General features: G+C 72.5%; 48 protein-coding genes and 1 pseudogene (1 of these 49 only partly in view). 19 read left to right on the forward strand and 30 right to left on the reverse strand.

The features are described 5' to 3' along the window. From ACZ5Y0_RS24030 to ACZ5Y0_RS24080, 11 genes and pseudogenes are all read right to left on the reverse strand, one after another. Positions 1-135, reverse strand: a pseudogene (locus ACZ5Y0_RS24030) (RNA polymerase sigma factor SigF); the annotation flags it as partial. Positions 136-213: 78 nt separating this feature from the next. Further along, entirely contained in the window at positions 214-1,977 is a 1,764-nt protein-coding gene (locus ACZ5Y0_RS24035; RefSeq protein WP_469130736.1) for a thiamine pyrophosphate-dependent enzyme, read from the reverse strand. A 13-nt stretch (positions 1,978-1,990) separates the two neighbouring features. Continuing rightward, positions 1,991-3,574 (reverse strand): FMN-binding glutamate synthase family protein, encoded by a 1,584-nt coding sequence (locus ACZ5Y0_RS24040; RefSeq protein WP_469130737.1) that lies wholly within the window; start codon positions 3,572-3,574, stop codon positions 1,991-1,993. 202 nt (positions 3,575-3,776) lie between these two features. Then, entirely contained in the window at positions 3,777-5,810 is a 2,034-nt protein-coding gene (locus tag ACZ5Y0_RS24045) for an SWIM zinc finger family protein (protein ID WP_469130738.1), read from the reverse strand. Then, positions 5,810-8,641 carry a DEAD/DEAH box helicase gene (locus ACZ5Y0_RS24050; RefSeq protein WP_469130739.1) on the reverse strand — a complete coding sequence of 944 codons (2,832 nt, stop codon included), beginning with the start codon at positions 8,639-8,641 and terminating at the stop codon, positions 5,810-5,812. Before ACZ5Y0_RS24050 ends, ACZ5Y0_RS24045 begins: the two co-directional genes overlap by 1 nt. 132 nt (positions 8,642-8,773) lie before the next feature. Next, positions 8,774-9,367: a sugar kinase gene (locus ACZ5Y0_RS24055; RefSeq protein ID WP_469130740.1), complete on the reverse strand. Its 594-nt coding sequence runs from the start codon at positions 9,365-9,367 to the stop codon at positions 8,774-8,776. After that, positions 9,364-10,515 (reverse strand): ROK family glucokinase, encoded by a 1,152-nt coding sequence (locus ACZ5Y0_RS24060; RefSeq protein WP_469130741.1) that lies wholly within the window; start codon positions 10,513-10,515, stop codon positions 9,364-9,366. The genes ACZ5Y0_RS24055 and ACZ5Y0_RS24060 overlap by 4 nt, the downstream gene beginning before the upstream one ends. A gap of 133 nt (positions 10,516-10,648) precedes the next feature. Continuing rightward, the gene (locus ACZ5Y0_RS24065; protein WP_469130862.1) at positions 10,649-11,479 is read right to left on the reverse strand and encodes an ATP-binding cassette domain-containing protein; all 831 of its coding nucleotides are present in this window, start codon (positions 11,477-11,479) and stop codon (positions 10,649-10,651) included. Beyond that, positions 11,446-12,477, reverse strand: coding sequence for an ABC transporter permease (locus ACZ5Y0_RS24070; RefSeq protein WP_469130742.1), 1,032 nt, complete (start codon positions 12,475-12,477; stop codon positions 11,446-11,448). Before ACZ5Y0_RS24070 ends, ACZ5Y0_RS24065 begins: the two co-directional genes overlap by 34 nt. Continuing rightward, on the reverse strand, positions 12,474-13,478 hold the full coding sequence (locus ACZ5Y0_RS24075) for a sugar ABC transporter substrate-binding protein (protein WP_469130743.1): 1,005 nt from the start codon (positions 13,476-13,478) through the stop codon (positions 12,474-12,476). The genes ACZ5Y0_RS24070 and ACZ5Y0_RS24075 overlap by 4 nt, the downstream gene beginning before the upstream one ends. 174 nt (positions 13,479-13,652) lie before the next feature. Beyond that, on the reverse strand, positions 13,653-14,390 hold the full coding sequence (locus ACZ5Y0_RS24080) for a GntR family transcriptional regulator (protein WP_469130863.1): 738 nt from the start codon (positions 14,388-14,390) through the stop codon (positions 13,653-13,655). Between the two features lie 130 nt (positions 14,391-14,520). On the opposite strand from ACZ5Y0_RS24080, the gene ACZ5Y0_RS24085 reads away from it, so the two are divergent. Beyond that, positions 14,521-15,570: a Gfo/Idh/MocA family protein gene (locus ACZ5Y0_RS24085; RefSeq protein WP_469130744.1), complete on the forward strand. Its 1,050-nt coding sequence runs from the start codon at positions 14,521-14,523 to the stop codon at positions 15,568-15,570. A gap of 130 nt (positions 15,571-15,700) precedes the next feature. Here the strand turns inward: ACZ5Y0_RS24085 and ACZ5Y0_RS24090 are convergent, their stop codons facing one another. Further along, complete coding sequence (locus ACZ5Y0_RS24090; protein ID WP_469130745.1) at positions 15,701-16,330, reverse strand: dihydrofolate reductase family protein; 630 nt, start codon at positions 16,328-16,330, stop codon at positions 15,701-15,703. 166 nt (positions 16,331-16,496) lie between these two features. Here ACZ5Y0_RS24090 and ACZ5Y0_RS24095 point away from each other — a divergent pair, with 166 nt between their 5' ends. Continuing rightward, entirely contained in the window at positions 16,497-17,243 is a 747-nt protein-coding gene (locus ACZ5Y0_RS24095) for an SDR family oxidoreductase (RefSeq protein ID WP_469130746.1), read from the forward strand. Positions 17,244-17,580: 337 nt separating this feature from the next. Here the strand turns inward: ACZ5Y0_RS24095 and alc are convergent, their stop codons facing one another. Both alc and allB read right to left on the reverse strand, forming a co-directional pair. Then, positions 17,581-18,696, reverse strand: a complete 1,116-nt coding sequence (gene alc / locus ACZ5Y0_RS24100) for an allantoicase (RefSeq protein ID WP_469130747.1) — start codon at positions 18,694-18,696, stop codon at positions 17,581-17,583. A 55-nt stretch (positions 18,697-18,751) separates the two neighbouring features. Continuing rightward, positions 18,752-20,089, reverse strand: coding sequence for an allantoinase AllB (gene allB / locus ACZ5Y0_RS24105; RefSeq protein ID WP_469130748.1), 1,338 nt, complete (start codon positions 20,087-20,089; stop codon positions 18,752-18,754). Positions 20,090-20,388: 299 nt separating this feature from the next. On the opposite strand from allB, the gene ACZ5Y0_RS24110 reads away from it, so the two are divergent. From ACZ5Y0_RS24110 to aceB, 3 genes are all read left to right on the forward strand, one after another. Then, entirely contained in the window at positions 20,389-21,189 is an 801-nt protein-coding gene (locus ACZ5Y0_RS24110) for an IclR family transcriptional regulator (RefSeq protein ID WP_469130749.1), read from the forward strand. A 217-nt stretch (positions 21,190-21,406) separates the two neighbouring features. Further along, positions 21,407-22,021 carry a nucleotidyltransferase family protein gene (locus tag ACZ5Y0_RS24115; RefSeq protein ID WP_469130750.1) on the forward strand — a complete coding sequence of 205 codons (615 nt, stop codon included), beginning with the start codon at positions 21,407-21,409 and terminating at the stop codon, positions 22,019-22,021. Positions 22,022-22,208: 187 nt separating this feature from the next. Continuing rightward, positions 22,209-23,840: a malate synthase A gene (aceB, locus tag ACZ5Y0_RS24120; protein WP_469130751.1), complete on the forward strand. Its 1,632-nt coding sequence runs from the start codon at positions 22,209-22,211 to the stop codon at positions 23,838-23,840. Between the two features lie 28 nt (positions 23,841-23,868). On the opposite strand, the gene ACZ5Y0_RS24125 is transcribed toward aceB, so the two are convergent. From ACZ5Y0_RS24125 to ACZ5Y0_RS24135, 3 genes are read right to left on the reverse strand one after another with little or no spacing between them, the layout of a single operon-like run. Beyond that, entirely contained in the window at positions 23,869-24,174 is a 306-nt protein-coding gene (locus tag ACZ5Y0_RS24125; protein ID WP_469130752.1) for an Rdx family protein, read from the reverse strand. Next, complete coding sequence (locus ACZ5Y0_RS24130; protein WP_469130753.1) at positions 24,171-25,085, reverse strand: HipA family kinase; 915 nt, start codon at positions 25,083-25,085, stop codon at positions 24,171-24,173. The genes ACZ5Y0_RS24125 and ACZ5Y0_RS24130 overlap by 4 nt, the downstream gene beginning before the upstream one ends. A 20-nt stretch (positions 25,086-25,105) precedes the next feature. Next, on the reverse strand, positions 25,106-26,722 hold the full coding sequence (locus ACZ5Y0_RS24135; RefSeq protein ID WP_469130864.1) for an IucA/IucC family protein: 1,617 nt from the start codon (positions 26,720-26,722) through the stop codon (positions 25,106-25,108). 126 nt (positions 26,723-26,848) lie between these two features. On the opposite strand from ACZ5Y0_RS24135, the gene ACZ5Y0_RS24140 reads away from it, so the two are divergent. The 3 genes from ACZ5Y0_RS24140 to ACZ5Y0_RS24150 are packed head-to-tail and all read left to right on the forward strand — an operon-like array spanning position 26,849 to position 30,487. Beyond that, a complete protein-coding gene (locus ACZ5Y0_RS24140) occupies positions 26,849-28,375 on the forward strand; it encodes an IucA/IucC family protein (RefSeq protein WP_469130754.1) in 1,527 nt (508 codons plus the stop codon). Positions 28,376-28,418: 43 nt separating this feature from the next. After that, positions 28,419-29,681, forward strand: a complete 1,263-nt coding sequence (locus ACZ5Y0_RS24145; RefSeq protein ID WP_469130755.1) for a VWA domain-containing protein — start codon at positions 28,419-28,421, stop codon at positions 29,679-29,681. Then, the gene (locus ACZ5Y0_RS24150) at positions 29,681-30,487 is read left to right on the forward strand and encodes a hypothetical protein (RefSeq protein ID WP_469130756.1); all 807 of its coding nucleotides are present in this window, start codon (positions 29,681-29,683) and stop codon (positions 30,485-30,487) included. Before ACZ5Y0_RS24145 ends, ACZ5Y0_RS24150 begins: the two co-directional genes overlap by 1 nt. A gap of 43 nt (positions 30,488-30,530) precedes the next feature. On the opposite strand, the gene ACZ5Y0_RS24155 is transcribed toward ACZ5Y0_RS24150, so the two are convergent. Continuing rightward, entirely contained in the window at positions 30,531-31,157 is a 627-nt protein-coding gene (locus ACZ5Y0_RS24155; protein WP_469130757.1) for a winged helix-turn-helix transcriptional regulator, read from the reverse strand. An 81-nt stretch (positions 31,158-31,238) separates the two neighbouring features. Here ACZ5Y0_RS24155 and ACZ5Y0_RS24160 point away from each other — a divergent pair, with 81 nt between their 5' ends. The 4 genes from ACZ5Y0_RS24160 (at position 31,239) to ACZ5Y0_RS24175 (ending at position 34,455) form a co-directional block, all read left to right on the forward strand. Then, positions 31,239-32,447 (forward strand): pyridoxal phosphate-dependent aminotransferase, encoded by a 1,209-nt coding sequence (locus tag ACZ5Y0_RS24160; RefSeq protein ID WP_469130758.1) that lies wholly within the window; start codon positions 31,239-31,241, stop codon positions 32,445-32,447. 178 nt (positions 32,448-32,625) lie between these two features. Then, positions 32,626-33,225, forward strand: coding sequence for a histidine phosphatase family protein (locus tag ACZ5Y0_RS24165; protein WP_469130759.1), 600 nt, complete (start codon positions 32,626-32,628; stop codon positions 33,223-33,225). A gap of 99 nt (positions 33,226-33,324) precedes the next feature. After that, the gene (locus tag ACZ5Y0_RS24170; RefSeq protein ID WP_469130760.1) at positions 33,325-33,972 is read left to right on the forward strand and encodes a hypothetical protein; all 648 of its coding nucleotides are present in this window, start codon (positions 33,325-33,327) and stop codon (positions 33,970-33,972) included. Positions 33,973-34,032: 60 nt separating this feature from the next. Next, positions 34,033-34,455: an acyl-CoA thioesterase gene (locus tag ACZ5Y0_RS24175; RefSeq protein WP_469130761.1), complete on the forward strand. Its 423-nt coding sequence runs from the start codon at positions 34,033-34,035 to the stop codon at positions 34,453-34,455. A 285-nt stretch (positions 34,456-34,740) separates the two neighbouring features. On the opposite strand, the gene ACZ5Y0_RS24180 is transcribed toward ACZ5Y0_RS24175, so the two are convergent. The 6 genes from ACZ5Y0_RS24180 to ACZ5Y0_RS24205 all read right to left on the reverse strand — a co-directional run bounded on the left by ACZ5Y0_RS24180 (position 34,741) and on the right by ACZ5Y0_RS24205 (position 38,953). Beyond that, positions 34,741-36,120, reverse strand: a complete 1,380-nt coding sequence (locus ACZ5Y0_RS24180) for an 8-oxoguanine deaminase (RefSeq protein ID WP_469130762.1) — start codon at positions 36,118-36,120, stop codon at positions 34,741-34,743. A gap of 157 nt (positions 36,121-36,277) precedes the next feature. Then, positions 36,278-37,171 (reverse strand): factor-independent urate hydroxylase, encoded by an 894-nt coding sequence (gene pucL, locus ACZ5Y0_RS24185; protein ID WP_469130763.1) that lies wholly within the window; start codon positions 37,169-37,171, stop codon positions 36,278-36,280. A 4-nt stretch (positions 37,172-37,175) separates the two neighbouring features. Then, positions 37,176-37,598, reverse strand: coding sequence for a hydroxyisourate hydrolase (gene uraH / locus ACZ5Y0_RS24190; RefSeq protein ID WP_469130764.1), 423 nt, complete (start codon positions 37,596-37,598; stop codon positions 37,176-37,178). 26 nt (positions 37,599-37,624) lie between these two features. Then, positions 37,625-38,134 carry a 2-oxo-4-hydroxy-4-carboxy-5-ureidoimidazoline decarboxylase gene (gene uraD, locus ACZ5Y0_RS24195; RefSeq protein ID WP_469130765.1) on the reverse strand — a complete coding sequence of 170 codons (510 nt, stop codon included), beginning with the start codon at positions 38,132-38,134 and terminating at the stop codon, positions 37,625-37,627. A gap of 205 nt (positions 38,135-38,339) precedes the next feature. Beyond that, positions 38,340-38,708, reverse strand: a complete 369-nt coding sequence (locus tag ACZ5Y0_RS24200; RefSeq protein ID WP_469130766.1) for a helix-turn-helix domain-containing protein — start codon at positions 38,706-38,708, stop codon at positions 38,340-38,342. Next, positions 38,705-38,953: a YkoF family thiamine-binding protein gene (locus ACZ5Y0_RS24205; protein WP_469130767.1), complete on the reverse strand. Its 249-nt coding sequence runs from the start codon at positions 38,951-38,953 to the stop codon at positions 38,705-38,707. The genes ACZ5Y0_RS24200 and ACZ5Y0_RS24205 overlap by 4 nt, the downstream gene beginning before the upstream one ends. Positions 38,954-39,235: 282 nt before the next feature. On the opposite strand from ACZ5Y0_RS24205, the gene ACZ5Y0_RS24210 reads away from it, so the two are divergent. From ACZ5Y0_RS24210 to ACZ5Y0_RS24220, 3 genes are all read left to right on the forward strand, one after another. After that, positions 39,236-40,075 (forward strand): TIM barrel protein, encoded by an 840-nt coding sequence (locus ACZ5Y0_RS24210; protein WP_469130768.1) that lies wholly within the window; start codon positions 39,236-39,238, stop codon positions 40,073-40,075. A 30-nt stretch (positions 40,076-40,105) separates the two neighbouring features. Further along, entirely contained in the window at positions 40,106-40,996 is an 891-nt protein-coding gene (locus ACZ5Y0_RS24215) for a 2-hydroxy-3-oxopropionate reductase (RefSeq protein WP_469130769.1), read from the forward strand. A 529-nt stretch (positions 40,997-41,525) separates the two neighbouring features. Beyond that, positions 41,526-41,771, forward strand: coding sequence for a hypothetical protein (locus ACZ5Y0_RS24220; RefSeq protein WP_469130770.1), 246 nt, complete (start codon positions 41,526-41,528; stop codon positions 41,769-41,771). Positions 41,772-42,267: 496 nt separating this feature from the next. Here ACZ5Y0_RS24220 and gcl read toward each other — a convergent pair whose 3' ends face one another. Next, entirely contained in the window at positions 42,268-44,052 is a 1,785-nt protein-coding gene (gcl, locus tag ACZ5Y0_RS24225; protein WP_469130771.1) for a glyoxylate carboligase, read from the reverse strand. Between the two features lie 210 nt (positions 44,053-44,262). On the opposite strand from gcl, the gene ACZ5Y0_RS24230 reads away from it, so the two are divergent. Continuing rightward, positions 44,263-45,141, forward strand: a complete 879-nt coding sequence (locus ACZ5Y0_RS24230; RefSeq protein ID WP_469130772.1) for a hypothetical protein — start codon at positions 44,263-44,265, stop codon at positions 45,139-45,141. Between the two features lie 30 nt (positions 45,142-45,171). On the opposite strand, the gene ACZ5Y0_RS24235 is transcribed toward ACZ5Y0_RS24230, so the two are convergent. Beyond that, on the reverse strand, positions 45,172-46,809 hold the full coding sequence (locus tag ACZ5Y0_RS24235; protein WP_469130773.1) for an AMP-binding protein: 1,638 nt from the start codon (positions 46,807-46,809) through the stop codon (positions 45,172-45,174). Beyond that, positions 46,806-48,476 (reverse strand): AMP-binding protein, encoded by a 1,671-nt coding sequence (locus tag ACZ5Y0_RS24240; protein ID WP_469130774.1) that lies wholly within the window; start codon positions 48,474-48,476, stop codon positions 46,806-46,808. The genes ACZ5Y0_RS24235 and ACZ5Y0_RS24240 overlap by 4 nt, the downstream gene beginning before the upstream one ends. A 150-nt stretch (positions 48,477-48,626) precedes the next feature. Between ACZ5Y0_RS24240 and ACZ5Y0_RS24245 the strand changes: the two genes are divergently transcribed. From ACZ5Y0_RS24245 to ACZ5Y0_RS24255, 3 genes are all read left to right on the forward strand, one after another. Beyond that, positions 48,627-49,430, forward strand: coding sequence for a LuxR C-terminal-related transcriptional regulator (locus tag ACZ5Y0_RS24245; RefSeq protein WP_469130865.1), 804 nt, complete (start codon positions 48,627-48,629; stop codon positions 49,428-49,430). A gap of 566 nt (positions 49,431-49,996) precedes the next feature. Further along, a complete protein-coding gene (locus tag ACZ5Y0_RS24250; RefSeq protein WP_469130775.1) occupies positions 49,997-52,816 on the forward strand; it encodes a helix-turn-helix transcriptional regulator in 2,820 nt (939 codons plus the stop codon). Positions 52,817-53,160: 344 nt separating this feature from the next. Next, positions 53,161-53,952, forward strand: coding sequence for a S1 family peptidase (locus ACZ5Y0_RS24255; protein WP_469130776.1), 792 nt, complete (start codon positions 53,161-53,163; stop codon positions 53,950-53,952). A 139-nt stretch (positions 53,953-54,091) separates the two neighbouring features. Here the strand turns inward: ACZ5Y0_RS24255 and ACZ5Y0_RS24260 are convergent, their stop codons facing one another. From ACZ5Y0_RS24260 to dpgD, 3 genes are all read right to left on the reverse strand, one after another. Continuing rightward, positions 54,092-55,204, reverse strand: coding sequence for a winged helix DNA-binding domain-containing protein (locus tag ACZ5Y0_RS24260; protein WP_469130777.1), 1,113 nt, complete (start codon positions 55,202-55,204; stop codon positions 54,092-54,094). Positions 55,205-55,467: 263 nt separating this feature from the next. After that, positions 55,468-56,829, reverse strand: coding sequence for an MFS transporter (locus ACZ5Y0_RS24265; protein ID WP_469130778.1), 1,362 nt, complete (start codon positions 56,827-56,829; stop codon positions 55,468-55,470). Between the two features lie 65 nt (positions 56,830-56,894). Continuing rightward, on the reverse strand, positions 56,895-56,901 hold the 3' portion of the coding sequence (gene dpgD / locus ACZ5Y0_RS24270; protein WP_469130779.1) for an enoyl-CoA-hydratase DpgD. It continues 797 nt past the right edge of the window; 7 of the gene's 804 nt are visible here — the last part of the coding sequence; its start codon lies beyond the right edge, outside the window — the gene reads right to left on this strand; the stop codon is at positions 56,895-56,897.

The raw sequence follows: 56,901 nt of genomic DNA on the forward strand, positions 1-56,901 counted from the left end.
CTGGTCGAAGAACAGCTTCGACAACTCCCGCGCGTCCTTCGGCGCGACCTTGGAAGGGTCCTCGATCACCGGAACTTCCACCGTCCGCCCAGCGGTCTGCACGGTCGTCGTCATCATGCGCCCCTCCCCTTCGATCGGCCTCGTCCTCGCCGGTCCATCGTCCGGCAAGCACGCGCCTACCCCGGCCGGCGACCGGTATTCCAAAAACTTCTGTCAGTCTCCGTTCGGCTCTCCGTGGCTCCGTACGACTTCCTTCACCTTGGCCACCGCGAAACCCCAGCCCTGTTCGACGGTCGGCTTGGCCGGAACGGCGATCTCGTCGGGGTTGGTGAGGACGTCGAGCAGGACCGGGCCCGGGCTGCGGAAGGCGCGTCGCACAGCGCTCTCCACATCGGCCGGGTCGGTCACGCGGATGCCGGTGATGCCCATGGCTTCGGCTACGGCGGCGAAGTCGGGGTTGTCGAGCACGGTGCCGAACTCGGGCAGGCCGGCCTGCTCCTGTTCGAGTTTCACCATGCCCAGTCGGCGGTTGTCGAAGACGACGAGCTTGACGGGAAGGCGGTACGTCTTCAGGGTCATGAGGTCGCCCAGCAGCATGCTCAGTCCGCCGTCGCCGCAGAAGGCGACCACCTGACGCTCGCGGTCCAGGCACTGGGCTCCCAGAGCCTGGGGCATGGCGTTGGCCATCGAGCCGAGGTTGTAGGAGCCGATGAGGCGTCGCTCGCCCCGCATCTCGACGAAGCGCGACAGCCACACCGTGGCCATGCCCGTGTCGGAGGTGAAGACGGCGTCATCGGCCGCGATCCGGTCGACGGCCGCGGCCAGCGCTTCGGGGCGGATGTCGTGGGCACGATTGTCCAGCGCGGAGCGGATCCGGCCCACGACGCCCTCGTCGTGCGACGGGTCGGCGAGCCGGGCCTGACCCGTACGCCACTTGTCGAAGCGTTCACGCGCCTTCTCCAGGTGGGAGCGGTCACGTGCTCCCTCGGACCCGGCGGGCGCGGCGGCCAGGTTGTCCAGGAGGTCGCGCACGGTGGCGCCGGTGTCCCCCACGAGCCCGACGTCGACCGGTACCCGGCGTCCGATGTGGGTGGCCTCGGTGTCCACCTGGATCACGGTCCGGCCCTCGGGATACCAGTCCCGGTAGGGGAAGTCCGTGCCGAGCAGCAGGAGGGTGTCCGCGTCCTGGAGGGCCGACGCGGCGGCGGGGTTGCCGATCAGTCCCGTCTGGCCGACCTGGAAGGGGTTGTCGTCGCCTTCGAAGCCCGCCTTGGCCTTCAGTGTGAGCACCATCGGCGCGGCCAGGCGGCCGGCGAGGGTGAGGACGTCCTCGCGAGCGCCACGGGCGCCCTCGCCGACGAGGAGGGTGACCCGTTCGGCGCTGTCGAGGAGTTCCGCGGCACGGCGGACGGCCGGCCCGTCCGGGCGGCTCACCGGAGCGTTCAGGGAGAACCGGGCCGGCCGGTCGGCGGTCAGTTCCCGCTCGCCCACGTCCCCCGGCACGGTGAGGACGGCGACGCCCTTGCGGCCCCGTGCGTGGCGCACCGCCGTCTCGAGCATCTGCGGGAGCTGGTCGGGAGAGGTGATGGTCGCGCGGAACACGGCCACGTCGCTGAAGAGGGCGTCGTTGTCGACTTCCTGGAAGTAGTCGCTGCCGAGTTCGGCGAGCGGTACCTGACCAGCGATGGCCAGGACCGGGGTGTGGCTCTTGGCCGCGTCGTAGAGGCCGTTGAGGAGGTGGACGGAACCGGGCCCTACCGTGCCCATGCACACGCCCAGGGTTCCGGTGAGCTGCGACTGGGCGCTCGCGGCGAAGGCGGCCGCCTCCTCGTGCCGGCAGCCCACCCACTCGAGGCCGTCGGTGGTGCGGATGGCGTCCGTCACGGGATTGAGGGCGTCTCCCACGACGCCGAACACCTGGCGCACGCCGAGTTCGCTCAGCGCGTCCACGATGAAGCGGGCAACAGTACGGGTCACGTGGTCCTCCTGGTCACACGGTGAAACGGTCGGGGTCGGCGGCCTGCCAGTCGGCCGCCCAAGAGGCCGGCGGCTCGGCGAGCAACTGTCCCGGCGCAAGCCACTCGTACAGTTCCGCGTAGGAGCGCTCCGTGCAGGGGTCGACGCGCCGGCGGAGCATGTGCGGACGCAGCTGTGCGGGATCGGTCACGCCCATGGACGCCATGATCTGCAACGCGCTGGCCACCGTCGCTTCCTGGAAACGCCGGACGCGCGCCGTCTTGTCACGGACGTCGAGCGCACGTGCCCGTCGCGGGTCCTGGGTCGTGACACCCGTGGGACAGGTGTTCGTATGGCACCTCTGCGCCTGGATACAGCCGACGGCGAACATCATCGCCCGTGCGGCGTTGCCGTAGTCGGCGCCCTGCACCATGCGTTTGACCAGGTCGGTGCCGGTGGCGATCTTGCCGCTGGCACCGATCTTTATCCGGTCGCGCAGGCCCGCGCCCACGAGGGCGTTGTGCACCGTGTGCAGACCCTCGGTGAGCGGGGTGCCCACGTGATCCGCGAACTCCAGCGGTGCCGCACCGGTCCCGCCCTCGGCGCCGTCCACCACGATGAAATCCGGGGTCGTGCCCTCCTCCAGCATGGCCTTGCACACGGCCAGGAACTGTCGGCGCGAGCCCACACACAGCTTGAACCCGGCGGGCTTGCCACCGGACAGTTCCCGCATGCGGGCGACGAAGCGCACGAGTTCTCGCGGAGTGGAGAACACCCGGTGGTACGGCGGGGAGACCACCGTCCGCCCCTCGGGCACGTCCCGGACGCGGGCGATCTCGGCGTTCACCTTGGCTCCCGGCAGAACACCGCCGATGCCCGGCTTGGCGCCCTGCGACAGTTTCAGGGACACGCACTTGACGTGATCGTGCGCGGCCTTGTCGGCGAACTCGGCGGCGTCGAAATCGCCTGCCTCGGTGCGGCAGCCGAAGTACCCGGTGCCGATCTCCCACACGAGGTCGCCTCCCGGACGGAGGTGATAGCCGGACAGCCCGCCCTCACCGGTGTCCTGGGCGAAGCCGCCGGCCGCGGCACCCCCGTTGAGCGCGAGAACCGCGTTGGCCGACAGCGAGCCGAAGCTCATCGCCGAGACGTTCAGCAGTGCCATGTCGTACGGGCGCCTACAGTCCGGGCCGCCGATACGTACGCGCGGCGGCTCCTCCGGCACCGGGCACGGCGCCATCGACGGGACCAGGAACTCGTGACCGGGCTGGTAGACGTCCTGTTCGGTGCCGTACGGCTCCTCCGCGTCGGTGCCCTTGGCGCGCTCGTAGACGATGCTGCGCACGTCCCGGTCGAAGGGACGCCCGTCGTAGTTCCGCTCGATGAAGTACTGCTGAAGCTCCGGGCGTATGCGTTCCATGAGGAAGCGGGCATGGCCGAGGACGGGATAGTTGCGCAGCACCGAGTGCCGTCGCTGCACCAGGTCCCAGGCGCCCAGCACGCCCACGAAGGCGAGCGGAAGGGCCGCGAACCACCAGAAGGGCGAGATCCCGACCGCCGCGGCCGAAGCCCCGAGAGCGGCCGCCAGAGTCAGGAGGATTATTCCCACGCGTGTCACTCCCAGCGCATTGCCCGGTTTGCGATCTCCATGCGCCACAGGCGGCACCGGACCTGCACGGCCGCAGGGGCCGCGGGAGGGACCCGCCGGGCCCGCGCGTGAGGGTGTCCGTCCCCTTGCCTCCGTGGTGCCTTGCTCACACCTGCCGGGCCCGGTCGCCGGACCTGCGGCCGGCGCCCGGCTCACCGGACCGGGCGGTGGCTCACAGGTCGTCGGCTGAGCCGCCCAGGCCCGTCAGGGCCCCCACCGGGTCGATGTCGGGGGTGCCACGTGGCCACCAGTCGTCCTGGCCGGGCTCCGATTCGTACGGGTACCACAAGCCGTCGCGGCCGTAGCGGAGCTGGACATGGCCGCGGGGGTGGGTGAGGTGGTTGCGCCAGGGGCGGAAGGCCGGAAGGTCGGCGGCGCGCAGGAGGGGGCGGGCCCGGTCGAAGCGGCCGGCGGGCGGGTCCCAGAGGTCTTCCAGGACGGCGAGTCCGTCCGGGCCGCCCTGCCGCCAGGCAGCGACAGCGCGGGCCAGGTCGGCCGGGGTACGGCCGGCGGCGGTGGCGAGAGAGGCGTAGAGGGCGCGGCTCGTGGCGGTCAGCCCGGAGCCTGGGCGGGCCGCGGCGAGCCGTACGGCGTCCTGCCAGAGGGTCAGTTCACCGATCTCGTCGTGGCCGGTGGTGAGCAGCGCGTGGGCGCGGGCGGCCGCGTCGGTGGCGAGCTGGTCGAGGGCGAAGGAGTCCGGGCCGCTCGGCACGGCGGGGTAGGCGGGCGGCTGTCCGGGGTGCTGCGGCGGCGGAAGGGGCGCGGGCAGCGGGGGGAGCCGGCGGGTGGCGAGGGCGTCGGTGGCGCGGACGCCGGGCGCCGGTTCCGGCTCCTGCTCCTGGGCGGCGCGGGCCGCCCGTGCGGCATTGCGGCGGGAGAGTGCGTCGAGCAGCTCGCGTTCGCCCCGGCCGCGCAGCAGGAGCAGCACGAACGGGTCGGCGTCGAGGAGCCGCGCGGTCTGGTAGCAGAGGGCGGCGACGTGCTTGCAGGGGTGTCCGTGGTCGGGGCAGCTGCACTGGGGGGCGAGGTCGCCCGGGCCGGGCAGCAGCGGCACGCCGCAGTCGGCGAGGGACTCCGGCATCTCCTTGTCCAGCAGTGCGGCGATGTGCCCGGGCCGCTCGACCGCGGCGTCCAGGAACCGCTCCCAGTCCTCCTCACCGAGGGTGCGCAGACGCACCTGGACGCGGTACGGACGGGCGCGGCTGCCCTGGACGTACGCCAGGACCAGGCCGGGTGTGACGGTGATGGCGTCCACCTGCCCCCGCTCGGCGTAACCCCGGCCGCGCGCGAGGCGCTTGGCGTCCAGAGCGCCGTCCTCGAGCGCGGTGATCCAGGCGTTGCCCCACCAGGTCTGGGCGAAGCCCCCTGCCGGGCCGGCGGAATGGGGCGGGAAGGCCGCGAAGGTGCGGCGGTGATCGCCGTCACGGGTGGGAGCGGCCATGGAGCGGGGGGCGGGGGCCGGCTCGGGTTCAGGTGGGGGTTCGGGGGCGGGTGGGAGTTCGGGGGCGGGTGCGGGGGCGGGTGCGGGTTCGGGCGTCCAGGAGGACGAAGTCGCCTCCTGGACGGCCTGGCCGGCCGGCTCGGGGGCCTCGACGCTGCCCGCGGTGTCCCCGGTGTCGGTCTCCGGTGGCATCCGGAAGGCGTCCGCGAGGAAGGTGCGTACGTCACGCACGCGGGCGTCGGCGACACGGTCGGCCGGCCGGCCGGCGCTCCCGGTCGCGGCGGCGCGCGCTGTCCGACGCGCGCTCGCGCGGTCCCCCTGCTCCGCCGTTCCCGGCGAAGCCCGCCGCGCCTGTGCGCGGGCCGCGCGCAGGGCTTCACGGGCCACGTCCCCGGGCCGCGCGGCGGACGGGCCCCGGGGCTCGTCCCGTACCGGAGGCACGTCGCTCTCCGGAGATACGTCCGTCCGCGGGGCGTCCTCGCGGACGGCGCTCTCCGGAGATACGTCGGTCGGCGGGGCGTCCTCGCGCGCCCGCGGCGTGTCGGCCGCACGCCGCAGGGCCGCGCGGGCCGCGTCAGCCGGGCGGGACGGGGTGCCTTCGGGCCGGCGCGCGCCCGCCCGCGTGGGTTCCTCCCGAGGCTGCTCCGGGGGCGTCCTCGAAGGTTCCGCGGGTGCCGGGTCGGTGTCCTCCGACCGCCCCCGTGCCGCCCGCAGGGCCCGGCGGACCGCCTCGGCCGGGCTGGTCCCCTGCTCCTCCGCCTCCATCACGCCTCCCTCCGCAGCCTGACCAGGTCGGACAGCTCACGGTCCGTCAGCTCGGTGAGGGCGGACTCGCCGGAGCCGAGGATCGCGTCGGCGAGGGCGCGCTTGACCTGGAGCATCTCGGCGATGCGGTCCTCTATGGTGCCCTCGGTGATGAGGCGGTGGACCTGGACGGGCTGGGTCTGGCCGATGCGGTAGGCCCGGTCGGTGGCCTGTTCCTCCACGGCCGGGTTCCACCAGCGGTCGAAGTGGACGACGTGGCCCGCGCGGGTGAGGTTCAGGCCGGTGCCGGCCGCCTTCAGGGACAGGACCAGGACGGGGGTCGCGCCGTCCTGGAAGCGGTCCACCATGCGCTCGCGTTCGGGCACCGGCGTGCCGCCGTGGAGAAGGTCCACCGGTATCGCGCGGCCGGCCAGGTGGGCGGTGATCAACCGCGCCATGCCGACGTACTGGGTGAAGACGAGGGCCGAGCCGTCCTCGGCGAGCAGGGTGTCCAACAGCTCGTCCAGCAGGGCGAGTTTGCCGGAACGGGCGGCGAGGGTGTCGCCCGTGGCGGGAGTCTGCTCCTTGAGGTACAGCGCCGGGTGGTCGCAGATCTGCTTGAGCGCCCCGAGCAGCTTGAGGACCAGGCCTCGGCGCGCGATGCCGTTCGCCGTCTCGATGACGTGCAGCGACTCGCGCACCACCGCCTCGTACAGCGCGGCCTGTTCGCGGGTGAGCGGGACGGGGTGGTCGGTCTCGGTCTTGGGCGGCAGCTCGGGGACGATGCCGGGGTCCGACTTCCTGCGCCGCAGCAGGAACGGGCGCACCAGGCGGGCGAGGCGCCCGACGGCCTCCTCGTCCTCGCCGTTCTCCACCGCGCGCGCGTGGCGGGCCCGGAAGGCCTTCAGGGGACCGAGCAGGCCCGGTGTCGTCCAGTCCAAAAGGGCCCACAGCTCGGAGAGGTTGTTCTCGACGGGAGTGCCGGTGAGGGCCACGCGCGCGGGGGCGGGGATGGTGCGCAGGGCCTTCGCGGTGGCCGAGTAGGGGTTCTTGACGTGCTGGGCCTCGTCGGCGACGACCATGCCCCACGGCTGCCGGGCCAGGGTGGTGGCGGCCGAGCGCATGGTGCCGTAGGTGGTGAGGACGAAGCCGCCGGTGAGGTCGTCCAGGGTGCGGTCGGCGCCGTGGAAGCGGCGGACGTGCACGCCGGGGGCGAAGCGGGTGATCTCCCGCTGCCAGTTGCCGAGGAGGGAGGCGGGGCACACCACCAGGGTCGGCTCGGGACGGTCCCGGCGGAGGTGGAGGGCGATGAGGGTGACCGTCTTGCCCAGACCCATGTCGTCGGCGAGGCAGCCGCCGAGGCCGAGGGAGGTCATGAGGTCGAGCCAGGCCAGCCCGCGCAGTTGGTAGTCGCGGAGGGTGGCGTCGAGTCCGGCGGGCGGCTCGGCGGGGCGGATTCCGGCGGTGAGGCGGTCACGCAGCGTGGCGAGCGCGCCGACGGGGACCGCCTCGACGGTCTCGCCGTCGACCTCGGCGGTGCCGGTGAGGGCGGCGGACAGGGCGTCCACCGGGTCCAGCAGGCCCAGTTCGCGTTTGCGGGCCTTGCGGACGAGGGCGGGGTCGACGAGGACCCACTGGTCGCGGAGCCGGACGACGGGGCGGTGGGCCTCGGCGAGGGTGTCCATCTCGGCCTCGCTGAGGGGGTCGCCGCCCAGCGCCAGCTGCCAGCGGAACTGGAGGAGGTCCTCGCTCTCGAAGAAGCCCGTGCCGTCGGTCGCGGAGCCCGGCGCGGGCCGTACCACCGCGGCCGCGGTGAGGTCCTGGGCGAGGTCGCGGGGCCAGTGCACGGCGACCCCGGCCGCCGCGAGGCGGGTCGCGGCCACACCGAGGAGGTCGCTCAGCTCCTCCTCGGACAGGGCCAGTACGTCGGGCGTGTCCTGGTCGGCGAGGCGGGCGAGGGGCGCCCAGACGCGGGCGGCGCGCCTCACGGCGAGGGCGGCGTCCACGCGGGCGCGTGCCCCGAAGGCGGCGTCGGCCCGACCCGCCCACAGGGACGCCGCGTCGGTGACGAGGGTCGGGTCGGCGAGACTGTGCACCTGCACGACGGCGGCTCCGGCGCGGCGGGCTCCCTCGCCGTCGTCGAACAGGTCGTACGCCGACAGGTCGAGGCGCAGCGAGATCCGCACGCCCGCGTCCATGCCGGCGGCGACCTCGGCCGCCCAGTCCTGGGCGCCGGGCAGGCGCTGCGGCCGGCGGTCGGCGAAGGGCCTCCCCGACGCGTGGGGCGCGGCGGGGGTGCGGGGCAGGGTGTCGGCGACGGCGTCCAGGAAGGAGCGCATCAGCGCCTCCGGCTGCGGCAGCCGGAGCGGGCCGGGGCCGGGCAGGGGGACGGCGTGGCCCTCGTACGGCAGGGCGGCGGCGACGGCGCGCAGGTGTGCGATGTCCTGCGGTTCGAGCGGGCCGGCCCGCCAGGCGTCGTGACCGGTGGGCGTGAGGCCGGGCAGCAGCCGACCGCCGGCGGCGAGCCGCAGCGCGAGCAGGGCGGCTGCGCCCCAGCAGGCGGTCGCGGGGTGGGCGGCGGGATCGTGCCGGGCGCGGACCAGGAGCGGGAGGGCCGCCTCGACGGGCAGGGACAGTGCGGGGGCCTGTCGGCGGCGGACGGAGCTCCCGTGGCGGCGGACGACGGTCAGCTCGGTGCGGTCGCCGTGCGCCGGGGCGGGCAGCGGGCCGTCTTCCGGGTCCCAGAAGGCGATCCGGCCCTCGCGCGGCAGGGAGGCGGGCAGGAAGACGGCGGCGAGGCGCGCACCGATCGGTTCCGCCGGTTGCCCGGCGACCGCAGTCGTGTCGCTCATGCGCAGTGTCCACCTCCCGCCCGCGTGTCGGATCAGTCGTCTTCGACTCTACGGGCGGGGTCTGACAACCGGCCCCGGGGACCGGGCCGGGGCGGACGTGGTGGGCCGGCGGCCGGGGCCCAGGGGTCCTGTCTAGGGGACGGTGCGCGAGACGACGTACACCATGGGGAAGATCGCGTTCCCGGTGTTCACCACCACGTCCTGCGTGGGCTGGGGGTCCTTCTGCCTGCGGACGAAACCGTAGTAGTCGCCGGGCCGGGAGCCCGGTCCGGCGAACTTCCAGCCGGTGATGCCCCGGTCGCGCTCGCTGATCGTGATGTCGTCCTTCTTCAGGTCGGACCGGCTGTAACCGAGTTCGGCGAGGAACGCGTCCAGGCCCTCGTGGGTGGTCTGGAACTGGACGTAGAGGCGGCTGGTGCGCCAGTTGTTCGTCTCGTAGTAGGCGACCTTGTTGGACGGGTGCGGGACCGGCACCTGGTAGAGACGCTGCTGGACCTTGGACGGCCAGCCCTCGGTGAGGCCGGTCGCCGAGTACTTCGCCTCCTTGTCCTTGCCGCTGTCACGGCTCTGGTTGGCGGAGATCACCAGGTAGCCGGCCGGGACACCGATGAGCAGCCCGATGATCAGCAGGGTGATCGCCCGGCGGCGGATCACATGACCGCGGGTCTCGGGGGGGCGCGACGGCTCGTCCGCGTGCGCGGACTGGTGCGGCAGGGCGGCCGTCATGCGCTGTCTCCGGTGGCGCGGCGGGCGACCTCCGCGAACCGCTCGAAGCGTTCGTAGCGCTCGACGCGACGGCGCTTGGCGCGCCGGAAGCGGCGGGCGACCAGCCGGGCCAGGTCGGCGGCGCCGACCATGCCGGCCTCGGGGCCGAGCTGGGCGCGGACGATGCGGGCCTCGGGACGGTAGCCGCGCCCGGTGAGCTGCCGCTTGAAGGCGTCGCGGGCGGGACCGATGAGCAGGTCGTCGGCGGCGGAGACACCGCCGCCGATCACGAAACAGGACGGGTCGAGGGCGGCCGCCAGGTTCGCGATGCCGACGCCGAGCCACTGGCCGATGTCCTGGAGCAGTTCGATGCACATCGCGTCGCCCTCGCGGGCAAGCTCGGTGATCATCGGGCCGGTGATGTCGCCGATCTGCCCCTTGACGTGCTCGATGATGCCGTACGCCACCGGGGAGTCGGCGGCGGCCAGTTCCTTGGCCTCCCTGACCAGCGCGTTCCCCGAGCTGTACTGCTCCCAGCAGCCGCGGTTGCCGCACGGGCAGCGGTGGCCGCCGGGCACGACCTGCATATGACCGAACTCGCCCGCGACGCCGTACTTGCCGCGCTTGACCTGGCCGTCCTCCAGGATGGCGCCGCCGATACCGGTCCCCAGGGTGATCATCACGAGGTGGTCCTCCCCGCGGCCCGCGCCGAAGCGCCACTCCGCCCACGCGGCGGTGTTGGCGTCGTTGTCGACGAGGACGGGCACCGCGAGGCGGTCGGCGATGCGGTCGCGCAGCGGCTCGTTGCGCCAGGACAGGTGGGGGGCGAACAGCACCCGGTTGCGGTCGGCGTCGACCCAGCCCGCCGCGCCGATGCCCACCGCGTGCACGTCGTGCCGGTCGGACAGGTCCAGGACCAGTTCGACGATGGTGTCCTCGACGACCTTGGGACTCTTGGACTTGTCCGGGGTCTCCGTGCGGACCTTCTCCAGGATGTTGCCGTCCGCGTCGACGACGCCCGCCATCACCTTGGTGCCGCCGATGTCGATCCCGACCGTCGGCACCCGGGGCGCGGTCAGGTGGGAGCGGCGCTCGCGGGTGCCGGTCGTGCGCAGCACGGTGGCTCGGCGGGAGCCGATGGGGGCGGTGAGGTCGCGGTAGGTGCTCATCGTGGCCGATTCTGCCGCACGGGTACCCGCGCTGCCGAACGCGGGAGGCGGGGAGCGGGCGCGCTGTCGGCCGCGGGCTCGTCGTGGCTCGTCGCGCCCGGCGGCCGGGCGCGTGCGGACGCGGCCTTGCCCCCTACGGGGTGCGTTCCAGCTCGTGTCTCAGATCGTCCAGCTCGTTTCCGCCCGCCATCTGGCGTGTCAGCTCGTCCAGGGTGATCGAGTCCCGGGTATGGCTGCCGACCGTCGCGCCCCTCTTCAGGAGCACGAATCTGTCGCCCACCAGGTAGGCGTGGTGGGGGTTGTGGGTGATCAGTACGACACCCAGACCCTGGTCGCGGGCGGCGGCCACGTACTTGAGGACCACGCCGGACTGCTTGACGCCCAGCGCGGCCGTCGGCTCGTCCAGGACGAGGACCTTCGCGCCGAAGTACACCGCGCGGGCGATGGCCACGCACTGGCGTTCGCCACCCGAGAGGGTGCCGATGGGCTGGTCCACGTCGCGCAGGTCGATGCCCATCCGCAGGAGTTCGGCGTGGGTGGTGCGGCGCATGAGATCGACGTCCATGCGCTTGAAGGGGCCGACGCCCTTGCGGGGTTCCGAGCCGAGGAAGAAGTTGCGCCAGACCGGCATCAGCGGCACGACGGCCAGGTCCTGGTAGACGGTGGCGATGCCGCGGTCCAGGGCTTCGCGCGGGGAGGACAGCCGGGTCTCCTCGCCGTCGAGGCCCATGGTGCCGGCGTCGTGTCCGTGCAAGCCCGCGATGATCTTGATGAGGGTGGACTTGCCCGCGCCGTTGTCGCCCAGGACGCAGGTGATCTCGCCCGCGTGGACCTCCAGGGAGACCCCTTCGAGGGCACGGACGTTGCCGTAGTGCTTGCTGACGTCGGACAGCTCCACGAGGGGCGTACGGCTGCCGGTCACTGTCGGCGTCACTTGGTGGCCTCCGCGCGCTTGCGGACCCAGGCGTTGAGCAGGGTCGCGAGGAGCAGCATCGCTCCGAGGAAGAACTTGAACCAGTCGGGGTTCCACTCGGCGAAGACGATGCCCTTGCTCGTCATGCCGAAGATGAGAGCGCCGACCGCCGATCCGGCCGCGCTGCCGTAGCCGCCGGTGATCAGGCAGCCGCCGATGACGGCGGCGATGATGTAGATCAGCTCGTTGCCGACGCCCTCGCCGGACTGGACGACGTCGTACGAGAACAGCAGGTGCTGGCCCGAGATCCAGGCGCCGAACGCGACGCCCATGTAAAGGCCGATCTTGGTCTTCTCGACCGGGACGCCGACCGCGCGGGCCGCGTCCCGGTTGCCGCCGACGGCGAAGATCCAGTTGCCGGCGCGGGTGCGCAGCAGGATCCAGGAGGCCACCGCGACCAGGGCGAACCACCACAGGATCGTGATCTTGAAGTTGACCTCGCCGACGGTCAGCGTGGACGCGAAGACGTCCTGGGCGGTGGGGAAGCCCTCCATGTCGGCGATGGTCTTCGTCGAGACGGTGCCGTCGATCAGCTTGGTGAAGCCGAGGTTCATGCCGGTCAGCATCAGGAACGTGCCGAGCGTGATGATGAAGCTGGGCAGCTTGGTGCGGGTGAGCATGAAACCGTTGAAGGCGCCGATGGCGAGGGTGACCAGGAGCGAGACGCCGACGCCGACCCAGACGTTCGCCGTCATCTGGTAGCTGAACATCGACGACACCAGCGCCGAGGACGTGACCAGCACGCCGGCGGAGAGGTCGAACTCGCCGCCGATCATCAGCAGCGCGACCGGGACGGCCATGATGCCGATCGTCGAGGACGCGTACAGGACGGTGCTGAGGCTGCTCGCGCGCAGGAAGCTGTCGGCGGCGAAGGCGAAGAAGACGAACACCGCGAGGGCGCCGACGACGGAGCCCAGTTCGGGGCGGCCGAGGAGCTTGCGCAGCGGAGAGACCTGGAGAAGCCTCTCGTCCGACGGGAGCGCGCTCACCGGGTGCCCCGCCCGGTGTACCGGGCCAGTTCGTCCGCCTGGTCCTTGGTGATGATCTGCGGGCCGGTCAGGACCGGCTTGCCGCCGCCGAGCACGTCACCGTTGTACCTGTACAGCCACAGCAGGTCGACGGCCTGGTAGCCCTGGAGGTACGGCTGCTGGTCGACGGCGAAGCCGAGGGTGTCGTCCGCCAGGCCGGCGGCCACCTTGGCGTTGAGGTCGAAGGTGTCGATCTCGGCCTTGCTGCCGGCGCCCTGCCTGGCCTTGACGGCGGTGTCGGCGTACGGCGCGCCCAGGGTGACGACGGCGTCGACCGACGGGTCGGCCTGGAGCCTGGCCTCGATCGCGGACTGCACGTCGGGCATGTTGGTGCCGGTGACGTAGAGGTCGGTCACCGTGCCGGTGAAGGTCTTGGCGACGCCGTCGCAGCGCTGCTCGTGGCCGACGTTGCCCTGCTCGTGCAGGACGCAGATCGCCTTCTTCCTCCCGCGCCGGTTCAGCTCCTCGCCGACGGCCTCGCCGGCGATCGTCTCGTCCTGGCCGATGTGGGTGAGCGCCCCGAACGCCTTGGACTCGGCCGAGCCGGAGTTCACCGTGATCACGGGGATACCGGCCCTGCGGGCGCGGGCCAGGGCGGCCTTCATCGCGTCGGGCTTGGCGAGGGTGACGATGATGCCGTCGACCTTCTTGTCGATCGCCGCGTCGACGAGCTGTGCCTGCTGCTGGGCCTCGTCGTCGTGGGAGTACAGGAAATTGATGTTGTCCTTGACTGCGGCCTGCTTCGCCCCGCTCTGGACGATGTCCCAGAACGTGTCGCCGTCGCCCGAGTGGGTGATCATCGCGAAGGTCCAGCGGGGCGTGTTCACCGCCGCCCGGCCCTGCGCGGCCGCGGCCTCACGGGCGTCCTCGGCACGCTTTCCCCCGGTACTGCTGCACCCCGCTAGGGATACGCAGAGCACCCCCGCCAACGCGATCCCTGTCCAGGTCCCAAACCGTGCCACGAGGCCGTGCCCTTCTTGCCGTGCTCTGCCGTACGCGCGCGTCCGGCGTCGCTCCCACCGGACGCAAACGCCCCAGTATCGAACACAGGGATCATGCGTCCGGTGGCCGGGGACCGCGAGTCGGTCGCCTTGTCCGGACATTGCGACCAGGTCGGCTGCCGCGAGGTGCGCGCGCTACGGCCGCACGAGCAGCTGGAACTCGAAGGAGTAGCGGGCCGGGCGGTAGATGTGGTCGCCGAACTCGACCGCGCGGCCCGTGTCGTCGAAGGTGGTGCGCTGCATGGTGAGCAGCGGGGCGCCCTCCGGCTCGGCGAGACGCTCGGCCTCGGCCGCGGTGGCGGCACGGGCGCCGATGGACTGACGGGCGCTGTGCAGGGTGATCCCGGCCGTCCGCATCATCCGGTACAGGCCGGTGGCCTCCAGCTGGGCGGTGTCCAGGTCCAGCAGGCCGGACGGGATGTGGTTGGAGAGGTACGCCATCGGCTCCCCGTGCGCGAGCCGCAGCCGCTCCACTCGGTGCACCTCGCTGCCCTCGGTGACCGCGAGTGCGGCGGCGACCTCGGCGGACGCGGGAACGACGGTGTTGACCAGGACCGTCGTCGCGGGGCGCTGGCCCGCCGCCTCCAGGTCGTCGTAGAGGCTGCTCAGTTCCAGGGGGCGCTTGACCTGGCTGTGCACGACCTGGGTGCCGACGCCCCGGCGGCGGACCAGCAGGCCCTTGTCCACGAGGGACTGGATCGCCTGGCGGACGGTCGGGCGGGACAGGCCGAGCCGGGCGGCCAGCTCGATCTCGTTGCCGAGCAGGCTGCCGGGGGTGAGCGCTCCGTGCTCGATCGCCGCCTCCAGCTGCTGGGACAGCTGGAAGTACAAGGGCACCGGAGAGCTTCGGTCCACACGGAGTTCGAGCTGCACGGTCGGGTCCACCTCTGGTTTCGGCACGGGCCCGAGCGTAGCTCCGTGGCCGGTTGACGGGAAGTCGTGTAGTCCGATTGTCCGGACAAACGCATTGACAGGGCGCGGCATCCGACGTCACCTTGATTCCATGCGCATCGGGGTCATCGGGACGGGCCGCATCGGCACCATTCATGCGAACACACTCAGCCGTCACCGCGAGGTCGGATCCCTCATCCTGACGGACGCGGAACCCGCACGCGCCGCGGAGCTGGCGACGCGGCTGGGCGAGACGGCCGCGCCCGGCGTCGACGAGATCTTCCGGTGGGGAGTGGACGCGGTGGTGATCACCACGGCCACCTCGGCCCACGCCGAACTGATCGGCCGGGCCGCGCGCTCGGGGCTTCCGGTGTTCTGCGAGAAGCCCATAGCCCTGGACCTGGCGGGCACCTTGGCGGCGATCGCCGAGGTCGAGGCCGCCGGAACGATCCTTCAGATGGGGTTCCAGCGCCGCTTCGACGCCGGGTACACGAGCGCCCGCGAGGCGGTGCGCTCGGGGCGGCTCGGGCGGCTGCACACCGTGCGCGCGGTGACCTCCGACCAGTCGCCGCCGTCCGCCGCGTGGCTGCCGGTCTCCGGTGGCCTGTTCCGGGACGCGCTGATCCATGACTTCGACGTACTGCGCTGGGTGACGGGGCGCGAGGTGGCCGACGTGTACGCCGCCGGGTCGGACGCCGGACCCGCGATGTTCCGTGCCGCCGGGGACGTCGACACCGCGGCCGTGGTCCTCACCCTCGACGACGGCACCCTCGCCACGGCCACGGCGACGCGGCTGAACGGCGCCGGGTACGACGTCCGCATGGAGCTGGCCGGTGAACTCGACCAGGTCGTGGTGGGACTCGACGACCGCACGCCGATCGCCTCCACCGAGCCGACCGGGCCTCCGGCCGCCGACAAACCGTGGACCGGTTTCCTGGAACGCTTCGGACCCGCCTACGAGGCGGAGCTGATCGCCTTCGTCGATGTCGTACGGGGTGGAAGGCCCAACCCCTGCGACGGCCGTGAGGCCCTCAAGGCCTTGCGCATCGCCGAGGCCTGCGAGGTGTCGCGCCGGGAGCGGAGGGTGGTGTCGCCGGCGTCGATCCCGGGGGCCACGGGCACGGCGGGAGCGGCGAGGACGCCCGGAGCCACGGGGGCGTAGGGGCGCGCGGGGAACAACGGGGCGGCGGGGCGCCGGACCCACGGGCACGGCGGGGCGCCCGGAGGAGCCACGAGGCGTAGGGGCGGGGGAAAGCGGGGAGCGCCGACCCCACCTGCCGCCGGGGCGGGCGCTAGGCGCCGTCCGGGAGGTCGTACGACCCGTACGTCGGGCGACCTTGCAGGTCGTACGTCTGGATGGAGACCCCCGCCGCGGTGATCCGCCCGCCGGTGTGCCGGAACGCGGTCGGCCGGCTCCCCTCGGCGAAGAGGCGGCGGCCGGCGCCGAGCACCACCGGGAAGGTCAGCAGGTGCAGCGTGTCGACCAGGTCCAGTGCGAGGAGGCTGCCCGCCAGAGCGGCACTGCCGTGCACCTGGAGTTCCCCGCCGGTGCGCTCCTTGAGGGCGGTGATCTCCTTGACGAGGTCTCCGTGGACGGCGGTGGCGCCCGGCCAGACCGGCTCCGCGAGGGGCACGGAGGTGGCCACGTACTTCGGCAGCGCGTTCAGCCTGCCCGCCACCGGGTCGGCCGGGTCGGTCACCTTCGGCCAGTAGGAGGCGAAGATGTCGTAGGTGCGCCGGCCCAGGAGGAAGGCGCCGACACGGTCGAAGACCTCGGTGACGAACCGGCCGAAGTCCTCGTCGCCGTACGGCACGGTCCAGCCGCCCTGTTCGAAGCCGCCGCGAGTGTCCTCGCCGGGGCCGCCGGGGGCCTGGTGGACGCCGTCGAGAGAGACGAAAGCGGTGAGGACGAGCTTGCCCATGGCGGGTGCCCTCCTTTGCTGGTGCTCGGGGTGGGGTCCACTGTCATCAGGTCAGAACCCGTCCCGCCCCGCAACTCATCGCCGACGGCGGCAGTCCCCGGTCCGGGGCGAGGTCGGCGTCCGTTCGCCGCCAGCACGGCCGGTCGTCCGGCGCTGGGATGGACCCATGACGACTTCGGACAAGACCCTGAACGACAAGGTGGCCCTCGTGACCGGCGGCAGCCGCGGCATCGGTGCGGCGACGGCGGTACGGCTGGCGCGGGAGGGCGCGGACGTGGCCCTGACGTACGTCAACGGCAAGGAGGCGGCCGACGGCGTCGTACGGGCCGTCGAGGCCCTGGGACGCCGTGCGGTGGCCCTGCGGGCGGATTCCGCGGACGCCGCGGAGGCGGCCGGCGCGGTCGGGGCGGCGGTGGAGGCCCTGGGCGGGCTCGACGTGCTGGTGAACAACGCGGGGATCGGGGTGCTCGGTCCGCTGGAGGACCTGTCCCTCGCCGACGTGGACCGGGTGCTCGCGGTGAACGTGCGGGGTGTCTTCCTCGCCTCGCAGGCGGCCGCCGGGCGGATGGGCGCCGGGGGGCGGATCATCACGATCGGGAGCTGCATGGCGCAGCGGGTGCCGGGGCCCGGCGGCACGCTGTACGCGTTGAGCAAGTCGGCGTTGGTCGGGCTGACGAAGGGGCTCGCCAGGGACCTGGGGCCGCGGGGGATCACGGCGAACCTCGTCCATCCCGGCCCCATCGACACGGACATGAATCCGGCGGACGGGCCGTATGCGGGGGGCCAGGCCGCGATGACGGCGCTGGGGCGGTTCGGGACGGGGGCGGAGGTGGCGTCGACGGTGGCGTATCTGGCGGGCGCCGCGTATGTGACGGGGGCGGAGTTCGCGGTGGACGGCGGCCACGCGGTGTGAGCCACGGGGGAATCCCGCCCCGTCGCCCCGTCCCGAGACGAGGGCTGCCCCTCCCCGACCCGAGACGGGGGCTGCCCCTCCCCGTCCCGGCCCCCGTCGCCGGATGATCGTCCCGCCGGGGTCGACGACCGGGGCGTAGCCCCTTCCCCGGCCCCCGCCGCCCCCTCCCCGTCCCGGATCGGGTGGCTGCCGTCCAGACCCCCGCTGTCGGCCCTGAACGGGCCTCGTCCAGGAAGGCCGGGCGGGCGGAACACAGCCCGTCCGGGTCGGGTCACGGGGGCAAGGTCCCCAGGGGCGCGGCGAAGCCCCACGGGCGGCGGCGGGGGCGGGATCCGGGTCAGCCGCCCAGTTCCTGGTGCCTCGCCCGGAGGGCAGCCGCGCCGTCCTCCGTCAGGGAGCCGATGAGGCGCAGCCGCGAGATGCCCCCGTCCGGGTAGATGTCCACGCGCGCGTGGGTGCCCACCACCGGGGCGGGGAGGACGAAGCGATGGTTCGTGTCCGGCTGGAGACGCGTGGGAGGGAGGGCCTCCCGCCAGACGCCGTCCTCGCCGTCCCGGACGGACACCGCAGCCCACCCGGCGCTGTTGCCCTTCAGATACGCCGTGTCGACCTCCAGCGCCCGGATCTGCGCGCGTGCCACGAGCCGGTAACGGATCCAGTCGTTGCCCCGGTCCCGACGCCGACGGGTCTCCCAGCCCTCGTCCATCCTGCGGGAGCGTCCCGGCTGGATGGTGTTGGTGGCCGGTGAGTAGAACAGGTTGGAGGCGTCCTCGGCCTGCCCGCCGTTCTCGAGGGCGACCACGTCGAAGGTGCCGAGGACGGCCAGCCATTCGGGGTCCGGGACGACCTCGCCGTGGACGCGGAGCCGGGCGATGCCGCCGTCGGGGTGCTGGTTGACCCGCAGGTGCGTGAAGCGCTGTTCGACCGACACGGCGAAGCCGTTCGCCGCGTGCCCGCCGACCGGGGTGCGCGGGACGAGCGTCGTCCACTTCACGTCGTCGCCGAGAAGGGCCTCGGGCGACGGCGAGCCGGCCACCGAGGTGCCCTCGACCGACACCGCCTGCGGGTGGTTGCCGCGGAAGTGGGCGGTGTCGACGACGATCCCGCGGATCACGCCGGGCGCGCCGAGCCGGACCAGGGCCCAGTCGTGGTCGTCGGGCGCCGGCCACGGGTGCTCGGCGGAGACGCCCCGGCGCCGGCGGGTCTCCCAGCCGTCCATGACCTTGCCCTTGTGCCCGAAGTGCTCGGGGTCGAACTCGGCGGGTCCGGGCAGCAGCAGATTCTCCCGCTGGGCGAAGAACTCGTCGTTCGCGGCGATGACGGCGGCGCCGAGGTGCCGGTCGGCGAGATCGGCGTACCGGGTGAAGGGGAAGTCGGCGGTGCGGAAGTCCGCGTACGGGTCGCCGCCGCCGTAGGGGTTCGCGTCGCCGGTGAAGCCGGGAATCGCGGTCACGGTGATCAGGGGTTCCTTTCGGGGGTCGGCCGCGTGCGGGCGGGTGCGGGGTGGGTCAGCGGGCGCGGGTGAGGAGTCGGCCCCTGGGGGCGGTGAACTCGCCGTCCGCGACGATGCGTTCACCGCGCAGCCAGGTGGATCTCACCACGCCGTGCAGGGTCCTGCCGGCGTAGGCGGTGACCCGGTTGCGGTGCTGGAGTGCCGCCGGGTCGACGGTGAAGGTCTCGTCGGGCGCGAGGACGGCGAAGTCGGCGTCGCGGCCCGCCTCGATGGCGCCCTTGCGGTCGAGGCCGACGAGTGCCGCCGTGTGCGTCGACATCCAGCGGACGACGTCCTCCAGTCCGTGGCCGCGCCGGCGGGCCTGCGTCCAGACGGCGGCGAGGCTGACTTGCAGGCCGGAGATACCGCCCCAGGCGGTGGCGAAGTCACCGGTCTTGAGGTCGGCGGTGGACGGGGAGTGGTCGGTGACCACGCAGTCGATGGTGCCGTCGGCCAGCGCCTGCCACAGGAGGTCCTGGTTGGCGGCCTCCCGGATGGGCGGGCAGCACTTGAACTCGCTGGCGCCGTCGGGTACTTCCTCGGCGGTGAGAGTGAGGTAGTGCGGGCAGGTCTCGACCGTGACGCGCACGCCCTCGGCCTTCGCGGCGGCGATGAGGGGCAGCGCGTCGCTGGAGGACAGGTGCAGGACGTGCACGCGCGCGTGGAGGCGTTTCGCCTGGGCGACGAGTGCGGCGATGGCTGTGCTCTCGGCGTCGCGCGGACGGCTGGCGAGGAAGTCGGCGTACCTGGGTCCGCCCCGCCGGGGGGCCGCATCGAGGTGGTGCGGGTCCTCGGCGTGCACGATGAGCAGACCGTCGAACCCGGTGATCTCGGCCAGCGAGCGGGCCAGCCGGTCCTGGTCGAGGTGGGGGAACTCGTCCACGCCGGACGGGGAGAGGAAGGCCTTGAAGCCGAAGACCCCGGCTTCGTGCAGCGGGCGCAGGTCCTTGACGTTGTCGGGCAGGGCGCCGCCCCAGAAGCCGACGTCGACGTGCGCCTTGTCGGCGGCGACCCCCCGCTTGGCGCGGAGGTGGTCGACCGTCGTGGTCGGCGGGACGGAGTTGAGGGGCATGTCGACGAGGGTGGTGATGCCGCCGGCCGCCGCCGCGCGGGTGGCGGTCCAGAAGCCCTCCCATTCGGTGCGGCCGGGGTCGTTGACGTGCACGTGCGTGTCGACGAGGCCGGGCAGCAGGACGTCGTCGCCGAGATCCTCCAGGCGGGCGCCGGACGGTATGCCGACGTCGTACGGGAGTACGGCCGTGATCGTGCCGGCGGACACCGCGACCGAGGCGGCGCGTGTCCCTTCCGGAGTGATGACGCGCGTCGAGCGCAGCACCAGTTCGGCGTCGGACACCCGGACCCCTCTCTGCCGCCGTTCACTTCGGGGAGACGGGGGGCCGGGACGCGCCCGTGGGAGCCGTCCCGCGCAACCTCCGCCCGCAGAATTCAACGTTCTGTTGAAGGAGTCTTCACCTCCGTCCACCGTGCCGTCAAGGCCCACCTCCCACAGTGCACCCACCGTCGCCTGTCTGGACGTTTTCACCACGTGAAATTAGAATTCCGGCAAGCAGAACGCAGCTACGCACCGGCTCGGTGTCGATCGACCGCCGGGTAGGCTTCAGCCCTTCCTGCCAGTTTCGAAAGGAACGCGCCGTGCCGACGTCCAGCGCCAGCACCACCGACTCCGCCAGGTCCAGCAGCGGCGGGGTCCAGTCTCTCGAGCGCGCCTTCGACCTGCTGGAGCGGATGGCGGACGCGGGCGGGGAGGTCGGACTGAGCGAACTGTCGGGCAGCAGCGGGCTCCCCCTGCCGACGATCCACCGCCTGATGCGCACCCTGGTCGCCTGCGGGTACGTCCGCCAGCAGTCGAACCGCCGCTACGCGCTCGGCCCGCGGCTGATCCGCCTCGGCGAGTCCTCCGCCCGGCTGCTGGGGACCTGGGCCCGCCCCTACCTGGCCCGGCTGGTCGAGGAGACCGGCGAGACGGCGAACATGGCGCTGCTGGACGGCGACGAGATCGTGTACGTGGCGCAGGTGCCGTCGAAGCACTCGATGCGGATGTTCACCGAGGTCGGCCGTCGCGTCCTCCCGCACTCCACGGGCGTCGGCAAGGCGCTGCTCGCGGGGTTCCCGGACGCCGAGGTGCGCGCGCTGCTCGCCCGCACCGGCATGCCTGCCGCGACGGACAGGACGATCACCACCCCGGAGGACTTCCTGGCGGCTCTCGCGGAGGTCCGGAACGCCGGTTACGCGGTGGACGACAACGAGCAGGAGATCGGCGTGCGCTGTCTCGCGGTCCCGGTGCCCGACTCCCCCACCGCGGCGGCCATCTCGATCTCCGGCCCGGCGGGCCGCGTCACCGAGTCCGCCACCGAGAAGATCGTGCCGATGCTCCAGCAGGTGGCCGTGGAACTGTCCGAGGCCCTGTCGAACCCGGGCGGTACGACCGGCTGAGCCGCCGTCACGACCGTGGGTGACACGACCCCCTGAGCCACGGCCCCGGGTGGCGCACGTCCTTGTGGCCACGCGGAGGGCGTTCCCGTGACGGTGGTCAGCCGCGCCGAGGACGCGGGCCGGAGAACGCCATCCGGCGCCCGCTCCGCCACACCGGAGAACGAGATTCAGCCCAGGTACACCACCCTGCCGTGACCCCGTCAGGTATGCAGAACACATGACGCACACGGAAGACCGGGCCGCCGGGCTGCTCCTCGCCGCGGGCGGGGGGCGACGCCTGGGCGGACGCCCGAAGGCCCTGTTGGCGCACCGGGGGCGTCCGCTCGTCGAACACGCGGTGGAGGCGCTGCGCGCGGCCGGCTGCACGCGCGTGCACGTGGTCCTCGGGGCGGCCGCCGACGCCGTACGGGAGCGGGCGCGGCTCGACGGGTGCGTGCTGGTGATGAATCCGGAGTGGGAGCGGGGCATGGGCGGCTCGCTGCGGGCCGGTCTCGACTCGCTGGCCGGGACGGGAGCGCGGGCCGCGCTGGTCTCGCTGGTCGACCAGCCGGGCATCGGGGAGCGGGCGCTGGCACGGGTGCTCGCCGGGTACGACGACGACACGTCGCTGGTGTGTGCCGCCTACGACGGGGCGCGCGGGCATCCCGTCCTGCTCGGGGCCGCGCACTGGGCCGGCATCGCGGCGACCGCGACCGGTGACATGGGGGCACGCGGCTACCTGAAGGCACACGAGGAGGAGGTCCGTCTGGTGGAGTGCGGAGACGTGGCTCGCCCGTACGACATCGACACCGTCGACGATCTGGTGCACCTCGAGCCCGGTCCACATGAGTGAACCGGCCGGCACGGAGAGCCAAGCTCCCTCGACCGGGAGAATCTCGACATCAACAAAATATTGAACTTCCACGATGAGGAAACTAGTATCCACTGATCAGCAGCGTTCGGTTGCTCCCCGAGCGCTCCCCGTCCTACCGGGGTCTCCTGGCACCCGGTGCCACGCTCGCTGAAGGAAGTGACAGCTCATGTCCGCACCAGCGCCGTCCCCGGCGGCCGTCGTCGACGCCGAGCCCCTGCCCCGGCAGGAGGAGGTCCTCACCGACGCGGCCCTCGCCTTCGTGGCCGAGCTGCACCGCCGGTTCACGCCGCGCCGTGACGAACTCCTCGCCCGCCGTGCCGAGCGCCGCGCCGAGATCGCCCGCACCTCCACGCTCGACTTCCTGCCGGAGACCGCCGCGATCCGCGCCGACGACTCCTGGAAGGTGGCCCCCGCGCCCGCGGCGCTGGACGACCGCAGGGTGGAGATCACCGGTCCCACCGACCGCAAGATGACCATCAACGCCCTCAACTCGGGGGCGAAGGTCTGGCTCGCGGACTTCGAGGACGCCTCCGCGCCCACCTGGGAGAACGTCATCGGCGGCCAGCTCAACCTGATGGACGCGTACGGCCGGAACATCGACTTCACCGATCCGGGGTCGGGGAAGTCGTACGCCCTGCGCCCGGACGAGGAGCTGGCGACCGTCGTCATGCGCCCGCGCGGCTGGCACCTGGACGAGCGGCACCTCCGGGTCGACGGCCGGGCGGTCCCCGGCGCACTCGTCGACTTCGGCCTGTACTTCCTCCACAACGCCGAGCGGCTGCTCGACCTCGGCAAGGGACCGTACTTCTACCTCCCGAAGACCGAGTCGCACCTCGAAGCCCGCCTGTGGAACGACGTGTTCGTGTTCGCCCAGGACCATGTCGGCATCCCCCGTGGCACCGTGCGCGCGACCGTCCTCATCGAGACGATCACCGCCGCGTACGAGATGGAGGAGATTCTCTACGAACTCCGCGATCACGCTTCGGGGTTGAACGCGGGCCGCTGGGACTACCTCTTCTCCATCGTCAAGAACTTCCGTGACGCCGGTGCCAGGTTCGTGCTGCCGGACCGCAACGCCGTGACGATGACGGCCCCGTTCATGCGGGCGTACACCGAACTCCTCGTGCGCACCTGTCACAAGCGCGGCGCCCACGCCATCGGCGGTATGGCGGCCTTCATCCCCTCGCGCCGTGACACGGAGGTCAACAAGGTCGCCTTCGAGAAGGTCCGGGCCGACAAGGACCGGGAGGCGAACGACGGTTTCGACGGTTCCTGGGTCGCTCACCCCGACCTGGTGCCGATCGCCATGGAGTCCTTCGAGCGGGTGCTCGGCGACAAGCCGAACCAGAAGGACCGGCTGCGCGAGGACGTCGACGTCAAGGCGGCCGACCTGATCGCCGTGGACTCTCTTCGGGCGCGCCCGACGTACGCCGGTCTCGTCAACGCCGTGCAGGTGGGCGTCCGTTACATCGAGGCGTGGTTGCGCGGACTGGGCGCGGTGGCCATCTTCAACCTGATGGAGGACGCGGCCACGGCCGAGATCTCCCGCTCACAGATCTGGCAGTGGATCAACGCGGGGGTCGAGGTCGAACGCGACGGTACGACCGTGCGGGTGACGCCGGAGCTGACCCGCGAGGTCGCCGCCGCCGAACTGACCGCCATCCGTACGGAGATCGGCGAGGAGGCCTTCGCGGCCGGCCACTGGCAGCAGGCCCACGACCTGCTGCTGACGGTCGCCCTCGACGAGGACTACGCCGATTTCCTCACCCTGCCGGCCTACGAGCAGCTCGAAGGCTGACCCTTCGGAGACCGACCCGTTCGAGGGCTCATCCCTCCTTGTCCGAGTGGCCCAGGGACTTCCCCGGGGCCACCCGGTCGCGGACGAGGCGCTTGACGGCGGTCGGCTCCGGGAAGCCCTGGTCGCGGCGGTCCCAGACGACATCGCCGTTCACCCGGACCACGAAGACGCCGCCCGTGCCCGGCTTGAGGGCCAGTTCGGTCAGCTCCGCCTCGAACGTGGTGAGCAGCTCCTGCGCCAGCCAGGCGGCGCGGGGCAGCCAGCGGCACTGGGTGCAGTACTCGATCTCCACTCGCTGTCCGGCCGGCCGTGCGTCCGGCTGTGTGTCCGTCATCGCAGGTGTACCGACCAATCCTGTTCCGCGGCCGGCTTGCCGTGCAGGTCGGGGACCCGCTTGAGCCAGTCCGGCCGTCCCCGGCGGCTCCTGGCCGCCCGCTGGGCCTCCTCGGCCGCGAGTTCGTCACGGGTGGGGAAGTCCGTGGGCAGCCAGGCCGCACTGGCCCGCACGCGCGCGTAAAGGTGGTTCACGTACGCCGTCCTGGCCTCGTCGGCGGTCGCGAAGGCGGGGTCGTCCAGGAGCCAGGCGTCGGGGACCTCGGCGACGATCCGGCGCAGGAGTTCCTCGGTGACCTTCGGAGCCAGTTCGGCGTCGGCGGCCCGTACGTCGGGCGCGTAGCGGCCGAGGGCGTGGTGGCGGAAGTCGTACCGCTTCGCGGGGTCGGAGCCGTCCCAGCGGTGGTGGAAGACGAGGGCGGCGCCGTGGTCGATCAGCCACAGGCGCGGGGGCACGATGCCGAGCGTGGGCCACACCATCAGGTTGGAGCTGTGCACGGTCCGGTCGACGTTGACGGTGAGGGCGTCGAGCCAGACGATCCGGCCGGCCTCCAAGGGGTCCACGGGGAACGCCTCGGCGACGTCCGGGGTGAAGTCCCGCGCGCCCGGCAGGTAGTCCATGCCGAGGTTGACGCCCCCGCTGGCGGCATGCAGGTCGCGCACCTCCTGGTGGGGCTCGCCGTCGGCGATCGCCGGATCGAAGTGGACCAGCACCAGCTCGGGGAAGCGCAGCCCCAGGGCCCGCGCCAGTTCGCCCACGATCACCTCGGCGACCAGCGCCTTGCGGCCCTGCGCGGAGCCTGTGAACTTCACCACGTAGGTGCCCAGGTCGTCGGCCTCGACGACTCCGGGCACCGAGCCTCCGGACCTCAGCGGGGTCACGTATCGAACAGCAGTCACGTCGCGCAGCACATCGGCCAGCGTAGTTCAGATCACGCGCGGGCCAGCGGGTTGGGCAGCGGCAGGTAGCGGGCGTCGGCGCCGTCCGCGCCCGTCCAACGCAGCAGGAGGTTGGTCTTGCCGGGCAGGGTGGGCGCCGCGAGGAGGGCGCGGACCTCGGGGAGGTCGTGGCGGGCCAGCTCGCGGCGGGCGGCGGGCCAGGGGTCGAAGCCGGGGTGATGGTCGGCCAGGGCGGCGGCGACCTCGGTGAGGTGGTTGACGACGAGGCAGTACACGAGCCGCTCCCAGCCGGCGGCCCGCTCCACCTCGGGCAGCAGCTTGACGCCCTCGGCGTCCCGGAACAGTGCCTGTACGGGCAGTCCGGTGGCGTCGACGGCGACGAGCGTGTTCTGGAGGTGGGCCTCCAGAACGACACCGTGGTCGGAGAAGGCGGCCAGCGCCGGGGGGACGACCGCCGCCAGGTACGCCTGCCACCAGCGCGCCGGTTCGGCCGTGGCGGCGAGCGGGCTGCCCTCGAAGCCCTCCACGAGGCCCGCGGCGAGCAGCGGGGTCGCGCCGGGCGCCACATGCGCCCGGAGCCCGTCACGGACCATGACGGCGAGTTCCTCGAAGGCGAAGCCCGCGGTGCGGTATCCGCGGTCGCTCAGCCAGGCCGCGGGGCCGCCGCCCGCCTCGAAGGCCTTGGCGACGGCCGCGTCGGTCCGGCGGAGTCTGAGCAGGTCGTGACGCCACAGCCGGCGGATGTCGTTGGTGATGCGCACGTCGAGGCTGAACTTCAGGAAGAGGTCCCGCTCGGGCGCGTACAGGGTGCGCACGGCGGCGGTGGGCCAGACGTCGAACGACGTGCTGCCGAGCCGGATCAGGCGGCCGTCGGCGAAGGCGGCGGCGAGCGCGCCGCGGGCCAGGTCGAGCTGCCAGGGGTGGGCGGGCAGCAGCCGGTAGCCGGGCGGGGCCTCACCGAGGGCGTCCAGTGCGGCGGTGTCGCCGTCCTCCACCACCGCGTCCTCGCGCAGCCCCAGCAGCACCAGCGGGAAGCGGGCGTACGCCTCGGGCGCGTACGGCAGCCAGCCGCCGGGCGGGCCGCCCCCGCGCGTCTTGGGGGCGGGGTGGTGGGGGTGGCCGGTCAGGAGGGACTGCTCGGAGCGCAGGCAGGGGTCGTCGGGCGGGGTGGCACGCGCGCGTGCGGCGAGGAGCGCGGCGACGGCGTCCCGGCTGTCGAGCATCTCGGCGGGCAGTTCGCAGTTGGTGACGCCGGTGTGGTGGCGCAGTTCCGCGGCGGCCAGGTCGACGAGGCCGCGGTGGCCGAGGAGGTGCCACGCGCCGTCCACGTGCACCTCGGGTTCGGCGGGCCGCCGGGTGCCGCGCACGCGGAGCAGGCGGCCGGAGGGCAGCCGGTACACCTCTCGTGCGCCGCACCGGGACCGCGGCGCGGCCACCTCCCGCAGCAGGCAGTTCAGCAGCGGCGCGGCCGCGAGGGCGTCGGCCCGCACGGCGACGGCGCCTGAACCGGTGACGTCGGCGCCCGGCCCGGAGGCGCCGGCGTCCGGCCCGGAGGCGACCGCGCCCGGCCCGGTGACGTCGGTGGCCGGATCCGGCTCGGCCGACGACGCGGACTCGGGGGGCGGGGGGATGAGGTCCACGCGTTCCACTGGTTCCCTACGGTTCTTGCGGGCGGAGACGATCAGTATCCCTGTCGTCACGACCCGTCCGTGACGTCCGGTTCGTGCCCGACCCGTATCCGACCTGTACCAGACCCGTACCCGAGGAGCCCGCCCGTGCACCGTCCCCCCACCGCCGAGGCCGAGCTGGCCGCCGATCTCGCCGCCGTGCGTCCCGCGCTCGGCGCGCGGTTCGCGGCCGAGCTTCCGGGTGCCCGCGCGGCCGTGCTGACCCGGCTGTGGCGGGCGCTCGCGCACGAGCCGCTGCCGTGGGTCGCTCGCCGGGCGCCGGACCGGGACGGTCTGACGCTGCGCCTCGCCGACGGCCGCCGTCTGCACGGCCCGCACGCCGATCCGTACGCGACGGCCGCCCATGTGACAGCGGTCGACCTGGACGGCACGGCGTACCAGGATCCCGCGCGGCTGATGGCCGATCTCGCCGTGCCGCACGGTGAGGGCCTCGCCGACGAACTGGCGCACAGCACCGCGTCGTTGGCGCTGTCTCGGGCCGGACAGGAACCCGGGGGTTCCGGCGCGCAGGAGTGGCCCGCGCACGACTGGGAGTGGGAGCAGCGAGTGGTCGACGGGCACCCGTACCACCCCAACTGCCGTTCACGGCCCGGTTTCTCGGTGTCCGAGCAGCTGGCGTACGGGCCCGAGCACCGACCGCCGCCGGTGCGCCTGGGCCTGCTGCCGGTCCCGGCCGACGAGTGTCTCGTCTCGGGCGGGTGGCCCGCCGAGCTGCGGGACGGGGGACGGCTGCTGATCCCGGTGCACCCGTGGCAGGCGGCTCACGTGTTGAAGCGGTCGTGCGCGCAGGGGCTCGCGGCGCATCCCCTGATGTCGCTGCGCACGCTCGCGGTGCCCGGCGGACCACATGTGAAGACGGCGCTCAGCGCCCGGCTGACGTCGTCGGTGCGGGACATCTCGGTGGGCTCGGTCGTCGCCTCCGCGGCCCTGTCGGCGTTCGCGGAGAGCCTGGCGGAACGCACGGACGGCCTGCTGCACACGACCCGCTCCCTCGGCGCGGTCACGGCCGACTCACCCGACCTGGCGGCCGTGTTGCGGGAGGCGCCCGCCGTGTACGCGGGGCCGGGCGAGTCCGTCGTTCCGGTGGCCGCCCTCGCCACCACCGGACTGCCCTCCTCGCCCGCCTGGTTGGCGGACTTCACCCGACTGGCGCTCACCGTGGGGCTGCGGCTGCTGGAACAGGGCGTGGCGCTGGAGGCGCACGGGCAGAACCTGCTGGTCGTGCTGTCGGCCTCGGGGGCGCCGGTGCGGCTGGTCTACCGCGACCTGGCCGATATCCGGGTCAGCCCGGCGCGGCTGGCCCGGCACGGCCTGGCGTCGCCCGAGTTGCCGGCCCGGATCCTGACGGACGACGTGACGGCGCTGCGCCGCAAACTGTTCGGCTCGCTGGTCGCCGGAGCGCTGGCGGCCACCGCGGGCAGCGGGGAGGCGCTGGGCAGGGCGCTGGCGGCGGCCGTGGAGCACGTGCCGGAGACGGGGGCCACGGCAGATCTGCGGGCCCTGCGCGAGGAACCGGTGCCGGTGAAGGCGCTGACACTGATGCGGCTGTCGCCGGGGGTGTCCGGCGACCAGTGGGCGCGGCTGCCCAACCCCTTGACGGGCGACTACTCCTGAGGCCGTTTTGAAGCGGGACACCTCTGATCAATAGGATCCGCCGATGATCAGAACACAACGGCTGGCGGCGGGCGTCTGCGCCCTGCTCGCCGCGCTCGGGGCCGGGCTCGCGTTCCCGGCCGGGGCGGTCGCCGACGAGACCACAGCCAATGCGCCCAAGGTCGACCTGGTCCTCGACGTCAGCGGTTCCATGCGGGCGAAGGACATCGACGGCGGGTCGCGGATGGCCGCGGCCAAGCAGGCGTTCAACGAGGTGCTGGACGCGACCCCCGAGGAGGTCCGGCTCGGCATCCGCACCCTCGGGGCCAACTACCCCGGCGACGACCAGAAGACCGGCTGCAAGGACACCGCGCAGCTCTACCCGGTGGGCCCGCTGGACCGCACCGAGGCGAAGGCCGCGGTGGCGACCCTCACGCCCACGGGCTGGACGCCGATCGGCCCGGCCCTGCTGAAGGCGGCCGAGGACCTCGACGGGGGCACCGGCTCCAAGCGGATCGTGCTGATCAGCGACGGTGAGGACACCTGTGCCCCGCTCGACCCGTGCGAGGTGGCCCGCGAGATAGCGGCCAAGGGCATCGGCCTGACCATCGACACCCTCGGCCTGGTGCCGAACGTGAAGATGCGTCAGCAGCTCAGCTGCATCGCCGAGGCCACGGGTGGCACCTACACCTCGGTGGAGCACACCGTGGAACTCACCGACCGGGTCAACCAGTTGGTGGACCGGGCGGCGGACCCGGTGGTGACGCCCGTCGCCACGCAGGGCGCGGAGTCCTGCGCGAAGGCGCCGACGCTGAAGTCGGGCCTGTACACGGACCGCGAGGAGTTCGGTCAGGAGCGCTGGTACCGCGTGGACCTGGACCCGGGCAAGGAGCTGCGGGCCTCGGTGAGCGTGTCGGCGGACCGGGCGATGAACCCCGACTACGGGGTGCTGCTGCGGGCGGTCACGGTGCACGGTCGGGAGATCGTGCGCGGTGAGGCTGCCGGCAACGGCCGTACCGACGTCATCTCGGCCGGTCTGCGCTACCCGAAGGCGGAGGGCGACGACGATGACGCGCCCGCCGAGACGGTGTGCGTGCAGGTGACCAACTCCTACTCGGCCGCCGCCGGTGTGAAGACCACGCCGGGCATGCCTCTGGAGCTGACCGTGGACGTGGTCGACGGGCCGTCGCAGGCGAGCGACGTCGCTTCGTTCGGTCTCGGCCGCGGCTGGTGGCTGCTCGGCGCCCTGGTGCTGGCCGGCTTCCTCGCGGGCGTCCTGTGGGGCTGGCTGTCGCGCTGGCGTGTCGCGGTCTGGAGGACCAACTGATGCGGATCACCCGTGTACTGAGCACGACCCTGCTGGTGCTCGGCCTGGCGGCCGCACCGGCCGTCGCCGACTCCACCCCGTCCGCGAGCCCGTCGGAGGACGGCTCGGCGCCCACGACGGCGGGTACGTCGTTCCGTACGGCGACGGAGGTCGACCAGGGGCGGACGGCCACCGCGAGCGGCTCCGCGGGCGACTACCTGTACTGGTCGTTCCCGGCCGACGCGGGTCAGCGGCCCACGGTGAAGGCGAAGGTGAAGCTGCCCGAGGAGCACGCCGGCCAGACCTGGCAGGTCGACGTGTACGACGGCCTTCGACGCCGCCAGTCCTGCCAGTACGGCGCGCAGACCCGTACCGTCGCCCCCGGCACCGCGTCGGTGGAGCTGGCCTGTGTCCTGCGCACGGTCCGCGCCTGGTCGGAACCGTGGGCCAACGACCCGCTGCCCGGCACGTACTACGTCCGGCTGACGGTCGTCGGCCTCAAGACGGCCGACCTCGGCCTGCCGGTGGGCGCCGAACTGCGGGTGGACTCCAAGGACATCGGCGGCGCGGCGGCGGTGGACGGCTCGCTGGCCGAACCCCTGGTGCCGGGCATCGCCGTGAAGTCGGCGGCCGGGGACGACGAGGACTCGTCGGACTCCGCCGTGCTGTCGAGCATCGAACCGGACGACGGATGGTCGTCCGGCTGGTGGTCGGACCGCTGGGTGTGGACCGCCGTCGGCGGTGTGCTGGCCGCGCTCGCCGGGATCGGCGGGTACGCCCTGACCCGCGGGCCGGGACGGCCGAGGCAGGTGCCACCGGGCGCCTGACACCGACCGGGAGGGCCCGCTCCGTGCGGGCCCTCCGTGCTCCTCACGCCTGCCGCAGCACCTTGGCGAGAGTGCCCTCGCCGCTCACCTCGATGCGCCCGGCCCGCACCGCGTCGACCACACTCAGCTCGCCCCGGGCCACGGCCGTGCAGGTGCCGGTGTCCATGACGAGCAGGGCGTCGGGTTCGCCGGGGGCCGCCCCGTGGCCGTACACGGGTCCTTCCTCAGCACCGGCGAAGAGGTGGAAGCGACCTTCCTCCAGCCGCACTTCCACGAGCCCCTCGCCCTCCAGGGCGCGCAGCAGGGGCAGGGCGAACCAGTGCGCGCGGATCGCGTCGGTGGGCCCGCGCTCCCCCAGTTCCTCCTGCCCCCACGCGCCGAGCGCCTGGAGCACGGCCAGCAACGCACGGCCGCGTCGGGTGAGTTCGTAGACGTAGGCCGCACCGGGCGGCGGCAGGCGGCGCCGGGTGGTCAGGCCGTCGCGTTCCATGTCCCTCAGCCGGGAGGCGAGTACGTCCGTGCTGACGCCCGGCAGGTCGGCGTGCAGGTCGGTGTAGCGGCGCGGGCCGCCGAGCAGCTCGCGGACGATCAGCAGGGTCCAGCGGTCGCCGACGGCGTCGAGGGCGCGGGCGGCGGAACAGTACTGGTCGTAGCTTCGGCGAGGGGGCATGCGACGCAGTCTAGACATGTCGTTGGACTTTCCAAGCTCGAACTTGGTAAAACCAAGCAACACCAGATACCGGAGGGGCGCATGGAGTTCCGGCAGTCGAACAAGCTCAGTGAGGTCTGTTACGAGATCCGCGGCCCGGTGATCGAGCACGCCAACGCACTGGAGGCGGCGGGGCACAGCGTGCTGCGCCTCAACACCGGCAATCCGGCGGTCTTCGGTTTCGAGGCGCCGGAGGAGATCCTCCAGGACATGATCCGGATGCTCCCGCAGGCGCACGGCTACACGGACTCACGCGGCATCCTCCCGGCCCGCCGGGCGGTCGCCCAGCGCTACCAGGACCGGGGCCTGGAGGTCGACGTCGACGACGTGTGGCTCGGCAACGGCGTCTCGGAACTGGTCTCCATGGCCGTCCAGGCGCTGATCGAGGACGGCGACGAGATCCTCGTCCCGGCCCCCGACTTCCCCCTGTGGACGGCCGTCACCACCCTCGCGGGCGGCAAGGCGGTCCACTACCTCTGCGACGAGCAGGCCGACTGGTACCCGGACCTGGCCGACATGGCGTCCAGGATCACCGACCGCACCAAGGCGGTCGTCATCATCAACCCCAACAACCCCACCGGCGCGGTCTACCCGAAGGAGATCATCGAGGGCATCCTCGACCTGGCCCGCCGACACGGCCTGATGGTCTTCGCCGACGAGATCTACGACCAGGTCCTCTACGACGACGCCGTGCACCACTCGGCCGCCGCCCTCGCCCCCGACCTCGTCGTCCTGACCTTCTGCGGCCTGTCCAAGACGTACCGGGTGGCCGGGTTCCGCTCGGGCTGGCTCGTGGTGACCGGCCCCAAGCAGCACGCGCGGGACTACCTGGAGGGCCTCACCATGCTGGCCTCCATGCGCCTGTGCGCCAACGCCCCCGCCCAGTACGCCATCCAGGCCGCGCTCGGCGGCCGCCAGTCCATCCGCGAACTGACCGCACCGGGAGGCAGGCTCCACGACCAGCGCGACATCGCCTGGGAGAAGCTCAACGAGATCCCCGGCGTCTCCTGCGTGAAGCCCAAGGGCGCGCTGTACGCGTTCCCGCGCATCGACCCCAAGGTGCATCCGATCCACGACGACGAGAAGTTCGTCCTGGACCTGCTGCTGCGGGAGAAGATCCAGGTCGTCCAGGGCACCGGTTTCAACTGGCCGGCCCCCGACCACTTCCGCATCCTCACCCTCCCGCACGCGGAGGACCTGGAGGCGGCGATCGGCCGGATCGGGCGTTTCCTCAGCGGCTACCGGCAGTAGGAACCCCGCGGAGGTCGCCCACCGGGTGCGACCTCGCACCCCGCCCTCCCGGATCGGTCGGCGGGTCGCCCGAGCTCCGGTGGCACGCGTTCGTCCCGTACGCGCCGATCACCGACGCACGACAGACCGGCGCCCCGTGTTGCGGGGCGCCGGTGCACGTCTGTGCGATTCTTGCGGCATGGGTGATCTTTTTCTGGTCCGGCACGGCGAGACCGCGTGGTCGCGCTCTGGTCGGCACACCGGTTCGACGGACGTCCCGCTCACCGAGCACGGCCGGGAGGAGGCGCGACGGCTGGTGCCGCTCATCCGGTCGCACCGGATCGGCGCCGTCTTCTCCAGTCCGCTCCAGCGGGCACGGGAGACGGCGGAGCTGATCGGGCTGCACGAGGTGCGCGCCGACGCGGACCTCATGGAGTGGGACTACGGCGGCTACGAGGGCATCACGACCGTCGAGATCCAGCGGGAACGGCCGGGCTGGTTCCTGTTCACGGACGGTGTGGCGCCGGGCCCCCCGGAGCATCCCGGGGAGACGCCGGAGCAGGTCGGGGAGCGAGCCGACCGGGTGCTGGCGAAGGTGGACGCGGCGCTCGCCAACACGGAGGGGTGCGTGGTGCTGGTGGCGCACGGGCACTTCCTGCGGGTGCTCACGGCCCGCAGGCTCGGCCTGCCGCCCTCGGCCGGGGCCCTCTTCCAGCTGGCGACCGGGACGCTGTCCCGGCTGGGCACGGAGCACGGCCGGCCCGTGATCGCGGGCTGGAACATCCGGCCGGGGGCCTGAGGAGCGGGCGCGGGCGTCAGCGGTCGGCCCACTGTCAGTGACTGGTCGTAGCCTTCGTAGCGGTGGGGAAGCCGTACCGTCGCCCGGAGGGAGCACGCCGTGACACGACCGCCGACCGCAGCCCAGCGGCGTGTGATCGACGCCGCCGACCCCGTCACCGGGCGCCTGCGGGGTACGCAGACCCAGCTCGCCGCCCTGGTCAAGCGCGGACTCGCCTTCAGGCACCCGCGACCGCCGCACGACCACTTCCTCACGCCGGCCGGGCACCGGATTCGGGAGGCGGAGCCCGAATCCGGGGCCGAGCCTGCCACCGCCACCGTGGGCGGTGCCCCGCGTGCGGAGACCGGTGTCTTCACCGCGCGGGTCGGCGGCGAGGACGAGCCGCCGCCCGGCGGGCCGACGCGGGTGCGGGAGGTGCACAGCGCCTGGCAGGGGCTGCTGGAGCTGCGCCGGATGACCAATGCGGACGGTGCGGTGGACCGGCCGTGCGGGTGGGAGCGTACGCATCTGGTGCAGGCCGCCGCGCTCGCCCTGGAGGCGGCCGGAGACCGGCCCGCCGGGCCGGACGCCGAGGGTTACCGGGTGCGCGCCAGCCCGCAGCCGGACGCCGTCGCCGTGCGCGGGCCGGACGACGGGACACTGCGAGCCTGCTCGGCGACGCTGGAGGAGGCGGGCTGGCAGACGAGCGAGCACACCGACCCCCGGAGCAGAACGCGCTATCTGCTGGCTTCTCCACGCCGTGTGTGAGGGCGTGCCAAGATCGGTGGACAGGGCATCGACCGTGCCAGTCGACGATAAGGGGTAGCCGTGAGCGAGCCGTTTTCCGTGCGGGTCACCGTGCGCGGATACGAGACCGACGTGCAGGGCCATCTCAACCAGAGCGTGTACATCAACTACGCGGAGCACGCGCGCTGGTCACTGCTCCAGGCCGCTGGCATCACCCAGGCCGGACTGATCGGCCGGGGCATCGGACCGGTCGCCCTGGAGACGACCATCCGCTACAGGCGCGAACTGCTCGCCGGCGACGAGGTCGACGTGACGTGTGCCTTCGAGTGGGGCGGCGGCAAGACGTTCCGCATCGAGCAGGTCATCCGCAAGACGGACGGCACGGTCGCGGCCGAACTCTCCGCCGTCGGCGGCCTGCTGGACCTGGCGGCACGGCGGATGGTCGCCAATCCCCAGGACCACTTCAAGGAACTGGCGACGGACCCGGGCCTGTTCGGGCTCTGACCGGGGGGCGCGGCCGTGCCCCCGGGCTCAGGCCGGCTCCGGTTCGCGCCCGGAGTCGCAGACCGCGCGGGACGCGGCGATGCGGACCCTTTCGCGCTCGGGCCGGCCGGTCAGCGGCAGCAGGGTCTCGTGCGCGGTCGTTCGGGATCGGTGGCGGGACGGCCTCGACCGTTCCGGGGCGCGCGCGTGCGCACGCGCCCCGGCCACGGCCGCCGTGGACCCTCGCGGGGTCCAGGGCCACCGGCCGGGAGCCGTCCCTCCCGGTCGGAGTCTCGACGGGTCCGGTCAGCCCTGGGCGGCGATCCGCGCCAGGCGCCGGGCCTCTTCGCGCGTGGCGCGGGCGATCGCGTCCTCGTCCGCGGTGAGGAGCCGGCCGTCCTCGACGATCTGACGGCCGTCCACGAAGGAGGCGGTGACCGGGGCCGCCGCGCCGAGGACCAGCGCCGTCACCGGGTCGGCGATGGAGGCGTGGGCGAGGGTGTCCATCCGCCACAGCACCAGGTCGGCGAGCTTGCCCGGCTCCAGCGAGCCGATCTGGCTCGCCCGGCCGAGGACCTGGGCGCCGCCGAAGGTGCCGAGGCGCAGCGCCTGGCGGGCGTTCAGGGCGGACTCGCGGTGGGCGCCGAGGCGGTTGATCAGGAGGGCGTTGCGCAACTCGGTGTGGAGTTCGCCGGACTCGTTGGACGCCGTGCCGTCGACGCCGAGCCCGACCGGGACGCCGGCCGCGAGCATGTCGGGCACCCGGGCTGTCCCCGCCGCGAGCCGGGCGTTGGAGGACGGGCAGTGGGCGACACCGGTCTTCGTGCGGGCGAAGGCGTCGATGTCGGAGTCGTTCATGTGGACGCAGTGCGCCATCCACACGTCCTCGCCGAGCCAGCCCGTGGACTCGAAGTAGTCGGTCGGGCCCCTGCCGAACTGCTCGTGGCAGAACTCCTCCTCCTCGACCGTCTCCGAGCCGTGCGTGTGCAGCCGCACGCCGAGCCGGCGGGCCGTCTCGGCACCCTGACGCAGCAGTTCGGTGGAGACGGAGAAGGGTGAGCAGGGGGCGACGGCGACCTGGGTCATCGCGTCGAAGGAGGCGTCGTGGTGCCGCCGTACGGTCTCCTCGGTGGCGGCGAGGGCGCCTTCCAGCGTCTCGACGGCGAAGTCCGGTGGCAGGCCGCCGTCCTTCTCGCTGCGGTCCATGGAACCGCGGGCGAGGGTGAAGCGCACTCCCATGTCCCGAGCGGCGCCGATGATCGCGCCGGACAGGTCGCCGGAGCCGTGCGGGAAGACGTAGTGGTGGTCCATGGCGGTGGTGACGCCGCCGCGGGCCATCATCGCGAGGGAGCCCTGTGCGGCTGCGCGGACCATCGGCTCGTCGATGCGGGCCCAGGTGGGGTAGAGCGCGACCAGCCAGTCGAACAGGTTGTGGTCCGTGGCCAGACCGCGGGTGATCCACTGGTAGAAGTGGTGATGGGTGTTGACCAGACCGGGAGTGACCAGGTGACCGGTGGCGTCGATGCGGCGGGCGACGTTCTCCAGACCTTGCGGGGCCGGTCCCGCGCCGACCGCCTCGATGCGGTTGCCGGCGATGACGACGTACCCGCTCGCATGCTCCGTGTCGTGGCCGTCGACGGTCGCGATCGCACCGTTCTCGATGACGATGCGCCGGTCTGCTGCCATGGTTCGTCCTTTGCGCTGAGAGGGAGGGGGCACGGCAGGACCCCGGGGCTTCGAGTGCCGTGACCGGGGGCGGGAACGCGACAGGGGCGCGGTGGCCTTCTCCCTGTCCGTCCCCTGTCCCGGCCACGGGTGCCGCGGTGGGACGGATACGTCGGAGTCAGAGGTTGCTGAGGTCCACCGGGATGCGGGCCTCACAGCCGTCCCGCAGGACGGTCCCCTCGATCAGGCCGTAGGGCCGGTCGGCGGCGAAGTACACCTCGTGATCGTTCTTCAGCCCGAACGGCTCCAGGTCCACGAGGAAGTGGTGCTTGTTCGGGAGGGAGAAGCGGACCTCGTCGATCTCGTCGCGGTGGTCGATGATCCGCGACCCCATCTGGTACAACGTCTGCTGGAGCGAGAGGGAGTACGTCTCGGCGAAGGCCTGGAGCATGTGCTTCTTCGTCTGCTCGTAGGACTCCTCCCAGTTCGGCGCCTCCCGCGCGTCGTCGGTCCAGTTGAACCGCCAACGGGCGGACACCTGGGTGGCGAGGATGCGGTCGTAGGCCTCGGGGAGCGTCGTGTACTTGTCCTTGACGTATCCCCAGAACTCGGAGTCGGTGGAGTTCATGACGACCAGGTCCTTCAGCCCCGAGACGACCTCCCAGGAAGAACCGTCGAAAGTGGTCTGGGTCAGGCGCGTCTCCTGGCCCCGGCGGACGAAGGAGTGCTTGCTGCCGGGAGTCTCGATCCGCTCCCAGGCGTACTCCTCGACACGGATGCGGGCCCGGTGGATGGGCTCCTGCGAGGTGACGAAGTGGCGGGCGAGGTGGATGCCGAACTGCTCGGCGGACTCGATGCCGTGCTCCTTGGCGAACGCGAACACCGTGTTCTTGGTGGTGTCGGTCGGCAGGACGTTGGCGTTCGAGCCGGAGTAGTGGACCTCGTCCATGTCGCCGCTCAGTGACACCGACACGTTGAGATCCTTGACGTGGTGGGTTGCGCCGTCCCGCGTGATCTTGACGACTCTGTTCTCGGCCTTGCCGTACTGGTTCTGTCCCAGGATGGTGGGCATCTAGCTAGCTCCCTCGGTAAACGGAGTAGCCGAACGGGTTGAGCAGCAGCGGCACGTGGTAGTGCTCGCCCGGTACGACGGCGAACGTGATCGCCACCTCGGGGAAGAACACGCCCGGTCCGCTGTCCCGACTCGCGGGGGCGTCCTGCTGCGCATCGGCTTGTTTCCTCGTGGTTCCCTCGAGGTACGGCTGCACCTCGAAGTCGAGCCGTACGTGGGTGGTTTCCTCCGGCGGGGCCGGGAGGTCCTTGCACCGGCCGTCCGCGTCGGTCACGGAACCGCCGAGCGAGTGCCAGTCCGCGTCCCGGCCCGAACGGGCCGAGAGGTGGACGGCGACGCCCTCCGCGGGGCGGCCGACGCTGGTGTCCAGGACGTGCGTGGACACGGAGGCGGTGGTGCCGGTGTTGGCGTTGGCGTTCGCGCTCATGGTCTCGGGCGTCCTCTTCGGTCGTCTCAGTCGTCTTCGACGAGTCGTGCCAGACGGATGCGGTTGATCCTGCCCAGTTCGGCGCGGACGACCTCCCGTTCCCGTTCCGGCGCGTTGCCGAGCCGTTCCCGCACGGCGTCGCGCATCTGCTCGCCGGTGCGGCCGGTGGCGCAGATCAGGAAGACGTGTCCGAACTTCTCCTGGTAGGCCAGGTTCAGGTCGAGCATCTGCGTCTTGAGTTCCTCTGAGGCGCCTGCCATGCCGCGCTGCTCGCGGGCGGAGGCGGGGTCGCCGGGCCTCGGGCGGCCGATGGGCGGGTGCCCGGCCAGCGCCTCGTCCAGGTCCGCGGCGGTCAGCCCGGCCATGGCGGCGTCGCTGGCGGCGTACAGAGCGTCGGCGGTGGTGTACGGGCGGGCCGCCAGCAGGTGCTTCACCCAGGTGGCGGAGGCGCAGGCCTGGTGGAGCGCGGCGAGGGCCGCGGACTCGTCCAGGTCGTTGAACCGGGCCAGCCCCGGGGGCGGAGTGGTCGACGTCACGGGAGCCTCCGTGGCCGTGAACGGCCTTCGTGCTGAACGGACTGCGGCTAGCTAACGCCTACCCGCGACAACTCGTCAACACTTTGTTGAAAATTCGGGGGATCAGCCCCGGCGCCCCCCGCGGGGCCGCCGACGCCCGCAGGCGTGAGCGCACTGCCGCACGAGGCCCGCCCGACCGGCCCCGGGCGTGCGCTGCCCGACCGACTCAGCCCTCCTTCTCACGGTTGAGGTAGTTGTAGACGGTGAAACGGCTCACGCCGAGAGCGCTCGCCACGGTCTCCACGCCGTGCCGCACGGAGAACGCGCCGCGCGTCTCCAGTATCCGTACGACCTCCTGCTTGGCCTTGCGGTCGAGATCGGCGAGGGGCCGGCCCTTCTTGCGCTCCATCGCGGCCAGGATGTGGTCGAGGGAGTCGGCGAGCTGCGGCAGCCGGACGGCGACGGCGTCGGCACCCTCCCAGGACAGCACGACATCGTCGGGTCCGGCCTCGTCCGGTGGGACCAACTCCCCGCCCATGGCGTCGACCAGCGGTTTCACTGCGGCGATGAAGGACTCCTGCCCGGACCCGGTCATTCGTCCTCCCCGAGGACGTTGACCTGGAGGGAGATCCGGGTGGCGCCGGCCTCCAGGGTCTTGCGGAGCAGGGCGTCGACCGCGCCCAGCACGGAGTCGGCGCCGCCCTCCACGGTGTTGCCGAAGGGGCCCACGTCCACGGCGTCCAGGTCGGCGGCCTCGACGACCTCGCGGGCGACCAGCGCGTGCGCGGGTGCCTCGTCGAGATCGAAGGGCTCGGTGGTGAACTCAACCCTCAGTCGCATCGCGCCCAAACCTCTCTGACCTGCCTGACCTGCGCGTTCCTGTCGACCTGCACGGAGGAGGGCGGTCCAGGCAGACCCGCCGCCCACGAACGGATCGTCGCCGCGGCTCTCGGACCCCGACCTTAACCGACCGGCGGGTCGGCCAGGGGGCGCCGGGGTTCAGCCCCCGCCGACCCCTTGACAAGCCGCGACCCCCGACGGCAATCTTCCAACAGACAGAAAGTATTTTCCGTAATGTGGAAATATCAGAGAAGCCGCCCACGGAAGGGAGCGCCGGACCCCATGGGATTCGCGGAGCAGCGCTTCACCGTCAACCTGTCGATCCTCTTCACGGAGTTCCCGCTCCTGCGGCGCCCCGCGGCCGCCGCCGCGGCCGGCTTCACCGCGGTCGAGCTGTGGTGGCCCTGGGTCGACTCCCCCACCCCCGAACAGTCCGAACTCGACGCGCTCGGAGCCGCGATCGACGACGCGGGTGTCCGGCTCACGGGCCTGAACCTCTACGCCGGACAACTGCCCGGCCCCGACCGCGGCGCCCTGTCGGTCCCGGGCGAGGAGTCGGAGAGGTTCCGCGCCAACATCCACGTGGCCGCGGACTTCGCGCAGTCCCTAGGCTGTACGGCTCTCAACGCGCTCTACGGCAACCGTGTGGACGGCGTGGACCCGGCCGAACAGGACGCGCTGGCGTTGGAGAACCTGACGCTCGCCGCGCGGGCCGCCGACCGGATCGGCGCGATCCTGCTGGTCGAGGCGCTTAACGAGCCCGAGTCGCCGCGGTACCCGCTGGTGTCGGCCCCGGCCGCCGTCGGCGTGGTCGACAAGGTCAACGCGGCGACCGGTCTCGGAAACGCCCGGTTCCTGATGGACCTCTACCACCTGTCGATGAACGGCGAGGACCTCCCGTCGGTGATCGAGCGGTACACCTCCAGGACCGGCCATGTGCAGATCGCCGACAACCCGGGCCGCGGCGCGCCGGGCACCGGCTCGCTGCCCCTGGAGGACCTGCTGGAGCGGCTCGGCAAGGCCGGTTACGCGGGCCGGGTGGGCCTGGAGTACAAGCCGGGCGACCGTCCGAGCGCGGAAGCCTTCGACTGGCTGCCCCGCGAGTCCCGTGCCGCCCGCTGAACGTTCCCCCGTACCGAGAGGCACCCCACCATGAGCAATCTCCCCAGGATCGCCTGGATCGGCCTCGGCATCATGGGCTCCCCCATGTCCGAGAACCTGATCAAGGCGGGTTACGAGGTCACCGGTCACACGCTGGAGCAGGAGAAGCTGGACCGGCTGACCGCCGCCGGCGGACGCCCGGCCGGCTCGATCGCCGAGGCCGTCCGCGACGCCGACGTCGTGATCACGATGGTCCCGGCCTCCCCCCAGGTCGAGGCCGTCGCGTACGGCCCCGACGGCGTCCTGGAGAACGCGCGGCCCGGCACCCTGCTGATCGACATGTCCTCCATCACCCCGCAGACCTCGGTCGACCTGGCGAGGGCGGCGAAGGGCAAGGGCGTCCGCGTCCTGGACGCGCCGGTGTCCGGCGGTGAGGCCGGGGCCGTCGAGGCGGTGCTGTCCATCATGGTCGGCGGCGAACAGGCCGACTTCGACCGGGCCGAGCCGATCTTCGAGGCGCTCGGCAGGACGATCGTGCTGTGCGGACCGCACGGCTCGGGCCAGACGGTGAAGGCGGCGAACCAGCTGATCGTCGCCGTGAACATCCAGGCGTGCGCGGAGGCCGTGGTCTTCCTGGAGAAGTCGGGCGTGGATCTGAAGGCGGCGCTGGACGTGCTCGACGGCGGGCTGGCAGGGTCGACCGTGCTCACACGCAAGAGGGACAACTTCCTCCACCGCGACTTCAAGCCGGGCTTCCGCATCGACCTGCACCACAAGGACATGGGGATCGTCACGGACGCCGCCCGCGCCGTCGGCGCGGCCCTGCCGGTCGGCGCCGTGGTCGCTCAGCTCGTCGCGAGCCTGCGCGCGCAGGGCGACGGCGACCTGGACCACTCGGCGCTGCTGCGGGCCGTGGAACGGCTTTCCGGCGCCCAGCCGTAACCCCTCCCCGGACCTCCGGGCGGCGCGGCCGCCGACATCTGTCCTGTCGCGCCCAGGCGACGGCGCCGCCCGGAAACCAGCCTCTTCCACGCCGCCGGCCGCGAGCAGGCGGGCGCGTGGAGGAGTCGGCCCGCCTCCTGCGCGAGGACCGGCCGCGAGCCCGCGCCCCAGAGCTGACGACGCGTCATGCTCCAGGGCGCGAACGTCCGCACCGGCGATCCGGATGAGGGTCACCGCGGTGCGGAGCGGGTGGGGCGGGGACCGCGGCGGCGTGCGCGCCAGTGCGGTGGTGAAGGAACGTGGCGCTCCTCTCGACCTGAGGGAGGACGCCCCGGCTCCGCCGCATCCGCCGCGGTCCCCGTCCCCGAACGCCCTGCCCGTCCTCCTCGCGCTCCCCGTCGAGGCCGTGAACCGGTCCAGGGGGAGCGCGCCGCCTTGTGCGGTCATCGGGGCCGGGGACGGACGGAACCGGCGCCGCCCTGCCCGCCCCCGGCGTGCGGAAGGGCCGCGCCCGAAGGAATCTGAGGGCATGGGCAATCCGACGCAGTACCCGCACATCGTGGTCCACCCACCGGCCCTGGACGGCTCCCGTCGCGTCACCTCGGGCGACGCCACCCTGGGCATCGCCACGCACCTCGACGACGTCGTCGAGATCCTCCGCCTCGCCGACCTCGACCGCGTCGAGGTGGAGGAGAGCGATCTCGTCGAATGGCAGGGTGGCGGCCCCGACGACTGGCCCGGGCTGTCGGAGCACCACGGACAGCACGAGGCGTAGGCCGGGTACGCCAACCTCAAATCAACCTCTGAACATGGTTCAACGGCTTCAACCCGAGCCGGGGTCGGGCACATTGTTGTCACGCGGGACCCGCCGGCACGGGGGAAGCGGGTCCCGCCCGGGGGGTCCCGTCGGCACGGGGGAAGCGGGACCCGCCCGGGGGGTCCCGTCGGCACGGGGACGGCGGGACCCGCCTCCGGGGTCGCCACGAGCACAAGCACATCGATCCGGCTCCGGCCGCACGACGGCACGCTGCCGCGGGGGGCGGACCCCGCGCCGCCGTCGCGGTGGCCGTGGGCGCCCCGCTCCTGCGGGGCGCCGGCGTGGCGAGCCGGCCCGGCGGACCGCGGACCCCGGAAGCGTCCCCCGAGGCTGCCGGGCGGGCCACGCCTGGGGCGGCCCGGACCGAACGCGCCGACGGGGCGGCCCGTCCCGCGGGCGGGCCGCCCCCTCTCCTCCCCCGCGACGCGGGCGGGGCATCCGGTCATCCCGGCGGTCAGGCCTTCAGCGTCCTGACCGCCGTCGGGGCGTGCCACTCCTGCGTCGCGATCTCCTCGAACTCCACGACGTCGCCGATGTCGTTGGTGCCACTCATGGAGATGTTGGTGACGCGCTCCAGGATCGCCTCGACGACGACCGGGACCTGGAACTCGGCGGCCAGCTTCTTGGCCTGCTCGAAGGTTGCGGCCAGCGCGCCGGGGTCGGTGACCCGGATCGCCTTGCAGCCGAGGCCTTCGGCGACCTTGACGTGGTCGACGCCGTAGCCGCCCAGCTCGGGCGAGTTGATGTTCTCGAACTCCAGCTTGACCTGGAAGTCCATGTCGAACCCGCGCTGCGCCTGGCGGATCAGGCCGAGGTAGGAGTTGTTGACCAGGACATGGACGTACGGGATCTTGTGCTGCGCGCCGACCGCCAGTTCCTCGATCATGAACTGGAAGTCGTAGTCGCCGGAGAGGGCGACGACGGACGCCTGCGGATCTGCCGTGGCGACGCCCAGCGCGGCCGGGACGGTCCAGCCGAGGGGGCCGGCCTGGCCGCAGTTGATCCAGTGACGCGGCCGGTACACGTGCAGCATCTGGGCGCCCGCGATCTGGGAGAGGCCGATGGCGGTGACGTACCGCGTTTCCGGGCCGAAGGCCTTGTTCATCTCCTCGTAGACGCGCTGCGGCTTGATCGGGACGTCGTCGAAGTGCGTACGCCGCTGGAGCGTGGCCTTCTTCTCCTGCGCGGCGGCCGCCCACGCGGAACGGTCGGGCAGCGCGTCGGCCGCCTTCCTCTCGCGCGCCACCTCGACGAACAGTTCCAGGGCGGCCCTGGCGTCGGAGGCGATGCCGTAGTCCGGGGCGAAGATCCTGCCGATCTGCGTGGGCTCGATGTCGACGTGGACGAACTTCCGTCCCGCCGTGTAGACGTCGAGCCTGCCGGTGTGCCGGTTGGCCCAGCGGTTGCCGATGCCGAGGACGAAGTCGGACTCCAGGAAGGTCGCGTTGCCGTAGCGGTGTGAGGTCTGGAGGCCGACCATGCCGGCGTTCAGCTCGTGGTCGTCGGGCAGGGCGCCCCAGCCCATGAGGGTCGGCACGACGGGGATTCCTGTCAACTCGGCGAATTCGACGAGGAGTTCGCAGGCATCGGCATTGATGACGCCACCGCCCGCGACGATCAGTGGCCGCTCGGAGGCGTTGAGCATCCCGATCGCCTTCTCGACCTGGGCGCGGCTCGCCGCCGGCTTGTAGACCGGCAGCGGCTCGTACGTGTCGGGGTCGAACTCGATCTCGGTGAGCTGCACATCGACGGGCAGGTCGATCAGCACCGGGCCCGGACGGCCGGAGCGCATGAGGTGGAACGCCTGCTGGAACACGCCGGGGACCTGCGCGGCCTCCAGGACGGTGACCGCCATCTTGGTGACGGGCCTGGCGATCGAGGCGATGTCGACGGCCTGGAAGTCCTCCTTGTGGATCACTGCGGTCGGCGCCTGGCCCGTGATGCACAGGATCGGGATCGAGTCGCCGATCGCGGAGTACAGCCCGGTGATCATGTCCGTGCCGGCCGGCCCCGAGGTGCCGACGCAGACGCCGATGTTGCCCGGACGGGTACGGGTGTAGCCCTCGGCCATGTGGGAGGCGCCCTCCACATGGCGGGCCAGCGTGTGGGCGATGCCGCCGGAGACCCTCAGGGCCGCGTAGAAGGGGTTGATCGCCGCGCCGGGAACACCGAACGCGACGGTGACGCCCTCGCGCCTGAGGATCTCCACTGCCGCGCGGGCAGCGGTCATTCGAGCCATCGAGTACTCCTGCTTCGACTGCTTCAGCTGTTTGAGCTGTCGGATGCGTACTCCCGTCGCGCCCCGCCGCGAGCACTTCGACATCGCTTCCGCCCTACTGACTTCCGTAGTACGGAAACTCTTTTCTGCTATCTGGAATCAATCTAGGGCGGTGGGGGAACACCGTCAAGAGACGGACAAGAGGGGGACGCCTGGAGGACGATGGGCGCCATGTCCGAGAGCGTGCCGGTGCGCTGCCCGGCCTGTCGGCGCGAGCGCCTCTACACCGCACCCTCCTACCCCTGCCCGTGCGGCAGCCCGGTGGTGCCCTGCCTCGATCCCGGTACTGCCCCCGCGGTCGTCGCACATCGGGCGTGGGAGGACGAGTGGATCACCGTCCGCTGCTCCTGCTGCGGCCGTCGCGACCAGTGGCCCCGCCCGGAACTGGGCTGCGCCTGCGGAGCGGTGCTGCGCATCCCGTCGACCGACCCGGCGCAGGGGGCGGCAGCCGGAAGGGCGGGGGCGCGACTCGGAGCAGCGGAGGCCGGGGCTGGTGACGGGCCGCAGGGTGAGACAGAAGCCGAGGCGGGAGCCGGACCCCGGACCCGGACACACGGCGAGACAGAAGCCGAGGCGGGAGCCGGACCCCGGACCCGGACACACGGCGAGACGGAGGCCGGGCCGCAGCCCGGGGGCGCCGGGCATCGCCCCGCCGCGGCCAGGTCCTCCCGCGGCCCCTTCCGCCCCATCACGATCCGCACCGCTCGTGACGCCGTCACGGCCACCGCGCTGTATCTGCGGTGGCTCGGGCATCGGGACATCCGGCGGGCCGATCAGCGGCCCGTCTCCGGGATCGGGCTCGCCACGCGGGGGCTGCTGGCGCATGTCGATCCGAGCGTGCACCCCGTCTCGCTGCGGGACGTGGAGTGCCTGTGGCTGACGGCGGTCACGGACTCGGCGGTCTGCGCGTACTTCTCCCTCGCCGGCTACACCGCCGACGCCCGCGCCCGCGCCGACTCCCTCGACGTCCCCCTGTTCGTCCTCGACCTCACGGGCACTCCGCAGCCGGTCAACGCGGCGGCCGAGCGGCTCGACACCGAGGGTGCCTGAGCCGACCGCCGCGCCGAGGGAACTACGGACCTACCCGCCGTACTTGTGCCGCAGTTCCACCTTGCGCACCTTCCCCGACACCGTCATCGGAAAAGCGTCCAGCACCTGGATCCGGCTCGGGATCTTGTAGTGCGCCAGCCTGCCCTCGCAATGGGCGCGCACCTCCTCGAGGGTCGGCGGCGCGGCCACGTCGTGCGGGATCACGCAGGCCAGGACCTCCTCGCCGTACTTCTCGTGCGGTACGCCGACGACCTGGACGTCCCTGATCTTCGGGTGACCGTGGAGGAACTCCTCGATCTCGCGCGGGTAGATGTTCTCACCACCGCGGATGATCATGTCCTTGATGCGGCCGACGATCTCGACGTAACCGTCTTCCCGCATGTGCGCCAGGTCGCCGGTGTGCATCCAGCGGCCGGGATCGATGGCCTCCGCGGTCCTCTCGGGCTCGTTCCAGTAACCGAGCATCACGCTGTATCCGCGGGTGCACAGCTCACCGGCGGTGCCGCGCGGCTGGGTCACGCCGGTGACCGGGTCGACGATCTTGACCTCGATGTGCGGAAGCACCCGGCCGACGGTGCCGGTGCGGTGCTCCAGGTCGTCGTCGCGACGGGTCTGGAGGGAGACGGGGGACGTCTCGGTCATGCCGTAGCAGATGGAGACCTCCGCCATGTGCATCTCGGCCACCACCCGTTTCATCACCTCGACCGGACAGGGTGAGCCCGCCATGATGCCGGTGCGCAGCGACGAGAGATCGTAGGTCGCGAAGTCGGGAAGGTTCAGCTCCGCGATGAACATGGTCGGGACGCCGTACAGGGAGGTGCACCGCTCCCGCTGGACGGCGTCCAGGGTCGCCTTCGGGTCGAAGGAGGGGGCCGGGATCACGATGCAGGCACCGTGCGAAGTCGCCGCGATGTTCCCCATCACCATGCCGAAGCAGTGATAGAACGGCACCGGGACGCACACCCGGTCCTGCTCGCTGTAGGCGATCGACTCCCCGACGAAGTACCCGTTGTTGAGGATGTTGTGGTGGGAGAGGGTCGCGCCCTTGGGGAAGCCCGTCGTTCCCGAGGTGTACTGGATGTTGATGGGGTCGTCGCAGGACAGCTCGCCCGCCCTGGCGAGGAGTTCCTCCGGCCCGACCGCGGACGCGCGCTCCAGCAGTGCCTCCCAGCCCGGCTCCCCGAAGAACACCGCCTCCCTCAACTGCGAGCACTTTCCCCGCACTTGCTCGACCATCGTCCGGTAGTCGCTCGTCTTGTGGCTGACCGAGGCGAACAGCAGGGAGACACCGGCCTGGTCGAGGACGTACTCGACCTCGTGCGTGCGGTACGCCGGGTTGATGTTCACCATGATCGCGCCGACGCGGGCGGTGGCGTACTGGACGAGCACCCACTCGGGACAGTTGACCGCCCAGACGCCCACCCGGTCGCCCTTGGCGACCCCGCTCGCCAGCAGCGCGCACGCCAGCCGGTCGACGTCCGCCGCGAACCGGGCGTAGGTCCAGCGCCGCCCGGACGCCAGGTCGACCAGCGCCTCGCGCTCCGACCAGGCGGCGACGGCCCGGTCCAGATTGCCGCCGATCGTGTCGCCGAGCAGGGCCGTGCCACTCGTGCCGTGGCTGTACGAGGCTTCGCTGTAGGAGGCTTCGCCGTACGACGCTTCGGTCACCGGAAGTCCTCCTCGCGGTACTCGTCCGCCGACCCCGCGGCCGTCGCCTCGCGCAGCTCGATGCGGCGGATCTTGCCGGAGACGGTCTTGGGCAGCGGCGCGAACTCCAGGCGTCGCACGCGCTTGTAGGGCGCCAGGACCTCGCGCGAGTGCTCGAACAGCGCCTTCGCGGTGTCGGGACCTGGCTCCCAGCCCTCGGCCAGGACGACGTACGCCTTGGGCACGGCCAGCCGCAGCTCGTCCGGCGCGGGGACCACGGCCGCCTCGGCCACGGCCTCGTGCTCCAGCAGGGCGCTCTCCAGCTCGAAGGGGCTGATCTTGTAGTCGGAGGCCTTGAAGACGTCGTCGCTGCGCCCGATGTAGGTGATGTAGCCGTTCTCGTCGCGTTCCCCGATGTCGCCGGTGCGGTAGTAGCCGCCCGCCATCGCCTCCGCCGTGCGGTCGGCGTCGCCGTGGTAGCCGGTCATCAGGCCGACCGGCCGGGCCGACAGGTCGAGCGCGATCTCGCCCTCCGCGACGCCGGGCGCGCCGGACACCGGGTCGAGCAGTTCGACGCGGTAGCCGGGGCTCGGGCGTCCCATCGAGCCGGGCCTCAGCGGCTGGCCGGGACTGTTGGCGATCTGCACGGCCGTCTCCGTCTGGCCGAAGCCGTCCCGGATGGTCACGCCCCAGGCCCGCCGGACCCGCTCGATGACCTCGGGGTTCAGTGGCTCCCCCGCGGCCACGGCCTCGCGCGGCGGGATGCGCAGCTGGGTCAGGTCGGCCTGGATGAGCATGCGCCACACGGTCGGCGGCGCGCAGAAGGTCGTGACCCCCGCGCGGTCCATCTCCGCCAGCAGCCGGGCCGGGTCGAAGCGCGTGTAGTTGTGGATGAAGACGGTCGCCTCGGCGTTCCACGGCGCGAAGAGGTTCGACCAGGCGTGCTTGGCCCAGCCGGGCGAGGAGATGTTCAGATGCACGTCACCGGGCCTGAGACCGATCCAGTACATGGTCGTCAGGTGCCCGATCGGATACGACACGTGCGTGTGCTCGACCAGCTTGGGGCGGGCCGTCGTACCGGAGGTGAAGTACAGCATCAGCGGGTCGTCGGAGAGGGTCGGCCCGTCGGGCAGGAACTCGGCGGAGGCGGTGTACGCGTCCTCGTACCGCTGCCAGCCCTCGGGCACGCCGCCGACGGCGACGCGCGTGTAGCCGCCGGGCACGTCGTCGAACTTCCCGGTGTCCTCGGCGCGCACCACGACATGGCTCACCCGGCCGCGCTCGACGCGGTCGCGAAGGTCGGCGGGGCCGAGCAGCGGGGTCGCCGGAATGACGACCGCGCGCAGCTTGATGGCGGCGAGGGCGGTCTCCCACAGTTCGGCCTGGTTGCCGAGCATCACGAGGATCCGGTCCTCGGCGCCGACCCCGCGCTCCCGCAGCAGGTTGGCGACCCGGTCGGACCGCTCGGACAACTCGGCGAAGGAGAGGCGGACCTCGGAGCCGTCCTCCTCGACGATGTGCAGCGCGACGCGGTCGTTGCCGTCCGCGATGACGTCGAACCAGTCGAGGGCCCAGTTGAAGTGTGCGGGCCGGGGCCAGTCGAAGCCCTCGTAAGCGGTCCTGTAGTCCTCTCGGTGCTCCAGCAGGAAGTCCCGTGCCCTGCGGAACTGCTCCGTCGCCGTCGTCATCTGTCCTCCTGGTTGCCGGACCATTGCCGGGCGGCTCTCTGCCATCGTGTAATCCGTGATGCAGGTCTCACTACCCCCGAACGGGGGGCACCGCGGCGAACCGCCGCGAGGAAGGGCGGGCAGGTGACAGCGGCGGACACGGCCGGAGCGATGGAGATGCGCGGCGCGCTGGCGCGGCTGCGGCGGGCGACGGGGCTGCCGGTCGCCTTCGGCGGACTGGTCGAACCGGGGCGCCGCCGGATGCGGATCAGCGAGCTGAGCGGCGCGGCCACCCCGGCGCTGCGCGGGCTCGCGGTGACCTCGGGCAACGGCCTCGGCGGGAAGGCGGTCGCCCTGGGCCGTCCGTGCGCCGTGACCGACTACTCCCTCTCCCGCCAGATCAGCCACGAGTACGACACGGCGGTCGCCGAGGAGGGCCTGCGCTCGGTCCTCGCGATCCCGGTGGTCGTCCGCCGCCGGGTGCGCGGTGTCCTGTACGGCGCCCTGCGCGCGGCCCAGCCGTTGGGCGACCGCACGCTGAACGCCGCCGTCGACGTGGCGCGGGACGTGGAGCAGACCCTGGCCGTCGGGGACGAGGCCCGCGATCTGCTGGTGGCGGCCCGCCCGGAACCGCGGGCCGGATCGCCGGCGGGCTGGGAGCAGGTCCGGGAGGCCCACGCGGCCCTGCGCGCCCTCGCCCCGCGCATCGCCGACCCGGTGCTGCGCGCGGAACTCCTCCAGGCCTGCGGGCTGCTCACCCAGGGCGCGCCGTTGCCGGCGGTCGCCCTCGCGCCCCGCGAGCTGGACGTGCTGGCGTGCGTGGCGGCGGGCGCGACCAACGCGACGACCGCCGAGCGGCTGGGGCTGCGCCCGGAGACGGTCAAGGGCTACCTCAGATCGGCGATGCGGAAACTGGGTGCCCACACCCGCGGGGAGGCGGTGGTCGCGGCACGGAGGGCGGGACTGCTGCCGTAGGACCGGGGTGCCGTCACAAGGCGTGGCCGGCGCGGGCCGGGGCCGCTGCCGAGGTAGCGGGTTCCCCGCCGGGCGGCGAGGTGGGGCCGGTGGAAAACGAGTGCTGCCGCGGGAGGGTCGCCGCCGTGCGGCAGGGTGGACGATGAGGGGCGCGGTGGTTGCCGTGACGCGGCGCCGACGGCGTGGGACAGGGCTGCTGCCGCAGGGCCGGCTGCCCGCTTCGGGCCCGGAGCTGGTGCCGGGAGGGTTAGGTTGCTGCCCTAGGGAGGGGTGGCGGCGGGAGACGACTGCTGCCGCGGGACGACGCGTCGCCGCCGTCGTGCACGGCGGCTGCCGCGGGGCGGCGTGGACGATGCAGGACGGACAGGGACACGAGCCGCGGCGGAGGCCGTGAGGGAGCGTACGGATCAAGCCAGGGAGGGCACGGGACGATGAGTGTCCAGTCAAACGTCACGTCGATGAATTTCCGTATGCCCCGGTTGTTATCTCCCTCACCACGCCGTCCATCCGGATTTCAAAGAGACGTTGCCTAGAATTCGGTCCGGACACGACACTCGGAGGGAGCGGTGACCGTGCGACGCGACTTCAAGGAGCCTGCCAGATGCCGCCCCGACCTGGTCATCGGCAGGGACGAGCTGTTCACGTCCGCCCATGAGCAGCTCACCCGCGGCGGCAGCGTGCTGCTGCACGGCCCGGCCGGAATAGGAAAGTCGACCGTACTGCGGGCATTGGCCGCGGATTACGGCGACGCGGCCCGCACCGTCCTGCGCTGTTCGGCCACCGAGTCGGAAAGCCACCTCCCCTTCCTGGCCCTGGCCGATCTGTTCGGTCTGGTCCTGCACGAGGTGGCCGACAAGCTGCCCTCCGCCCAGCGCACCGCCCTGGAATCGGCGCTGACCGGCCGTGGCGAATCGACTCTGCAACGCGACGGCCTCGCCCTGCGCCTCGCCGTTCTCTCGGCGCTGCGCGCCCTGTCCGCCGCCGGGCCCGTGCTCCTCGTGGCCGACGACATGCAGTGGCTCGACTCCGCCAGCGCCGAACTCCTCGGCTTCGCCGCCCGCCGTCTCGGCGACATCCCCGTACAGCTGCTGTGCGCGGTCCGGACCGAGGGGCAGGAGTACGACCGCCATCTACGCGCGTCCCCGCCGGACACCCTCGCCGTCCGCCTGAACCCTCTCTCCCCCGCCCAGGTCTCGGTGCTGCTCGACCACCGCGGCTACACCGACCTGCCCCGTTCGACGGTCCGTGAGATCCACCGCACCAGCGGCGGCAACCCCCTGTTCGCCCTCGAGCTGGGCCGCGCCCTCGGCGAGAACCCGACTCCGCCGCGCCCCGGCGAGCCGCTGCCCGTGCCGAACTCGCTGCGCGCCCTCGTGCTCAGTCGTCTCGACATGCTGTCCGACGAGGCGCGCCGCACCCTCCTCGTGGCCAGCGCGGGCGCCCGTCCCACACTGGCGCTGCTGCACGCGGCCGGCCGGGAGAACGCCGAGGCGGAGACCGCCCAGGCCGCCGCGCTCGGACTGCTGGCGACGGAGCCCGAGGGACCTGCCGTACGGTTCGCGCATCCGCTGATCTCCGCGGCGCTGTACGCGGAGGCGCCCGCCCAGGAGCGGCGGGCGGCTCACACGGCGCTGTCCACGGCCGCGTCCGACCCGATCGAGCGGGCCCGGCACCTCGCGCTGTCGACCACCGGCACCGATCCGGAGGTGGCCGCCCGGCTCGCGGAGGCCGCCGCGCTGGCCCGGGACCGGGGCGCGCCCTCGGTGGCCGCCTCGCTCGGGCTGCTCGCGGCCCGGCACACCCCCACGGACGGTGGCGGGCCGGCTCCGGACGAGCGGCGGCTGGAGGCCGCCGAGGACGCGATCATCGCCGGCGAGGTGGATCTCGCCCGGGACATCGCGCACGAGGTGCTGACCCGGGCGACGGCGCCCGCCGAGCGGGTGCGGGCCTGGATGGTGGTGATCGAGGCGGCCGGGCAGGCGCTCGGCGACGTGGACGCCGTCTATCCGCAGGTGCTCGCCGACGCGGGCGACGACCCCGTGCTGCTCGCGCAGGTCCATTACCAGCTGGCCTGGCGCGGGCTGGTCGTCCAGGGCGACTTCGCGGAGGCCCGCGAGCAGGCCGCGCACGCCGCGGAGCTGGCCGCGCGCGGCGGGGACCGGCGCAACGAGCTGATGGCGCTGGCCTTCCAGGCCTCGACGGAGACGCTCATGGGCCACCCGGACGCGCCGGCGACGATCAAGCGGGCGCTGAAGGAACCTCAGGACCCCTATGTGGCGTGCCATCACAACGGGGCGGGCATGGCCCGGTTCCGCTGGCTGCTGATGAGCGATCAGCTGTCCGAGGCCCGTGCGACGATCACGGCGTTGCTGCGCGAGGCGCGCCGGCGCGGCATGGTCGAGAGCGAGGTCCACTTCCAGCGTTTCCTGGCGGAGACCGAACTGCGGTCCGGGCACTGCGGGCGCGCCCTGGACCTGGCGCGCGAGAGTCTGCGGCTGGCCCGTGACTCGGGGATCGGCCTGGGCGCGTCGGCGATGCTCGCCTCCCTCGCCGAGGCGTCCGGCGGTGAGGTGAGCCGGGCGCTGGAGCTGGCCAGGGAGGCCGCCGAGCGCGCCGAGGAGGACGGCGACCAGATGTACCTGTCGCGGGCCCTGGCCGCCCTGGGTCACGCCCGGTTGGTCGCCGGGGACGCCGCGGGCGCCGTGGCCTCGCTGCGCCGGGTGCGGGAGCTGGAGGTGGGTCTCGGCATCAACGACCCGGCCCGCGGCCGCTGGCAGGGCGATCTCGCCGAGGCACTGGTCCGGGTCGGCGAGCCGGGTGAGGCGCAGGAGCTCATCGACGTCACACGCGAGCACGCTCTCCGGCTGGGCCGGGAGAGCGTCCTGGCGGTGCTGGACCGGGCGGAGGCGCTGGTGCGGGCGGCGCGGGGCGACCAGGAGGGTGCGCTGGTCCGACTGACGTCCGTTCAGGACCGGTTCGCCAAGCTGGGGTACGGCCTGGAGGAGGCGCGGGCGGCGTTCGCCATGGCCCGGCTGCGTGCCCGGCGGCCGGGTCCGACGTCGTACGACGAGGCGGCGCGGTTGTTCCGGCGGTGCCGGGCGCTGCCGTGGCTGCGGCAGGTCGAGGCGGCCGCCGCCGAGGAGCCGGCCGGTCCGGCCGTGGTGCCCGCGCCGGTTCCCGCCTTCGACGCGCTGGAGGGGCTGGCGTCGATGGAGCGTCAGGTGGCGGCACTGGTGATGGAGGGCGCCACCAACCGAGAGATCGCCGCGCGGCTGTTCATCAGCGTGAAGACGGTGGAGGCGACCCTGACCCGGGTCTATCGCAAGCTGGGGATCCGCTCGCGGGTGGACATCGTCCGGCTGGCGGCGGGGCGCCACGCGAAGTGAGGGGCGCGCGGGTTTACTGCCTGCGCGGGTCCGGCGCGCCCGGATCCGTGGAACGCGGATGCCTGGAGCCCGGGTCCCTCGAACGCGGGTCTCCGGGACGCGGGTTCCCGGGAGCGCGGGTTCCCGGGAGCGCGGGTTCCCGGGAGCGCGGGTTCCCGGAGCGACCGAGGGTTTTCCCTCCCCAACTCCCTTAGGGGAGTCCCTCATTGGGGGCGGGATACACCCGGTCCTAGCGTAAGGGACGTGCCGCTCGCCGGGCACACGGGGGTCGGTCCAGCGACTCCCGTGCACTCCCCCCACGCCCGCGCGACCCCCCACCGGCAACTCCCTCAGCAAGGAGATCGATGTTCGGGCTCCCTCGTGCCAAGAAGGCCGCGGCTCTCGCGACGGCCTCGGCCGCCGCGGTCGCGACCGCCCTGCTCAGCGCCCCCACCGCTGTCGCAGCCCCCCAGCCGATCGTCGGCGGTACCACCACCACGACGACCGCGTACCCGTTCATGATGCAGATCACGGACGCCTCGCAGAACCAGTTCTGCGGCGGCACGCTCGTGTCGGCGACCAAGGTGGTCACGGCGGCCCACTGCATGGTCGGGGAAACGGCCGGCAGCGTCCGGGTCGTGGGCGGTCGCACCTACCGCAACGGTACGAACGGCACGGTCAGCCGGGTCAGCAGGATCTGGATCAACCCGGACTACACCGACGCCACCAACGGCGACGACGTCGCCGTCCTGACCCTGTCGACGTCGATGCCGTACACCAAGGCGTCGTACGTCACTTCCTCCCAGACCAGCCTGTACGCGGCCGGCACCACCGCCCGGGTGCTCGGCTGGGGCACGACCTCCGAGAGCGGCAGCTCCTCCAACCAGCTGCGCACCGCGACCGTGCCGATCGTGTCCGACTCCAGCTGTGCGAACAGTTACGGCTCCGACTTCGTCGCGAGCGACATGGTGTGCGCCGGATACTCATCCGGTGGCGTGGACACCTGCCAGGGCGACAGCGGCGGTCCCCTGCTCATCGGGGGCGTCCTGGCAGGCATCACTTCATGGGGCGAGGGATGTGCGAAAGCCGGTCAGCCGGGTGTCTACACCCGGCTGACCACCTTCTCCAACCTCGTGACCGCGCAGGTGAACTCGTAGCCGGCAGTCACCGCGCGGCCCTGAAGAATCCCTGAGCATCCCTCAGGTGCAAGACCGGGGGGCGCTGCGAGCCTCCACGAGCGGCCCGCAGCGCCCCCTCTCCATGCCTCCTCCAGACCCGCGGACCGCCATCGGAGCGCTACCGGACCACCGTGCCGAAACGGATGTCGTACGACGACGAGTCCCCGTACATCACCTTCAGCAGCCGCTCCCCCTCGGCCGTCACCTCCTGTTGCCGCTCCTTGCCGAGCCGGCCGAACGGCTCGACGACGAGGGCGTCCCCCGCCACTTTCCACACCCCGGCGAGGAAGCCGTCGACGAGGAGCGTGGCGTAGGCCTGGTTGCCCTGCCAGGATCGGCCCCGGTGCTCGGGTGGGACGACCCGGCCGCGGTCGGCGTGGGAGAGCAGCAGGTTGTCGAACTCGGGCAGGAAACGCGGTGGGGCCGGGGTGTCCGGATCCGGGCGGGGGGCGTCGGGCAGGTCGAAGAGTTCGACGCCGTTGCCGTCGCGGAAGGTGACGAGGCGCGGGCGGAGCCGTTCGAAGACCTCGCGCAGCCGGGTCAGTCCGGCCCAGATCTGCATGTCCTTGACGGAGGCCGGCCCGAAGGCGGCGAGGTAGCGCAGGACGGTGGCGTCGGGCGCCGGGGCCGGCGCGGCGGGGCGGCCCAGCCAGTGCTCGGCGGTGGTCAGCGCGACCTGGCCGCTCCTCCCCCACAACCCGCGCGGGGTGACCTGGACCAGCGGGAGTCTGCAACGGGCCGCGATGGCGAGGGCCTGCGGATCGGCTTGTGGCCACTGAACGGACAGCGCCTCCCGCAACTGTTTCATGGTGCGCGGCTCGGCCTCGACGAGGTCACGGGCGAGGGCGGCCAGCCGGTCGAGGTCGACTCCCGGCAGCCCCTTGCGGAAGAGGGTCAGCTCGCGGTCGCGGGCGGGCTGCACCAAGGGCCGCAGGGTGAGGCAGTCGTCCGCGGTGTGCGTGTGGATGGTGGAGCGCATGGTCACGATGCGGACGACCTCGCGATCCGCCATGAGCGCCGACAGCCGCTCCGGTGCGAATCCGTCGAGGCGGGCGGCGAGAGCGAAGTACGGCGGTTTCACGTTCTGGGCCTGAAGACCGACGAGGTGTTCCACCGCGGCCTGCACCGACAGCGTGGACCGGCGCAGCAGCAGCTGGCGGTCGAGGGTCGCCCGGTTGAGGGCTCGAGGACCGAGCACAGGGGCCTGGGCGGTGGACGTCGTCTTCCTCATGCGGGGACAGTAGCGGGCATCGAGGTCGGGACCTGGCCTGTAGGGCTGTCCGGTCAAGGGGCTCGTTCCCGCGGGCGGGCGTCGAGCACAGCGAGGAGATCAGGACGATCTCCTCGTGGGCGGTCGGCCCCTTCTCTCCCCCGCTCGCGGGACGGACTTCACGCGCATGCCCCGTCGCGTCACCGGCGGGCTGGGGAACGGTTCTGAGCGAGCGTCACGGGAGATGCCCCCTGGGGGTGGACACCCCTCGTCGTCCGGTGGTCTCAGCCCGTCGGGCGGACCTCGTTGCGCAGGAGCAGCGCTGCCGTGCTGGTGAGCGCGAGGGGCACGCACAGGACGAGGAAGATGCGCGAGATGCCCCATCCGGCACCGATCATGACTCCGCCCAGCAGACCGCTGGCGAGCGTGCCGATGCGGCCGACACCGCTCGTCCATCCCATGCCCGTGGCGCGCAGGGCCGGTGGGTAGGCCAGTGCCCCGACGGCTTGGAGTGCGCCCATGGAACTGCCCAGGCACGTCCCGAGTACGAGCACCAGCACCGACATCCCGGTGTGACCCGTCTCCACGGCCGCGGTGACGCAGACGGCGAGGGCGCTGACGGCCGACGCAGCGGCGAGGAAACGGAAGCGGTCGTACCTCCTCAGGCCGAAGGACGCCAGGAGTTGTCCGCAGAGGGTTCCGGCGCCGAACAGCCCGATGACGGTTCCGGTGCGGGCTGCCGTCAGTCCGGCGCGCCCTGCCATGAGCGGCAGGTAGTTGAGGAGGAGGTAGACCACGCCCAGCAGGACGAAGTAGCAGAGCCAGACCAGGATCGTGGTCGGCGCGAGGGAGCGGGACAGCAGGACCGCACCGATCTTCCGCAACGGCTGCCGCTCGTCGTGCCGGGCGCGGGTCAGGTCGACATGGGAGGTGTCGCGGCCCGGCAGCAGCAGGGCGAGGCTTCGGTGGATCTGCTCGTCCGGTCGTCCGCGGGCCAGCAGGACGCTCACCGATTCCGGGACGTAGGCCATGACGAGGGGGACGAGCAGGAGGGGGGCGAGACCGCAGAGCGCGAGCACCGCGGGCCAGCCGAAGTCCGGCAGGACGGTCGACGCGAGGAGGCCTCCCGCGACCGTGCCCGCCGCGATGCCCGAGAAGGCCAGGGCCACCACCGGGGCGCGGCGCACGGCCGGCGTCGAGTCGGCGACGATCGCCATGACGACCGGGGCCACGGCACCGAGACCGGCGCACGCCACGACGCGCAGGACCGCGAGGACCTCGATGGTCGTGGCCAGTGACATCGCCGCCGTCCCCACGCCGAAGACGAGGATTCCGGCCGCGGCCATGCTCTTGCGCCCGTACCGGTCGGCCAGCGGTCCCGCCACCGCGCCACCGACCGCCATGCTCAGCACGCCGGCGGTCACGGTCGTGGTCACCGCGCTCATCGGTGTGCCCCAGTCGCGCATGACGTGGGGGTAGACGAAGCTCGCGATGGTGATGTCGAGGCCTTCGGCGACCATCACCGCCAGGCCCAGCAGCGCGACGAGCCGCTGCCGCCGTCCCATCGGCGTCGAGTCGATGAACTCCTGGACACTCACCCGTGGTGAGGGTGCCCGTGCGGAATCCGGCAGGGAGTCGAGGGACATGGAAGATGACCTTTCGCATCGGGGGCGCGCCGGCGACCGCGTCACCCGGCTCGGCTCGGTTCCGGTCAGGTT

The sequence above is a fragment of the Streptomyces sp. NPDC033216 genome (assembly GCF_055577115.1).

Excerpts from the sequence above, each read along its gene's own strand:
- ACZ5Y0_RS24045 (WP_469130738.1), bottom strand. The coding sequence starts at position 5,810 with ATGGAGGCGGAGGAGCAGGGGACCAGCCCGGCCGAGGCGGTCCGCCGG.
- ACZ5Y0_RS24050 (WP_469130739.1), bottom strand. The coding sequence starts at position 8,641 with ATGAGCGACACGACTGCGGTCGCCGGGCAACCGGCGGAACCGATCGGT.
- ACZ5Y0_RS24055 (WP_469130740.1), bottom strand. The coding sequence starts at position 9,367 with ATGACGGCCGCCCTGCCGCACCAGTCCGCGCACGCGGACGAGCCGTCG.
- ACZ5Y0_RS24060 (WP_469130741.1), bottom strand. The coding sequence starts at position 10,515 with ATGAGCACCTACCGCGACCTCACCGCCCCCATCGGCTCCCGCCGAGCC.
- ACZ5Y0_RS24085 (WP_469130744.1), top strand. The coding sequence starts at position 14,521 with ATGCGCATCGGGGTCATCGGGACGGGCCGCATCGGCACCATTCATGCG.
- ACZ5Y0_RS24090 (WP_469130745.1), bottom strand. The coding sequence starts at position 16,330 with ATGGGCAAGCTCGTCCTCACCGCTTTCGTCTCTCTCGACGGCGTCCAC.
- ACZ5Y0_RS24095 (WP_469130746.1), top strand. The coding sequence starts at position 16,497 with ATGACGACTTCGGACAAGACCCTGAACGACAAGGTGGCCCTCGTGACC.
- ACZ5Y0_RS24115 (WP_469130750.1), top strand. The coding sequence starts at position 21,407 with ATGACGCACACGGAAGACCGGGCCGCCGGGCTGCTCCTCGCCGCGGGC.
- aceB (WP_469130751.1), top strand. The coding sequence starts at position 22,209 with ATGTCCGCACCAGCGCCGTCCCCGGCGGCCGTCGTCGACGCCGAGCCC.
- ACZ5Y0_RS24125 (WP_469130752.1), bottom strand. The coding sequence starts at position 24,174 with ATGACGGACACACAGCCGGACGCACGGCCGGCCGGACAGCGAGTGGAG.
- ACZ5Y0_RS24145 (WP_469130755.1), top strand. The coding sequence starts at position 28,419 with ATGATCAGAACACAACGGCTGGCGGCGGGCGTCTGCGCCCTGCTCGCC.
- ACZ5Y0_RS24150 (WP_469130756.1), top strand. The coding sequence starts at position 29,681 with ATGCGGATCACCCGTGTACTGAGCACGACCCTGCTGGTGCTCGGCCTG.
- ACZ5Y0_RS24155 (WP_469130757.1), bottom strand. The coding sequence starts at position 31,157 with ATGCCCCCTCGCCGAAGCTACGACCAGTACTGTTCCGCCGCCCGCGCC.
- ACZ5Y0_RS24160 (WP_469130758.1), top strand. The coding sequence starts at position 31,239 with ATGGAGTTCCGGCAGTCGAACAAGCTCAGTGAGGTCTGTTACGAGATC.
- ACZ5Y0_RS24165 (WP_469130759.1), top strand. The coding sequence starts at position 32,626 with ATGGGTGATCTTTTTCTGGTCCGGCACGGCGAGACCGCGTGGTCGCGC.
- ACZ5Y0_RS24180 (WP_469130762.1), bottom strand. The coding sequence starts at position 36,120 with ATGGCAGCAGACCGGCGCATCGTCATCGAGAACGGTGCGATCGCGACC.
- pucL (WP_469130763.1), bottom strand. The coding sequence starts at position 37,171 with ATGCCCACCATCCTGGGACAGAACCAGTACGGCAAGGCCGAGAACAGA.
- uraH (WP_469130764.1), bottom strand. The coding sequence starts at position 37,598 with ATGAGCGCGAACGCCAACGCCAACACCGGCACCACCGCCTCCGTGTCC.
- ACZ5Y0_RS24200 (WP_469130766.1), bottom strand. The coding sequence starts at position 38,708 with ATGACCGGGTCCGGGCAGGAGTCCTTCATCGCCGCAGTGAAACCGCTG.
- ACZ5Y0_RS24205 (WP_469130767.1), bottom strand. The coding sequence starts at position 38,953 with ATGCGACTGAGGGTTGAGTTCACCACCGAGCCCTTCGATCTCGACGAG.
- ACZ5Y0_RS24210 (WP_469130768.1), top strand. The coding sequence starts at position 39,236 with ATGGGATTCGCGGAGCAGCGCTTCACCGTCAACCTGTCGATCCTCTTC.
- ACZ5Y0_RS24215 (WP_469130769.1), top strand. The coding sequence starts at position 40,106 with ATGAGCAATCTCCCCAGGATCGCCTGGATCGGCCTCGGCATCATGGGC.
- ACZ5Y0_RS24220 (WP_469130770.1), top strand. The coding sequence starts at position 41,526 with ATGGGCAATCCGACGCAGTACCCGCACATCGTGGTCCACCCACCGGCC.
- gcl (WP_469130771.1), bottom strand. The coding sequence starts at position 44,052 with ATGGCTCGAATGACCGCTGCCCGCGCGGCAGTGGAGATCCTCAGGCGC.
- ACZ5Y0_RS24230 (WP_469130772.1), top strand. The coding sequence starts at position 44,263 with ATGTCCGAGAGCGTGCCGGTGCGCTGCCCGGCCTGTCGGCGCGAGCGC.
- ACZ5Y0_RS24240 (WP_469130774.1), bottom strand. The coding sequence starts at position 48,476 with ATGACGACGGCGACGGAGCAGTTCCGCAGGGCACGGGACTTCCTGCTG.
- ACZ5Y0_RS24245 (WP_469130865.1), top strand. The coding sequence starts at position 48,627 with ATGGAGATGCGCGGCGCGCTGGCGCGGCTGCGGCGGGCGACGGGGCTG.
- ACZ5Y0_RS24255 (WP_469130776.1), top strand. The coding sequence starts at position 53,161 with ATGTTCGGGCTCCCTCGTGCCAAGAAGGCCGCGGCTCTCGCGACGGCC.
- ACZ5Y0_RS24260 (WP_469130777.1), bottom strand. The coding sequence starts at position 55,204 with ATGAGGAAGACGACGTCCACCGCCCAGGCCCCTGTGCTCGGTCCTCGA.
- ACZ5Y0_RS24265 (WP_469130778.1), bottom strand. The coding sequence starts at position 56,829 with ATGTCCCTCGACTCCCTGCCGGATTCCGCACGGGCACCCTCACCACGG.